General features: G+C 63.2%; 55 protein-coding genes (2 of these 55 running past the window's edge). 36 read left to right on the top strand and 19 right to left on the bottom strand.

Going from position 1 to position 56847, the window contains the following annotated elements:
• On the bottom strand, positions 1-117 hold the 5' end (the start) of the coding sequence (locus tag BLS75_RS10930; RefSeq protein WP_072450836.1) for a molybdopterin oxidoreductase family protein. It extends 1992 nt beyond the left edge of the window; 117 of the gene's 2109 nt are visible here — the first part of the coding sequence; it begins with the start codon at positions 115-117; its stop codon lies off the left edge, out of view.
• A gap of 135 nt (positions 118-252) precedes the next feature.
• Entirely contained in the window at positions 253-543 is a 291-nt protein-coding gene (locus tag BLS75_RS10935) for a hypothetical protein (RefSeq protein WP_072450837.1), read from the bottom strand.
• A gap of 415 nt (positions 544-958) precedes the next feature.
• Here BLS75_RS10935 and argF point away from each other — a divergent pair, with 415 nt between their 5' ends.
• A complete protein-coding gene (gene argF, locus BLS75_RS10940) occupies positions 959-1879 on the top strand; it encodes an ornithine carbamoyltransferase (RefSeq protein ID WP_019096003.1) in 921 nt (306 codons plus the stop codon).
• Complete coding sequence (locus tag BLS75_RS10945; RefSeq protein WP_072450838.1) at positions 1876-2985, top strand: ABC transporter ATP-binding protein; 1110 nt, start codon at positions 1876-1878, stop codon at positions 2983-2985. Before argF ends, BLS75_RS10945 begins: the two co-directional genes overlap by 4 nt.
• A gap of 76 nt (positions 2986-3061) precedes the next feature.
• Here BLS75_RS10945 and BLS75_RS10950 read toward each other — a convergent pair whose 3' ends face one another.
• Both BLS75_RS10950 and ybaK read right to left on the bottom strand, forming a co-directional pair.
• Complete coding sequence (locus tag BLS75_RS10950) at positions 3062-3844, bottom strand: PhzF family phenazine biosynthesis protein (protein ID WP_072450839.1); 783 nt, start codon at positions 3842-3844, stop codon at positions 3062-3064.
• A 117-nt stretch (positions 3845-3961) separates the two neighbouring features.
• Complete coding sequence (ybaK, locus tag BLS75_RS10955; protein ID WP_015636821.1) at positions 3962-4432, bottom strand: Cys-tRNA(Pro) deacylase; 471 nt, start codon at positions 4430-4432, stop codon at positions 3962-3964.
• Between the two features lie 371 nt (positions 4433-4803).
• Between ybaK and BLS75_RS10960 the strand changes: the two genes are divergently transcribed.
• The 14 genes from BLS75_RS10960 (at position 4804) to BLS75_RS11025 (ending at position 19134) form a co-directional block, all read left to right on the top strand.
• The gene (locus BLS75_RS10960) at positions 4804-5652 is read left to right on the top strand and encodes an MIP/aquaporin family protein (RefSeq protein WP_072450840.1); all 849 of its coding nucleotides are present in this window, start codon (positions 4804-4806) and stop codon (positions 5650-5652) included.
• A 76-nt stretch (positions 5653-5728) separates the two neighbouring features.
• Positions 5729-7234 (top strand): glycerol kinase GlpK, encoded by a 1506-nt coding sequence (glpK, locus tag BLS75_RS10965; RefSeq protein WP_019093252.1) that lies wholly within the window; start codon positions 5729-5731, stop codon positions 7232-7234.
• Between the two features lie 95 nt (positions 7235-7329).
• The gene (locus tag BLS75_RS10970; RefSeq protein WP_011063123.1) at positions 7330-8085 is read left to right on the top strand and encodes a DeoR/GlpR family transcriptional regulator; all 756 of its coding nucleotides are present in this window, start codon (positions 7330-7332) and stop codon (positions 8083-8085) included.
• A gap of 275 nt (positions 8086-8360) precedes the next feature.
• Positions 8361-9899, top strand: coding sequence for a glycerol-3-phosphate dehydrogenase (gene glpD, locus BLS75_RS10975; RefSeq protein WP_072450841.1), 1539 nt, complete (start codon positions 8361-8363; stop codon positions 9897-9899).
• Between the two features lie 364 nt (positions 9900-10263).
• Positions 10264-11178, top strand: a complete 915-nt coding sequence (locus BLS75_RS10980; RefSeq protein ID WP_011063125.1) for a glutamate/aspartate ABC transporter substrate-binding protein — start codon at positions 10264-10266, stop codon at positions 11176-11178.
• Positions 11179-11369: 191 nt separating this feature from the next.
• Positions 11370-12116 (top strand): amino acid ABC transporter permease, encoded by a 747-nt coding sequence (locus BLS75_RS10985; RefSeq protein ID WP_011063126.1) that lies wholly within the window; start codon positions 11370-11372, stop codon positions 12114-12116.
• Complete coding sequence (locus tag BLS75_RS10990; RefSeq protein ID WP_011063127.1) at positions 12116-12787, top strand: amino acid ABC transporter permease; 672 nt, start codon at positions 12116-12118, stop codon at positions 12785-12787. The genes BLS75_RS10985 and BLS75_RS10990 overlap by 1 nt, the downstream gene beginning before the upstream one ends.
• The gene (locus tag BLS75_RS10995; RefSeq protein ID WP_011063128.1) at positions 12784-13518 is read left to right on the top strand and encodes an amino acid ABC transporter ATP-binding protein; all 735 of its coding nucleotides are present in this window, start codon (positions 12784-12786) and stop codon (positions 13516-13518) included. The genes BLS75_RS10990 and BLS75_RS10995 overlap by 4 nt, the downstream gene beginning before the upstream one ends.
• A 133-nt stretch (positions 13519-13651) precedes the next feature.
• Entirely contained in the window at positions 13652-15553 is a 1902-nt protein-coding gene (locus BLS75_RS11000) for a two-component sensor histidine kinase AauS (RefSeq protein ID WP_072450842.1), read from the top strand.
• Positions 15550-16875 carry a two-component response regulator AauR gene (locus BLS75_RS11005; RefSeq protein ID WP_011063130.1) on the top strand — a complete coding sequence of 442 codons (1326 nt, stop codon included), beginning with the start codon at positions 15550-15552 and terminating at the stop codon, positions 16873-16875. Before BLS75_RS11000 ends, BLS75_RS11005 begins: the two co-directional genes overlap by 4 nt.
• Positions 16876-16902: 27 nt before the next feature.
• The gene (locus tag BLS75_RS11010) at positions 16903-17232 is read left to right on the top strand and encodes a GlpM family protein (RefSeq protein ID WP_169892259.1); all 330 of its coding nucleotides are present in this window, start codon (positions 16903-16905) and stop codon (positions 17230-17232) included.
• Positions 17233-17409: 177 nt separating this feature from the next.
• Positions 17410-18330: an arginase family protein gene (locus BLS75_RS11015; protein ID WP_011063132.1), complete on the top strand. Its 921-nt coding sequence runs from the start codon at positions 17410-17412 to the stop codon at positions 18328-18330.
• Positions 18327-18701 (top strand): DMT family transporter, encoded by a 375-nt coding sequence (locus tag BLS75_RS11020; RefSeq protein ID WP_011063133.1) that lies wholly within the window; start codon positions 18327-18329, stop codon positions 18699-18701. Before BLS75_RS11015 ends, BLS75_RS11020 begins: the two co-directional genes overlap by 4 nt.
• A gap of 31 nt (positions 18702-18732) precedes the next feature.
• Complete coding sequence (locus BLS75_RS11025) at positions 18733-19134, top strand: DMT family transporter (protein ID WP_011063134.1); 402 nt, start codon at positions 18733-18735, stop codon at positions 19132-19134.
• Between the two features lie 88 nt (positions 19135-19222).
• Here the strand turns inward: BLS75_RS11025 and BLS75_RS11030 are convergent, their stop codons facing one another.
• Positions 19223-20089: a fatty acid desaturase family protein gene (locus BLS75_RS11030; protein ID WP_072450843.1), complete on the bottom strand. Its 867-nt coding sequence runs from the start codon at positions 20087-20089 to the stop codon at positions 19223-19225.
• A gap of 102 nt (positions 20090-20191) precedes the next feature.
• Complete coding sequence (locus BLS75_RS11035; protein WP_083533698.1) at positions 20192-21001, bottom strand: MipA/OmpV family protein; 810 nt, start codon at positions 20999-21001, stop codon at positions 20192-20194.
• A 190-nt stretch (positions 21002-21191) separates the two neighbouring features.
• Between BLS75_RS11035 and BLS75_RS11040 the strand changes: the two genes are divergently transcribed.
• The 6 genes from BLS75_RS11040 to BLS75_RS11065 are packed head-to-tail and all read left to right on the top strand — an operon-like array spanning position 21192 to position 28435.
• Positions 21192-21887: an HAD-IB family phosphatase gene (locus tag BLS75_RS11040; protein ID WP_072450845.1), complete on the top strand. Its 696-nt coding sequence runs from the start codon at positions 21192-21194 to the stop codon at positions 21885-21887.
• Complete coding sequence (locus BLS75_RS11045; protein ID WP_011063138.1) at positions 21880-23274, top strand: aspartate aminotransferase family protein; 1395 nt, start codon at positions 21880-21882, stop codon at positions 23272-23274. The genes BLS75_RS11040 and BLS75_RS11045 overlap by 8 nt, the downstream gene beginning before the upstream one ends.
• Positions 23271-24137 carry an alpha/beta hydrolase gene (locus BLS75_RS11050; protein WP_041119697.1) on the top strand — a complete coding sequence of 289 codons (867 nt, stop codon included), beginning with the start codon at positions 23271-23273 and terminating at the stop codon, positions 24135-24137. Before BLS75_RS11045 ends, BLS75_RS11050 begins: the two co-directional genes overlap by 4 nt.
• A 14-nt stretch (positions 24138-24151) precedes the next feature.
• The gene (locus tag BLS75_RS11055; RefSeq protein WP_015636831.1) at positions 24152-25279 is read left to right on the top strand and encodes a GNAT family N-acetyltransferase; all 1128 of its coding nucleotides are present in this window, start codon (positions 24152-24154) and stop codon (positions 25277-25279) included.
• Positions 25276-27048, top strand: a complete 1773-nt coding sequence (locus BLS75_RS11060; protein WP_072450846.1) for a sensor histidine kinase — start codon at positions 25276-25278, stop codon at positions 27046-27048. Before BLS75_RS11055 ends, BLS75_RS11060 begins: the two co-directional genes overlap by 4 nt.
• Positions 27038-28435, top strand: a complete 1398-nt coding sequence (locus BLS75_RS11065; protein ID WP_072450847.1) for a sigma-54-dependent transcriptional regulator — start codon at positions 27038-27040, stop codon at positions 28433-28435. Before BLS75_RS11060 ends, BLS75_RS11065 begins: the two co-directional genes overlap by 11 nt.
• A 71-nt stretch (positions 28436-28506) precedes the next feature.
• On the opposite strand, the gene BLS75_RS11070 is transcribed toward BLS75_RS11065, so the two are convergent.
• A complete protein-coding gene (locus tag BLS75_RS11070) occupies positions 28507-29541 on the bottom strand; it encodes an alpha/beta fold hydrolase (protein WP_015636833.1) in 1035 nt (344 codons plus the stop codon).
• A 289-nt stretch (positions 29542-29830) separates the two neighbouring features.
• On the opposite strand from BLS75_RS11070, the gene metR reads away from it, so the two are divergent.
• A complete protein-coding gene (metR, locus tag BLS75_RS11075; protein WP_011063144.1) occupies positions 29831-30748 on the top strand; it encodes a transcriptional regulator MetR in 918 nt (305 codons plus the stop codon).
• A 45-nt stretch (positions 30749-30793) separates the two neighbouring features.
• Here the strand turns inward: metR and BLS75_RS11080 are convergent, their stop codons facing one another.
• From BLS75_RS11080 to BLS75_RS11115, 8 genes are all read right to left on the bottom strand, one after another.
• Positions 30794-31303 (bottom strand): GNAT family N-acetyltransferase, encoded by a 510-nt coding sequence (locus BLS75_RS11080; RefSeq protein WP_019093124.1) that lies wholly within the window; start codon positions 31301-31303, stop codon positions 30794-30796.
• A gap of 2 nt (positions 31304-31305) precedes the next feature.
• Positions 31306-31671, bottom strand: coding sequence for a nuclear transport factor 2 family protein (locus BLS75_RS11085; protein ID WP_072450848.1), 366 nt, complete (start codon positions 31669-31671; stop codon positions 31306-31308).
• A 15-nt stretch (positions 31672-31686) separates the two neighbouring features.
• Positions 31687-32325 carry a LysE family translocator gene (locus BLS75_RS11090; RefSeq protein WP_011063147.1) on the bottom strand — a complete coding sequence of 213 codons (639 nt, stop codon included), beginning with the start codon at positions 32323-32325 and terminating at the stop codon, positions 31687-31689.
• 25 nt (positions 32326-32350) lie between these two features.
• On the bottom strand, positions 32351-32785 hold the full coding sequence (locus BLS75_RS11095) for an NUDIX hydrolase (RefSeq protein ID WP_015636837.1): 435 nt from the start codon (positions 32783-32785) through the stop codon (positions 32351-32353).
• A 100-nt stretch (positions 32786-32885) separates the two neighbouring features.
• Complete coding sequence (locus tag BLS75_RS11100) at positions 32886-34232, bottom strand: response regulator c-di-GMP phosphodiesterase, NosR family (protein ID WP_015636838.1); 1347 nt, start codon at positions 34230-34232, stop codon at positions 32886-32888.
• A 196-nt stretch (positions 34233-34428) separates the two neighbouring features.
• Positions 34429-34698 carry a type B 50S ribosomal protein L31 gene (locus BLS75_RS11105; protein WP_011063150.1) on the bottom strand — a complete coding sequence of 90 codons (270 nt, stop codon included), beginning with the start codon at positions 34696-34698 and terminating at the stop codon, positions 34429-34431.
• Positions 34699-34798: 100 nt separating this feature from the next.
• Positions 34799-36124: an APC family permease gene (locus BLS75_RS11110; RefSeq protein WP_072450849.1), complete on the bottom strand. Its 1326-nt coding sequence runs from the start codon at positions 36122-36124 to the stop codon at positions 34799-34801.
• Between the two features lie 96 nt (positions 36125-36220).
• The gene (locus BLS75_RS11115) at positions 36221-37042 is read right to left on the bottom strand and encodes a carbon-nitrogen hydrolase family protein (protein WP_072450850.1); all 822 of its coding nucleotides are present in this window, start codon (positions 37040-37042) and stop codon (positions 36221-36223) included.
• Positions 37043-37135: 93 nt separating this feature from the next.
• On the opposite strand from BLS75_RS11115, the gene BLS75_RS11120 reads away from it, so the two are divergent.
• The 7 genes from BLS75_RS11120 (at position 37136) to BLS75_RS11150 (ending at position 42746) form a co-directional block, all read left to right on the top strand.
• Positions 37136-37936 (top strand): helix-turn-helix transcriptional regulator, encoded by an 801-nt coding sequence (locus BLS75_RS11120; RefSeq protein ID WP_011063153.1) that lies wholly within the window; start codon positions 37136-37138, stop codon positions 37934-37936.
• Positions 37937-38044: 108 nt separating this feature from the next.
• Positions 38045-39664 (top strand): FMN-binding glutamate synthase family protein, encoded by a 1620-nt coding sequence (locus BLS75_RS11125; RefSeq protein ID WP_011063154.1) that lies wholly within the window; start codon positions 38045-38047, stop codon positions 39662-39664.
• Positions 39665-39727: 63 nt separating this feature from the next.
• A complete protein-coding gene (locus tag BLS75_RS11130) occupies positions 39728-40012 on the top strand; it encodes a putative quinol monooxygenase (protein WP_011063155.1) in 285 nt (94 codons plus the stop codon).
• Between the two features lie 76 nt (positions 40013-40088).
• Positions 40089-40385, top strand: a complete 297-nt coding sequence (locus BLS75_RS11135) for a cupin domain-containing protein (protein WP_011063156.1) — start codon at positions 40089-40091, stop codon at positions 40383-40385.
• A 79-nt stretch (positions 40386-40464) separates the two neighbouring features.
• Positions 40465-41307, top strand: a complete 843-nt coding sequence (locus BLS75_RS11140) for an alpha/beta fold hydrolase (RefSeq protein ID WP_015636843.1) — start codon at positions 40465-40467, stop codon at positions 41305-41307.
• Positions 41308-41547: 240 nt separating this feature from the next.
• Positions 41548-42138, top strand: a complete 591-nt coding sequence (locus BLS75_RS11145) for a papain-like cysteine protease family protein (protein WP_011063158.1) — start codon at positions 41548-41550, stop codon at positions 42136-42138.
• 8 nt (positions 42139-42146) lie between these two features.
• Positions 42147-42746, top strand: a complete 600-nt coding sequence (locus tag BLS75_RS11150) for a hypothetical protein (RefSeq protein WP_072450851.1) — start codon at positions 42147-42149, stop codon at positions 42744-42746.
• 101 nt (positions 42747-42847) lie between these two features.
• Here the strand turns inward: BLS75_RS11150 and BLS75_RS11155 are convergent, their stop codons facing one another.
• On the bottom strand, positions 42848-44269 hold the full coding sequence (locus BLS75_RS11155; protein ID WP_015636846.1) for an amino acid permease: 1422 nt from the start codon (positions 44267-44269) through the stop codon (positions 42848-42850).
• Positions 44270-44746: 477 nt separating this feature from the next.
• On the opposite strand from BLS75_RS11155, the gene BLS75_RS11160 reads away from it, so the two are divergent.
• The 3 genes from BLS75_RS11160 (at position 44747) to BLS75_RS11170 (ending at position 49335) form a co-directional block, all read left to right on the top strand.
• A complete protein-coding gene (locus BLS75_RS11160; protein ID WP_072450852.1) occupies positions 44747-47854 on the top strand; it encodes a transglycosylase domain-containing protein in 3108 nt (1035 codons plus the stop codon).
• Positions 47855-47974: 120 nt separating this feature from the next.
• Complete coding sequence (locus BLS75_RS11165) at positions 47975-48553, top strand: PadR family transcriptional regulator (protein WP_011063161.1); 579 nt, start codon at positions 47975-47977, stop codon at positions 48551-48553.
• On the top strand, positions 48550-49335 hold the full coding sequence (locus tag BLS75_RS11170) for a siderophore-interacting protein (RefSeq protein WP_072450853.1): 786 nt from the start codon (positions 48550-48552) through the stop codon (positions 49333-49335). The genes BLS75_RS11165 and BLS75_RS11170 overlap by 4 nt, the downstream gene beginning before the upstream one ends.
• Before the next feature lie 72 nt (positions 49336-49407).
• On the opposite strand, the gene BLS75_RS11175 is transcribed toward BLS75_RS11170, so the two are convergent.
• Together BLS75_RS11175 and BLS75_RS11180 are read right to left on the bottom strand one after the other, a co-directional pair.
• Positions 49408-50076 carry a Pr6Pr family membrane protein gene (locus BLS75_RS11175; RefSeq protein ID WP_072450854.1) on the bottom strand — a complete coding sequence of 223 codons (669 nt, stop codon included), beginning with the start codon at positions 50074-50076 and terminating at the stop codon, positions 49408-49410.
• 8 nt (positions 50077-50084) lie between these two features.
• Positions 50085-50315, bottom strand: a complete 231-nt coding sequence (locus BLS75_RS11180) for a VF530 family protein (RefSeq protein ID WP_019093117.1) — start codon at positions 50313-50315, stop codon at positions 50085-50087.
• A gap of 265 nt (positions 50316-50580) precedes the next feature.
• On the opposite strand from BLS75_RS11180, the gene BLS75_RS11185 reads away from it, so the two are divergent.
• On the top strand, positions 50581-52620 hold the full coding sequence (locus BLS75_RS11185; RefSeq protein ID WP_072442625.1) for a TonB-dependent receptor: 2040 nt from the start codon (positions 50581-50583) through the stop codon (positions 52618-52620).
• A 65-nt stretch (positions 52621-52685) separates the two neighbouring features.
• Here the strand turns inward: BLS75_RS11185 and BLS75_RS11190 are convergent, their stop codons facing one another.
• A complete protein-coding gene (locus BLS75_RS11190; protein WP_072450855.1) occupies positions 52686-54074 on the bottom strand; it encodes an aminotransferase-like domain-containing protein in 1389 nt (462 codons plus the stop codon).
• Between the two features lie 306 nt (positions 54075-54380).
• On the opposite strand from BLS75_RS11190, the gene BLS75_RS11195 reads away from it, so the two are divergent.
• Together BLS75_RS11195 and BLS75_RS11200 are read left to right on the top strand one after the other, a co-directional pair.
• Entirely contained in the window at positions 54381-55583 is a 1203-nt protein-coding gene (locus tag BLS75_RS11195; RefSeq protein WP_053153559.1) for a benzoate/H(+) symporter BenE family transporter, read from the top strand.
• Positions 55584-55810: 227 nt separating this feature from the next.
• Positions 55811-56847, top strand: partial view of a carbohydrate porin gene (locus tag BLS75_RS11200; protein WP_072450856.1) — the 5' portion only. It continues 337 nt past the right edge of the window; only the first 1037 of its 1374 coding nucleotides appear in the window; the start codon lies at positions 55811-55813; the stop codon falls past the right edge of the window.

The following is a 56847-nucleotide window of genomic DNA, read 5'->3' on the forward strand; positions in this document are numbered from 1 at the left end:
ATCGCCCTTGATCGAGCTGATGCGCGGAGCACTGCCGTCTTCTTCGGTGATTTCCAGGGTCAGGCCACAGATGGCCTCACACAGGTGGCAGGCACGGTGATGGAGAGTCTTGGTCATGGCCAGTCTCTATTGTTTGAGAGCGCAGCGTATTCGCTTGCCGGAAGCAAAAACTATGGGCGCTCCCCTGACAGGACACCAGTGACGTTCGTCCCATGAATTCACGGCCATCAGCCCCGGCCATGATCGGCGCCTTCAGTTGGAGGGCAACCGTGGCGGCCCATCCGCTGAGACGTGGGCGGTTGCATCCACGGCCTCCCGCTCCCCATAGCCACCCGAGAGTTGTGCGAGCAATCGCCAATGCTCGTCCAGGCCTGCACTGAGGCTCATCATCCGGTCGATCATCTTGCGCGCGGCCGCTCGGGTCACCGGATCTTCACTGCGCAGCAGCTCGAAGGAAAACGCCGTCACCGAAGCTGTCATGTCGGTGAGTGCCCGGGCCGTGAGCCCCAAGAGCGTCATCAGTTGTTGCTCCCTGGATTCCATCGTTCACCCGTCCCTGCCACTGATTCGCCTTTATAACCTCAGCACTTTGCATTAGGAAATGTTTCAGGCTGCCAGCCCGCGGATTATCCGGGACGCAGCCCCCGCCCTCCAGGTCAGAAAACGACTGCATGGGCATCACCCGCGCCGCGCTCGATTGCCAAGGCGCGCCGGGGCAGTGTACAAATGCCCGGCTGCTGTCTGGAAACTGGTCTCAAAAGTGCCAGCGCATTCGCGTCCTGGCCTCTCATGCCCATAATCGCCGTAGCACTACTATTGGTAAGACGCGACATTTAATTATAAGATCGCGCCTTCCCCTATTTCGTCGCCCCGTGCGGCTTTCGCCGCAGGTCCAGCCCGTTGTTCGACTAAACAAGGCTTTGAGAATCTGCGGTCCGTTGCAAAAAGGTAGTTAATGATGAGCGCAAGGCACTTTCTCTCCCTGATGGATTGCACGCCCGAAGAGCTGGTCAGTGTGATTCGTCGAGGCATCGAGCTGAAGGACCTGCGTAACCGCGGCGTACTCTTCGAGCCCTTGAAAAATCGTGTGCTTGGCATGATTTTCGAGAAGTCGTCGACCCGAACCCGACTGTCCTTCGAAGCCGGCATGATCCAACTGGGCGGCCAGGCCATCTTCCTTTCGCCACGGGACACTCAACTGGGGCGCGGCGAGCCCATCGGCGACTGCGCCATCGTCATGTCGCGCATGCTCGATGCGGTGATGATCCGCACCTTTGCCCACAGCACCCTGACCGAGTTTGCGGCCAACTCCCGCGTACCGGTGATCAACGGCCTGTCCGATGACCTGCACCCCTGCCAACTGCTGGCTGACATGCAGACGTTCCTCGAGCATCGCGGCTCGATCCAGGGCAAGACCGTGGCCTGGATCGGCGACGGCAACAACATGTGCAATAGCTATATAGAAGCGGCCATCCAGTTCGACTTCCAACTGCGCATCGCCTGCCCCGAAGGGTACGAGCCCAACGCGGATTTCGTAGCCCAGGCCGGCGACCGCGTGACCATCGTCCGTGATCCTCGCGAAGCCGTGCGTGGTGCCCACCTGGTGAGCACCGATGTCTGGACCTCCATGGGCCAGGAAGAGGAGACTGCCAAGCGCCTGCAACTGTTCGCTCCCTTCCAGGTCAACCGTGCACTGCTGGACCTGGCCGCCGAGGACGTTCTGTTCATGCATTGCCTGCCCGCCCACCGCGGTGAAGAAATCAGCCTCGACCTGCTGGACGACCCGCGTTCGGTGGCCTGGGACCAGGCGGAAAACCGCCTCCACGCACAAAAGGCCCTGCTCGAATTCCTCGTCGAGCCGGCGTACCACCACGCATGAGCCAGCCCTTGCTACTGAACCTGCGCAACCTCGCTTGCGGCTACCAGGACCAACGCGTGGTGCAGAACCTCAACCTGCACCTCAATGCCGGGGATATCGGCTGCCTGCTGGGCTCATCCGGCTGCGGCAAGACCACCACCCTGCGCGCCATCGCCGGGTTCGAGCCGGTGCATGAGGGGGAAATCCAGCTGGCGGGCGAGACCATCTCCAGCGCCGGTTTCACCCTGGCGCCGGAGAAACGCCGGATCGGCATGGTGTTCCAGGACTACGCCCTGTTCCCGCACCTGAGCGTGGCCGACAACATTGCCTTCGGCATTCGCAAACACCCGCAGAAAGAGCGGGTGGTGGCCGAACTGCTGGAGCTGGTGAACCTGAAGTACCTCGGCCAGCGCTTCCCCCACGAACTGTCCGGCGGCCAGCAACAACGTGTGGCCCTGGCTCGTGCCCTGGCTCCCGAACCACAACTGCTGCTGCTCGACGAGCCCTTCTCCAACCTCGACGGCGAACTGCGGCGCAAGCTCAGCCACGAGGTGCGTGACATCCTCAAGGCCCGTGGCACCAGTGCGATCCTGGTCACCCACGACCAGGAGGAAGCCTTTGCCGTGAGCGATCAGGTAGGGGTATTCAAGGAAGGCCGCCTGGAACAGTGGGACACACCGTACAACCTCTACCACGAACCCCAGACGCCCTTCGTCGCCAGCTTCATCGGTCAGGGCTACTTCATTCGCGGCCAGTTGAGCAGCCCGGAATCGGTACAGACCGAACTCGGCTTGCTGCAGGGCAACCGTGCCTACACCTGGCCAACCGGCGGTGCGGTGGATGTGCTGTTGCGTCCGGACGACATCGTCCACGCCCCCGACAGCGCCTTGAAAGCCCGCGTCGTGGGCAAGACGTTCCTCGGCGCCTCGACCCTGTATCGCCTGCAACTGCCCACTGGCAGCCAGCTGGAATCGATCTTCCCGAGCCACGCCGATCATCAGGTCGGCGCCGACGTGGGTATCCGGGTCGCGGCGGAACACCTGGTGCTGTTCCAGGCTTCGGGCAGTACCGCAGCGCAGATCCCGCAAAGCGACTCAGGGGTGCGCCGGTACAGCAGCGCGCATTGAGCCGTCTTCGCTGGCAAGCCAGCTCCTACGACAGCGCACTGTAGGAGCCGGCTTGCCGGCGAAACACCCAGCACAGTCATTGCAGATGCAACTGCCCACTGGCAATCAGCCGGGCATGCCCACCGATCTTCACCCGCTCACCTTCCAGACGACAAAACAACGCGCCACCTCGGGCAGAGCACTGGTAGGCGCTCAACTGCGGCTTATCCAACCGCTGCGCCCAGTAAGGCGCCAGGCAGCAATGGGTAGATCCGGTCACCGGGTCCTCATCGATACCGATGGCAGGGGCAAAATAGCGCGAGACAAAGTCGTGCTGCTCCCCACGCGCAGTCACGATCACCCCGGGCCAGGGCAGTTTCGCCAGCGCCGTCATATCCGGCCGGCACTCACGCACCGCCTGCTCCGACTCCAGCACGGCCAATAGCTCGTTGGCCCCCAGCAATTCGACGACCTCAACCCCCAGCGCTTGCGCCACCGCCTCCTGCCCTGCCTGGCTGCTCGGGCTGCGCAGCGGGAAATCCAGCCACAACAGGCCCTCTTCACGGGTGACACTCAGGGGCCCGGACTGGCTGAGAAAGTCGATACGCTGCGCGGCCTGGCCATAAACCTCGAACAACACATAGGCAGTGGCCAAGGTTGCATGCCCGCACAACGGCACTTCAGTCACCGGGGTGAACCAGCGAATCCGCCAGCCCTGGGCCTCACGCACCACGAAAGCGGTTTCTGCCAGATTGTGCTCGGCAGCAATCTGCTGCATCAGCCTGTCATCGAGCCAGGACTCAAGCCGGTAAACCATGGCCGGATTACCCGCGAACGGGCGCTCGCTGAACGCATCGACCTGATGAAACTCAAGCTGCATATCCCTTCTCCGTGAATAACTGGCCCCCAGCATGGGCCCTGGCCCCCAACGGGCGACAGACACAGAAGACGGGATTTTCCTGCATACAGCAGCGACCCTGGCCGCAGCCGCTGCGACTCAAGGACGACCGATATCAGCGAACCTGGCCTGGGTATGCTCGGCCAGCACCGTCGGCGCCAGCTCGACTTCCAGGCCACGGCGCCCGGCGCTGACAAAGATGCTGGCGAACGGCTGCGCACTGTTATCAATGAAGGTCCGCAGGCGCTTCTTCTGCCCCAGCGGGCTGATGCCTCCCAGCAGGTACCCCGTGGCGCGCTGGGCGGCAGCCGGGTCGGCCATTTCAGCCTTCTTCACGCCCGCTGCGTGAGCCAGGGCCTTCAGGTCAAGACTTCCGACGACCGGCACCACCGCCACCAGCAGCTCACCCTTTTCACTGCTGGCAAGCAAGGTCTTGAACACCTGCGCAGGATCAAGATCAAGCTTCTCCGCGGCCTCCAGGCCATAGGAGGCGGCCTTAGGGTCATGTTCGTAACTGTGGATGCGATGTTCGGCGCGAACTTTTTTCAGCAGGTCCAGTGCAGGGGTCATGGCAGCTCCAGGCGAGGAATGAAAAGGCAAAACCAAGCGCGCGAATTTTAGGTCATTCACCAGTAAAAGGCTCTATTCCAAGCCTTGATAACCGGCACGTGTGCCTACGAAAGCAACCATGCCTGTCGTTCCCGCGACTATGCCCCGGAATCATTCATTTGATTGATATCTATAAAATGACCATCCGTTCACTTTCGACCTTTGACAGCGGTGTTTCTTGTCTATATTTTTTCGTTTCTGAATATCATGCGGTAGATCCAAGGTTGTACCCAGTAGCAAGGCGAGGTCGGAATGGGGATTCCGCCTTCGTTTAAAGTCGCGCTCCATGCCTTTTGCAGCAGCGCCAGACAACAACAAAAATCGAGGTTCACATGACAACTGCTCTGCAACAACCGTCGCTATCGGGCCAATGCATCGCCGAGTTTCTGGGTACTGCGCTGTTGATCTTCTTCGGCACCGGTTGTGTCGCCGCGCTCAAGGTCGCGGGGGCCAGCTTCGGCCTATGGGAAATCAGCATCATCTGGGGGATCGGCGTGAGCATGGCGATCTACCTGACCGCCGGAGTTTCCGGCGCGCACCTGAACCCGGCCGTGAGCATCGCCCTGTGCCTGTTCGCCGATTTTGAAAAGCGCAAACTGCCGTTCTACATCCTCGCCCAGATCGCTGGCGCCTTCTGCGCGGCGCTGTTGGTTTACACGCTGTACAGCAACCTGTTCTTCGATTTCGAACAAACCCACCAGATGGTCCGTGGTTCCCAGGCCAGCCTGGAACTGGCCTCGGTGTTCTCCACCTTCCCCAACCCGGCGCTGTCCACTGCCCAGGCGTTCCTTGTGGAGCTGGTGATCACCGCCATCCTGATGGGAGTGATCATGTCCCTGACCGATGACAACAATGGCCTGCCGCGCGGCCCGATGGCTCCGCTGCTGATCGGCCTGCTGATTGCCGTGATCGGCAGTGCCATGGGCCCGCTGACCGGGTTTGCGATGAACCCAGCGCGGGACTTCGGGCCTAAACTGATGACGTTCGTGACCGGCTGGGGTGAAATTTCCTTCACCGGCGGCCGTGATATTCCGTATTTCCTGGTGCCAATCTTCGCTCCGATCCTCGGCGCCTGCCTGGGTGCTGCGGCCTATCGCGGCTTGATTGCCCGCCATTTGCCCAGCGCTGCTGTCGCCCTGGAGGCCGAACAGGTCACCGAAGGCAAAGTCAAAGCTTCCTGAATCCAGTGGCGCGTGATCCTGCCCAAATCGATCGCGCGCCTGTTCTCACTCCCTTATTTCGTCCAAGGCAATCGACATGACCGACATTCAGAATAAGAACTACATCATTGCCCTCGATCAGGGTACGACCAGTTCCCGGGCGATCATTTTCGATCGCGACGCCAACGTGGTCTGCACCGCCCAGCGCGAATTCGCCCAGCATTACCCTCAGGCCGGCTGGGTCGAACATGACCCGATGGAAATCTTCGCCACCCAGAGCGCGGTGATGGTCGAGGCCCTGGCACAAGCCGGCCTGCATCACGACCAGGTGGCCGCCATCGGTATCACCAACCAGCGTGAAACCACTGTGGTCTGGGACAAGAACACCGGCCGGCCGATCTACAACGCCATCGTCTGGCAGTGCCGCCGTAGCACCGAGATCTGCCAGCAGCTCAAGCGCGACGGCCTGGAAGACTACATCCGCGAAACCACCGGCCTGGTGACCGACCCCTACTTCTCCGGCACCAAGCTCAAGTGGATCCTCGACAACGTCGAAGGCAGCCGCGAGCGTGCGCGCAACGGCGAGCTGCTGTTCGGCACCATCGACAGCTGGCTGATCTGGAAATTCACCGGCGGCAAGACCCACGTCACCGACTACACCAACGCCTCACGCACCATGCTCTTCAACATCCACACCCTGGAGTGGGACGCGAAGATGCTGGAGGTGCTGGACATCCCGCGGGAAATGCTCCCGGAAGTGAAGTCCTCGTCGGAAATATATGGCCGCACCAAGAGCGGCATCGCCATTGGCGGTATCGCCGGCGACCAGCAGGCCGCGCTGTTCGGCCAGATGTGCGTCGAGCCGGGCCAGGCCAAGAACACCTACGGCACCGGCTGCTTCCTGCTGATGAACACCGGCGACAAGGCGGTTAAATCCCAGCACGGCATGCTCACCACTATCGCCTGCGGCCCCCGTGGCGAAGTGGCCTACGCCCTGGAAGGTGCAGTATTCAACGGTGGTTCCACCGTGCAGTGGCTGCGTGATGAACTGAAGATCATCAACGACGCCCACGACACCGAATACTTCGCCGGCAAGGTCAAGGACAGCAACGGCGTGTATCTGGTGCCGGCCTTCACCGGCCTGGGTGCTCCCTACTGGGACCCCTATGCCCGTGGCGCGCTGTTCGGCCTGACCCGCGGCGTGCGCGTGGACCACATCATCCGTGCCGCCCTGGAGTCCATCGCCTACCAGACCCGCGACGTGCTCGACGCCATGCAGCAGGACTCCGGCGAACGCCTCAAAGCCCTGCGGGTGGACGGCGGCGCCGTGGCCAACAACTTCCTCATGCAGTTCCAGGCCGACATCCTCGGCACCCAGGTGGAACGCCCGCAAATGCGTGAAACCACCGCCCTGGGCGCTGCCTACCTGGCGGGCCTGGCCTGCGGTTTCTGGGGCAGCCTGGAAGAACTGCGAGGCAAGGCGGTGATCGAGCGCGAGTTCGAACCACAACTGGCGGAAGCGGAAAAAGAAGGCCTGTACGCAGGCTGGAAGAAGGCCGTCAGCCGCACCCGCGACTGGGAACCCCACGACGAGGCCAAATAAGCCAAGCCGTGGATTGGTAACCGCTTGTAACTGGTAGGGAGGGGATTCCTGCGGCATCATGGGCAAATTTTGCACGGCAGCCCAAAGGAAGCCCCATGAATCTGCCTCCCCGTCAGCAGCAAATCCTCGATCTGGTTCGCGAACGCGGCTACGTCAGCATCGAGGAATTGGCCCAGCTGTTCGTCGTAACCCCGCAAACCATCCGCCGCGATATCAACCAGCTGGCGGAAGCCAATCTGCTGCGCCGCTACCACGGTGGCGCAGCCTATGACTCCAGCGTAGAAAACACCGCCTACGCCATGCGCGCCGACCAGATGCGCGACGAAAAGCAGCGTATCGGCGAAGCCGTTGCCGCGCAGATCCCCGATCACGCCTCGCTGTTCATCAATATCGGCACCACCACCGAATCCATCGCCCGGGCCCTGCTCAATCACAGCCACCTGAAGATCATCACCAACAACCTGCACGTGGCCTCGATGCTCAGTGCCAAGGATGATTTCGACGTGCTGCTCACCGGCGGCAATGTGCGCCGTGACGGCGGCGTGGTGGGCCAGGCCAGTGTCGACTTCATCAACCAGTTCAAGGTCGACTTCGCCCTGGTGGGCATCAGTGGCATCGACGAGGACGGCAGCCTGCTGGACTTCGACTACCAGGAAGTGCGGGTATCCCAGGCGATCATCGCCAATGCCCGGCAGGTGATCCTGGCTGCCGACTCCAGCAAGTTCGGGCGCAACGCCATGATCCGCCTGGGGCCCATCAGCCTGATCGATTGCCTGGTCACCGACCAGCAACCGGTACCGGCCCTGACCCAACTGCTCAACCAGCACAAGATCCGCCTCGAAGTGGTCTGACTGCTCTCCCTTCTGCGGATCCGGCCGCGCTCGAACGACGAGCCTCGACGCTTCATCGCTTTCGAAATCGCCGCGGCCGATCCCGCCATCCAGCCCAAGGCAACAGCAGCGGCTACAGTTACCCGTCGACAATGTTCGAAAACTTTCCTTTAGCGCTGCTTCGATCAGTTTTTTCAATCGAAGCACGCTGGATGCGTGCATCTTTATGCGCTAGTATTTTCGAAAATGAACATTAATGTTCGAATTCAAATATCAAAGTAACACGAGGCCTGTCGATGCCCACTTCTACCTTGCCCGCGCGCCCTCTTTCCGAGGTTTACGATATCGCCGTCATTGGCGGTGGGATCAATGGTGTTGGAATTGCCGCCGATGCGGCAGGTCGCGGCCTGTCCGTGTTCCTTTGCGAAAAGGACGACCTGGCCAGCCATACCTCCTCGGCCAGCAGCAAGCTGATCCACGGCGGCCTGCGCTACCTCGAACATTACGAGTTCCGCCTGGTGCGCGAAGCCCTGGCCGAACGTGAAGTGCTGCTGGCCAAGGCCCCGCATATCGTCAAGCCCATGCGTTTCGTCCTGCCGCACCGGCCACACCTGCGCCCGGCCTGGATGATTCGCGCCGGCCTGTTCCTGTATGACCACCTGGGCAAGCGGGAAAAACTCGCCGGCTCGCGCAGCCTGAAGTTCGGTGCCGACAGCGCCCTGAAAGCCGAGATCACCAAGGGCTTCGAATACTCCGATTGCTGGGTCGACGATGCGCGCCTGGTGGTGCTCAATGCCATGGCCGCCCGCGAACACGGCGCCCACGTTCATACCCAGACCCGCTGCATCAGCGCCCGCCGCAGCAAGGGCCTGTGGCAACTGGAGCTGGAGCGCGCCGATGGCAGCCTGTTCTCCATCAGCGCCAAGGCCCTGGTGAACGCCGCGGGCCCCTGGGTCGCCAAGTTCATCAAGGACGACCTCAAGCTGGAGTCGCCGTACGGTATCCGCCTGATCCAGGGCAGCCACCTGATCGTACCCAAGCTGTACGAGGGCGAGCACGCGCACATCCTGCAGAACGAGGACCAGCGCATCGTCTTCACCATTCCCTACCTCAACCAGTTCACCCTGATCGGTACCACCGACCGCGAATACACCGGTGACCCGGCCAAGGTGGCGATCACTGAAGGTGAAACCGATTACCTGCTGCAAGTGGTCAATGCGCACTTCAAGAAACAGCTGAGCCGCAGCGATATCCTGCACAGCTATTCCGGCGTTCGCCCGCTGTGCAATGACGAATCCGACAACCCTTCGGCCGTCACCCGCGACTACACCCTGGCCCTTTCCGGCCATGGCGAGGAGCCCCCCCTGCTGTCGGTGTTCGGCGGCAAGCTGACCACCTACCGCAAACTGGCGGAATCGGCGATGGCGCAGCTGGCGCCGTACTTCAAGCAGGCCAAGCCGAGCTGGACAGCCCAGGCCACCCTGCCCGGTGGCGAGAACATGAGCACGCCACAGGCGCTGGCAGAAGCCATCCGCAAGAAGTTCGACTGGGTACCCAGCCAGATCGCCCAGCGCTGGGCCACCAGCTACGGCAGCCGTACCTGGCGCCTGCTGGAAGGCGTGCACAGCCTCAGCGACCTGGGCGAACACCTGGGCGGCGGCCTCTATACCCGCGAAGTGGATTACCTGTGCAGCGAGGAATGGGCAGTGAAAGCCCAGGACATTCTCTGGCGCCGGAGCAAGCTCGGGCTGTTCACCACCGAGGCGCAGCAGCAGCAACTGCAGGATTATCTGCAGAAAGTCGAGCACAATCGCGGCAAGATCAAGGCTGCCTGAGCCACATAGGCAAGCAAAGCCCCTGCGCCGGAAGGTCCAGGGGCTTTTTTGTGGGCCCGCAGGATTGAACGTTTCGCCGGCAAGCCGGCTCCTACAATGGCAGGGGCACGTTCGGTTTTCCGAATGGCAAAGCCACAGGGGTTCGGATAACCGGATACAGCCGCTGAAATCCCCAGGTCATAAATATTCTATAGGCTTGAAAATCAAGGGTTTGACGATGATCAATGGGTCTGGCACGACTCATGCTCTACACTGTGCGACGAATGCCTGTCGTGCCAACACAACAGGAGCCGTCAAGGCATTCGCTGTATAAAAGAGCCGTCGAACTGGCTTCATAAAAAAAACAAATGTCGAGGAAATATTGATGCGCATCGTTCCCCATCTGTTGGGCGCAGCTATCGCTGCCGCTCTGATTAGCACTCCAGTTTTCGCTGCCGAGCTCACCGGCACACTGAAGAAAATCAAAGAGTCCGGCACCATCACCCTCGGACATCGCGACGCTTCCATTCCGTTTTCCTACATCGCTGACGCTTCCGGCGTGCCAGTGGGTTACTCCCACGACATCCAGCTGAAAATCGTCGAAGCGATCAAGAAAGACCTCGACATGCCTGACCTGAAGGTCAAGTACAACCTGGTCACCTCCCAGACCCGTATCCCGCTGGTGCAGAACGGCACCGTGGACGTCGAGTGCGGCTCCACCACCAACAACGTCGAGCGTCAGCAACAAGTCGACTTCTCCGTTGGCATCTTCGAGATCGGCACCCGTCTGCTGTCCAAGAAGGACTCTTCCTACAAGGACTTCGCGGACCTGAAAGGCAAGAACGTGGTAACCACCGCCGGTACCACTTCCGAGCGCATCCTCAAGGCCATGAACGCCGACAAGCAGATGGGCATGAACGTGATCTCCGCCAAGGACCACGGTGAGTCGTTCCAGATGCTGGAATCGGGCCGCGCCGTAGCCTTCATGATGGACGACGCACTGCTGGCCGGTGAAATGGCCAAGGCCAAGAAACCGACCGACTGGGCCGTGACCGGTACCCCTCAGTCCTACGAAATCTACGGCTGCATGGTGCGCAAGGGCGATGCTCCGTTCAAGAAAGCCGTGGATGACGCCATCGTCGCCACCTACAAATCGGGCGAAATCAACAAGATCTACGACAAGTGGTTCCAGTCGCCGATCCCGCCAAAAGGCCTGAACCTGATGTTCCCGATGAGCGACGAGCTCAAGGCCCTGATCGCCAACCCGACCGACAAAGCGGCTGACGACAAAAAGTCCTGATTCCTGACTAACCTTATCTCCTGAAGGGGCCCTGCCCTTTCAGGAGTCTGTCACTACCTGCTGGCATTTTTTGGAAACACTCGAACCGGTGGTTGTCGAGCCGATCGTGTGTGCCTGATCGTCATGATCAGGCGGGAACGGACGTCCCCAGGCGGGTGCTTGTACATCGAACGATCTGAGGGGTAACCCTAATGAATTACAACTGGGACTGGGGCGTGTTCTTCAAGTCCACCGGCGTGGGCAGCGAGACCTATCTCGACTGGTTCATCTCCGGCCTGGGCTGGACCATCGCCATCGCCGTGGTGGCCTGGATCATCGCGCTGCTGCTGGGCTCGATCCTGGGCGTCATGCGCACCGTGCCGAACCGCCTGGTGTCGGGCATCGCCACCGTGTACGTGGAGATCTTCCGCAACGTGCCGCTGCTGGTGCAGCTGTTCATCTGGTACTTCCTGGTGCCGGACCTGCTGCCGGAGAACCTCCAGGAGTGGTACAAGCAGGACCTCAACCCGACCACCTCGGCCTACCTGAGCGTTGTCGTGTGCCTGGGCCTGTTCACCGCCGCACGGGTTTGCGAACAGGTACGTACCGGTATCCAGGCCCTGCCCCGTGGCCAGGAATCCGCCGCACGCGCCATGGGCTTCTCGCTGCCGCAGATCTACTGGAACGTGTTGCTGCCCCAGGCCTACCGGATCATCATTCCGCCGCTCACCTCGGAATTCCTCAACGTATTCAAGAACTCCTCCGTGGCGTCGCTGATCGGCTTGATGGAATTGCTGGCCCAGACCAAGCAGACCGCCGAGTTCTCGGCCAACCTGTTCGAAGCCTTCACCCTGGCTACCCTGATCTACTTCACCCTGAACATGAGCCTGATGCTGCTGATGCGCCTGGTGGAGAAGAAAGTTTCGGTCCCCGGCCTGATCTCCGTGGGAGGTAAATAATGGAATTCGACTTCTCGGGCATCATCCCGGCCATTCCCGGCCTGTGGAACGGCATGCTGATGACCCTCAAGCTGATGGTCATGGGTGTGGTCGGCGGGATCATCCTCGGCACCTTGCTGGCCTTGATGCGCTTGTCTCACAACAAGCTGCTGTCGAACCTGGCGGGTGCCTACGTCAACTACTTCCGCTCGATCCCGCTGCTGCTGGTGATCACCTGGTTCTACCTGGCGGTGCCTTTCGTGCTGCGCTGGATCACCGGCGAAGACACCCCGATCGGCGCATTCACCTCGTGCATCGTGGCCTTCATGATGTTCGAAGCGGCGTACTTCTGCGAAATCGTCCGTGCCGGCGTGCAGTCGATCCCCAAGGGCCAGATGGGCGCCGCCCAGGCACTGGGCATGAGCTATGGCCAGACCATGCGCCTGATCATCCTGCCCCAGGCGTTCCGCAAGATGACCCCGCTGCTGCTGCAGCAGAGCATCATCCTGTTCCAGGACACCTCCCTGGTGTACACCGTGGGCCTGGTGGATTTCCTCAACGCCTCGCGGTCCAGCGGCGACATCATCGGCCGCTCCAATGAATTCCTGATCATCGCTGGTCTGGTCTATTTCACAATCAGCTTTGCCGCCTCGCTGCTGGTCAAGCGTCTGCAAAAAAGGTTCGCCGTATGATCTCTATCAAGAACATCAACAAGTGGTATGGGGACTTCCAGGTGCTGACCGATTGCAGCACCGAGGTCAAGAAAGGTGAAGTGGTGGTGGTCTGCGGGCCGTCCGGCTCCGGCAAGTCGACCCTGATCAAGTGCGTCAACGCCCTGGAACCCTTCCAGAAAGGCGACATCGTGGTGGACGGCACTTCCATCGCCGACCCCAAGACCAACCTGCCGAAACTGCGTTCCCGCGTGGGCATGGTGTTCCAGCATTTCGAGCTGTTCCCGCACCTGACCATCACCGAGAACCTGACCATCGCGCAGATCAAGGTGCTGGGCCGCAGCAAGGAAGAGGCCACCAAGAAAGGCCTGCAACTGCTGGACCGCGTCGGCCTCGCCGCCCACGCCCACAAGCACCCGGGGCAACTCTCCGGTGGCCAGCAACAACGTGTGGCCATCGCCCGCGCCCTGGCCATGGACCCGATCGTCATGCTGTTCGACGAACCGACCTCGGCCCTGGACCCGGAAATGGTCAACGAAGTGCTGGACGTCATGGTGCAACTGGCCCATGAAGGCATGACCATGATGTGCGTGACCCACGAAATGGGCTTTGCCCGCAAAGTGGCGAACCGGGTGATCTTCATGGACAAGGGCCAGATCATCGAGGACTGCCAGAAAGAAGAGTTCTTCGGCGATATCAGCGCCCGCTCCGAACGTGCGCAGCACTTCCTCGAGAAGATCCTGCAGCACTAAAACCCGCGTTCCTGTAGGCGCCGGCTTGCCTGCGACGGGACGGTATCTGACTCCCCTATCGTCAGTGCCGCCCTGGTCGCCGGCAAGCCGGCTCCTACAGACACTGCGCAGTGGTTGACCCAAGGCATCTGTGATGAAATGCGACCCCACTCTCTATCGCGCCGCGCCGCCATCACTCGCCGTGAAACCCCGCCTGATCCGACATCTGTTCCTGCCGCCCCTGGTCATCCTGCTGATGATCGGCCTGGGCTACGTCGGATTCTGGATCAGCGAGCACAACGGCATCCGCACCCTTGGCGAAAATGGCCAGCGCCAGCTGGAGCTGCATGCCCGCGCCGTAGAAAGTGAGATCAGCAAGTACACCTATCTGCCGAGCCTGCTGGAACTGGAATCCAGTGTTTCCCAGCTGCTGGGCGATCCTTCGCCGGAACACCGGCAAACCGTCAATCAATACCTCGAAGGCCTGAACCGCCGCAGCCGCAGCCGGGCCATCTATGTCATGGACACCACGGGCCGGGTGGTGGCCACCAGCAACTGGCGTGACGTCGACAGCTACCTGGGCGAAGACCTGTCGTTCCGGGCCTATTACCAGAACGCCGTGCGCGGCCAGCCCGGGCGCTTCTACGGCATCGGCAGCACCAACGGCGAACCTGGCTACTACCTGGCCCATGGCCTGGAAGAACAAGGCAAGATCATCGGCGTGGCGGTGGTCAAGGTACGCCTGGAGGCCCTGGAGGAACGCTGGCAGCGTGCCCGCCTGGAAGCCTTCGTCAGCGACGAGAACGGCATCATCATCCTGTCCAGCGACCCGGCGCGCCGCCTCAAGTCGGTCCGCCCACTCAGCGACGACACCAAGGAACGCCTGGCACGCAGCCTGCAATACTACTGGTTCCCCCTCAACGAACTGGAACCCCTGGCCCGGGAACGCCTGGCCGAAGGCGTGGAAAAGCTGACCTTTCCGGCCAACACCGAGCTGGTGTCCGACGAGAAAGCCATCAGCTACCTGTCCCAGACCCGGCCCCTGAGCGATACCCCCTGGAACTTCACCCTGCTCACCCCGTTGCAGGACCTGCGCCGCGAAGCCATCAACCAGGGCATCCTGGTGGCGGTGGCCTTTGCCCTGGTGGCCTTTCTGCTGATCGCCTGGAACGAACGGCGCAAGGTCATCGCCACTCGCCTGGCCGCCCGTGAAGCACTGCAGGAAGCCAACAGCCAGCTGGAACGGCGGATCACCGAACGCACCGCCGACCTGCGGGCCAGCAACGAACGGCTCAAGGGCCAGATCCGCGAACGCCGCCAGGCCGAGGAAACCCTGCGCCGCGCCCAGGACGAACTGGTCCAGGCCGGCAAGCTGGCGGCCATCGGCCAGATGTCCACCAGCATCGCCCACGAGCTGAACCAGCCCCTGGCGGCCTTGCGTACCTTGTCCGGCAACACCGTGCGCTTCCTCGAACGCGGCGCCCTGGACACCGCCAGCGCCAACCTCAAGACCATCAATGAACTGATCGACCGCATGGGCCGCATCACCGCCAGCCTGCGCTCCTTCGCCCGCCGTGGCGACGACCAAGGCCAGGCCAGCCTGGACAAGGCCGTTGACGCAGCCCTGCAAGTGCTCAATGCGCGCCTCGAACCCCTGCCCCTGCAACTGCACCGCGACTTCACCGAGCAGACCCTGCAGATCGACCAGACCCGCCTGGAGCAGATCCTGGTCAACCTGATCGGCAATGCCCTGGATGCCATGCAGGCCCAACCGGCGCCGCAACTGTGGCTGGAGGGCGAATTCAGCGAGGGCAAGTACCGCCTGCGGGTGCGCGACAACGGCCACGGCATCGATCTTGAAGCGCGCAAGCACCTGTTCGAACCCTTCTTCACCACCAAACCCGGCGAGCAGGGCCTGGGCCTCGGCCTGACCCTGTCCGCCAGCCTCGCCGCCGCCACCGGCGGCAGCCTGGGGGTGGAACACCCGGCAAGCGGCGGCACCGCCTTTGTCCTCAGCTTGCCCCTGGCAAGCCCCACTCGAGCCGAGCCGATATGAACAACGAGCTGACCGTGCTGATCGTCGAAGACGACCCCCATGTCCTGCTGGGTTGCCAACAGGCCCTGGCCCTGGAAGACATTCCCTGCATCGGTGTAGGCAGCGCCGAAGAAGCCCTGGCCCAGGTCGGTGAAAACTTTCCCGGCATCGTGGTCAGCGATATTCGCCTGCCGGGCATCGATGGCCTGGAACTGCTGAACCGCCTCAAGGCCCGGGACCGCAGCCTGCCGGTGGTGCTGATCACTGGCCACGGCGATATTTCCATGGCCGTGGGCGCCATGCAGAAAGGCGCCTACGACTTCATGGAAAAACCCTTCTCCCCCGAGCGCCTGGTGGATGTGGCCCGCCGCGCCCTGGAGCAACGGGGCCTGGCCCGGGAAGTGACCTCGCTGCGCCGCCAGCTGGCCGAACGCAGTTCCCTGGAAGGGCGGATCATCGGCCGCTCGCCGGCCATGCAGAACCTGCGGGAGCTGATCGCCAACGTTGCCGATACCTCGGCCAACGTGCTGATCGAAGGCGAGACCGGCACCGGCAAGGAACTGGTCGCCCGTTGCCTGCACGACTTCAGCCGGCGCCACCAGCAGCAGTTCGTCGCCCTGAACTGCGGCGGCCTGCCCGAGAACCTCTTCGAAAGCGAGATCTTCGGCCACGAGGCCAACGCCTTCACCGGCGCCGGCAAACGGCGCATCGGCAAGATCGAGCACGCCCACCAGGGCACGCTGTTCCTCGACGAAGTGGAAAGCATGCCGATCAACCTGCAGATCAAGCTCTTGCGCGTGTTGCAGGAGCGTACCCTGGAGCGCCTCGGTTCCAACCAGAGCGTGGCCGTGGATTGCCGGGTGATCGCCGCCACCAAGTCGGACCTGGACGAAATGAGCCGGGCCAAGGAGTTTCGCAGCGACCTGTACTACCGCCTCAACGTGGTGACCCTGGAACTGCCGCCCCTGCGCGAACGCCGCGAAGACATCCTGCAGTTGTTCGAGCATTTCCTGCAGCAGTCGTCCCTGCGCTTTGACCGCGCGGTGCCGGAGCTGGACAACCAGACCCTGTCGACCCTCATGAGCCACGACTGGCCGGGCAACGTGCGCGAGTTGCGCAACGTCGCCGAACGCTTTGCCCTCGGCCTGCCGGCCTTCAAGAAGCCCGGCAGCAGTGTCGCCCAGGGCCTGGGCTTTGCCGAGGCGGTGGAAGCCTTCGAGCGCAACCTGCTCAACGATGCCTTGCAGCGCAGCGGCGGCAACCTGACCCAGGCCAGCCAGGAGCTGGGCATGGCCAAGACCACCCTGTTCGACAAGGTCAAGAAGTACGGCCTGAGCCACTAACCCAAGGCGCGAGTAACCATGGATCTATTGTTGAAGGCCGCCCTGGGCGCGGCGGTGGTGGTGATTCTGGCGGCCCTGGCCAAGACCCGGAACTACTACATCGCCGGCCTGGTGCCGCTGTTCCCGACCTTTGCCCTGATCGCCCACTACATCGTCGGCAAGGGCCGCTCCCTCGATGACCTGAAGACCACCATCCTGTTCGGCATGTGGTCGATCATTCCCTACTTCGTCTACCTGGCGACGCTGTATGTGATGGTCGATCGCCTGCGCCTGGAAGCTTCCCTGGCGGTAGCCGCCGTGGCCTGGCTGATCGCCGCGACGATCCTGGTCAGCGTCTGGGTGCGCCTGCACGCCTGAGCCCTGCCATTCCCGTAGGAGCGAGCTTGTTCGCCAAGCCTGCGCCGCGGTCTTTCGCCGGCAACCCGGCAACGACCCTGGCCCGACCCTTGCATTTACCCGGCAAAGCCCGCCCAGCCTGCGTTTCAGCCTGATCACGCAGTTTTCTGGAGGGCGCTGCCATGGGTAAAGAACACTTTGAATATCTTAGATCTCGACCACAGCCTGACCGCCCAGGAGCCGATCATCCGACGCCTGAACAGCGGCCAGGCGCGGCGTCTCGACCTGTTGGACCTGGGCCCCAAGCTGCGCCTGTGGTCCACCGAGCGCACCTACCGTCACTTCACCGAACGCCTGCGCCAGCGGCCTCGCCACAGCGGCCCGCAGCCGGAAATCTTCTTTGTCGGCTCCGGTGACTATCACCACCTGACCCCGGCCTTTCTCGGCGACCTGCAAGAGCCGGTGAGCCTGATCCACTTCGACAACCACCCGGACTGGGTACGCCTGGCTCCGCGCCGGCATTGCGGCTCCTGGGTCAACCGGGCGCTGAAACTGCCGCACATCCAGCGCATCGTCACCCTCGGCCCCTGCAGCGAAGACCTGCACAACCCACAACTGCGCGGCGGCAATGTCGCCGCGCTCAAGCACGGCAAGCTGCAGCTGTTCCCCTGGCAGCACGCGCCGTCCAAGGTCTGGGGGCGGGTCGGCGACGGCGCCGGGCACCAGCAGCAGGAAAACCACCTGCATTGGCGCAACCTGGCGGAACTGGACTGGCAGGCCTTTCTCGAACAGATGATCGACAGCCTGCCCACCGAGGCGATCTGGATCACCATCGACAAGGATGTGCTGGCCAGCGAAGACGCCGCCACCAACTGGGACCAGGGCGGCATGCGCCTGACCCACCTGCTGCAGGCCCTGCGCACCCTGGCCGCGCGCAAGCGGATCCTGGGCATCGACGTCTGCGGCGAGTTCGCCCAGCCGGCCTTCAGCAACGCCTTCAAACGCTGGGAAGCCAAGTCCGACCAGCCTCCGGCCGAGCGCTGGAGCCAGGACGACCTGCTGCGCAACTCGGTGACCAATGAAGCCCTGATCTCGCTGTTCGAGGAGCTGTTCCCGTGACCCTGACCGTTGTTCTGCTGGTGGCCTTTTCCATTGTCCTGGACGTGGTCGGCCAACTCTGTTTCAAGCTCGGCCTGGACCGCCTGCCAGAGCTGGAAGGCGGTTTTCGCCTGAACGCTTTTTGGGGCCAGGTGTTCAACGCACCCTTGCTGTGGTGCGGCATCGGCGCCTACGCCATCGAGTTCTTCGTCTGGCTCGAAGCCCTGTCCCGGGCGCCCCTGAGCCTGCTGTTCCCCGCGGCGGCCCTGGCCTATTGCGGCGTGGTACTGGCGGGCAAGGTGGTGCTGGGCGAGACCGTCAGCCGCCGTCGCTGGCTCGGCACCCTGGTGATCACCGCCGGGGTGATGCTGGTGTGCGTGGCCAGCACCTGAGCCTTGTTCAACGAATAGAAGGAAGCGTTTGATGAGTTCCAATACCTCCCACGGCTGGCTGCACGAACGCCTGGGCACCATCGTGCTCTGGGCCCTGCTGATCGGTTTCGAAAGCGCCGGGCAGATCGCCACCAAGGTTGGCGGCGACCAGCTGGGCCAGATGGATTTCAACCTGCAATGGCTGGCGGCGGTCGCGGTCAACCCCGGGGTGCTGATGGCGATTGCCTGCTATATCGGCGCGTTTTTCGTGTGGATGCTGATCCTGCGGCGCAGCAGCCTGTCCCTGGCCTTCCCCTTGAGCTCCCTGGTATTCGTGGTGGTGCTGCTGGGCTCGTGGCTGGGCCTGGGCGAGCAGATCAGCCTGCTGCATTGGGTCGGCGTCTTTGTGATCATCGGCGGGATTGCCCTCTTGGCGGAGGGTGAAGAGGCCTGAGGGCCTCTTTGCTACAGCGAAGGGATGTTGTGCAGGAGCCGGCTTGCCGGCCCCTTCGCTGGCAAGCCAGCTCCTACAGCAACGGGGTCTAGGCCTTGCGGTGGGCAACCAGGAATCCCAGGCCGTGGGACACCGGAATCACTTTCACCCCGGCAGCCCGTTGCTGCTCGCGGATCTCGCGGTGGAAAGCCTTGACCTTGGTCCAGTGCATCTTCGGCCGGTAGTGATGCTCGGCGTGGTAGCCGTTGTTCATCCAGATCAGGTTGTACAGCGGGCTGTAGGAGCTCACGCCCCAGGCGATCGGCAGGTCCGGGTTGCCTCCCAGGTGCTCGTAGTAGCCATTGAGCGACGACAGTGACTGCCCCAGGTACCAGAACGGCAGCAGCACTAGCACCGCGTGCCAGTCATACAGCGCCAGAGCCAGGTAGAAGGCCACTGTGACGCCGATTTCCACCTTTACCCAACGGGCATCGTCAGGCCGCTTGCGCTGCATTTCCTGGTAGATCTCCTTGGGGTCGTCGCGGAAAAAGCTCAGGAAGGTGTAGGCCCAGGGGTTGTCCGGCTGGCCATCCTTGCCATACAGGTAGATGGAGAGCGGGTCGACGGTCTTGCCATTGGCGTCCGGCAGGTCGGAGTTGCCCCGGTGGTGGCGGTTGTGGATGTCGCGGTACAGGGTCTGGGAAAAACCTATGGTCACCGACAGCAGCAGGTCGAAGGCACGGTTCATCCACCCGGGGGTGAAATAGGCGTTGTGGATCTGGTTATGGGAAATGCTGTTGATGCTCCACGACAGGCTGACTGCGTAGAGCAGCGCCGCCGGCAGGATGACCCACCAGGACAGGGCGTGGAAATCCAGCACCAACCACAGCACAAAGGCGAAATGCGCCAGGGCCATGGCAATCGGGATCAGGTCCCAGAGGGAATAGGCGAGTAGACGATAGGCAGGTCGAGCCATGAAGAACTTCCTGAGAAATTGAATTCATGGCGACCATTGCAAAGGCCAGACCAGTTTTTGCTGTAGCCGCCCCAGGCCGTGCTCAGGCCTGGGCGGCGCTCCTCAGAACTTGTAGCTGATGGCGGTCTGCACCTGCCCCTGGTTGACCTCGCCCTTGTCGCGGACGATGGTGCTGTCGGCGGCGGAATTGACCAGGCGCGTCCAGCTGGCACTGGCCACCAGCGCCCAGTTGTCCCCCAGGGGGAAGTGGAAATTCTGGCTCAGGGTGAAGTTCTGCACGCCACCGCTGGCGTTGTACTGGCCAATGCCGGAGGCGAGGGACTCCTTGGCGTCGACGCCGAAGAAGGTCTGGCTCTGGCGGCCATCGGCGAAGTGCAGGGTCAGGTTGTTGCTGCCAATGATGCCCAGGCCCAGCGGGTAGCCGATTTCACCCCCGACCTTGCCCAGCACCCCACCCTGGCCCCCGGCCCCGCCCACCGCCTGGCCCACGGCGGCGAACAGCCGCCAGAAGTCTTCGGGGGCGTACTCGATGAAGGCGCCGATATCGGCCATGTCGCGAACGTCCCGCAGGCCGCGCAGCGCGCCGTCGGAATTACGCCCCTGCAGGTAATTGATGTAGGGGCCGATGCTCAAGCCGTTGCTCTTGAAGGCATCCCAGGTCAGGCCATCATCACCGTTCAGGCTGACATCCCCCCAATCCAGGTCCATGTACGGCAGCGGTACGGTGTCGTAGCTGCTGCCTGTGGGGTCATGGGGTTGATAGCCCAGGCCCAGGCCCAGTTCACCGGTGATGCCGGAGTCGGCCATGGCGCCACTGGCGAGGGTCAGGGAGAGCAGGCCGGCCAGTAAGGCGGGGGAAGAAAGCCTGGGCATGAATGAGTTTCCTTGTCTGAACATGCGCGCATCAATCATCAGAGCGGCCCTTGGGCGCAAGCACTGATGTTCTTTGTAGGGACCTACAAAAATTGTAGCCAGAACTCTACAAATCCCTCTCCTTCCTCGCCAAGGCCCCAGCCCCGCTGGGTTTTCGCCACTTGGCACAGTCCCTGCTCTACCCCTGCCACAAGCGCAAAGAGCGCTCTTATTCAACAGGTAACAGCAGATGATGCACTGGCATATCGTATGTGACTTCGACGGGACCATCTCCCGCGCCGACGTGATCGATAACGTTCTCCAACGCTTCGCCGACCCCAGCTGGGAAGGCATAGAGCAGGAATGGCTGGACGGTCACATCGGCTCCCGAGAATGCCTCAGCCGCCAACTGGCCCTGGTCAAGGCTTCGCCCACCGAACTGCTGGGCTACTTCGACAGTGTCGAAATCGACCCCGACTTCCCCGACTTCGTCGATCACGTGATCGGCCTGGGCGCTTCCATCGAAGTGGTCAGCGACGGCATCGAGCAGGGCATCGCCCGCATCCTGGCACGCAACTACGTGACCCTGCTGCCGATCCTCGCCAACCGCCTGCGCCAGGTCGACCACAACAGCTGGCGCATCGACTTCCCCTACGCCAGCGACGCCTGCCGCGCCGCTTCCGGCAACTGCAAGTGCAAATCCACCCCGCGGGGCAAGCGCGTGCTGGTGATCGGCGACGGCCAGTCGGACATGTGCGTGGCTTCCACCGCCGACTTCGTGTTCGCCAAGGATCGCCTGGCCGACTACTGCGAACGCAACAAGATTCCCCATGCGCGGTTCGACTCCTTCGCCGAACTGCCAGCGCTGCTGGCCAAGCTGCCGAACAACGCCGCCAACGCAACCAATTTCTCTCTTGAAACCCAGGAACTCTTCCACCATGTCTGATATCCGCATCGCTACCGCAGAAGACCAGATCCTTCTGGAAAAAGAAGCCAAGTACTGCTCCTACGGCGATACCGTTCACTACATCGAACCACCGCGCATCTTCAGCCGCTGCGAAGGCTCCTACGTCTGGGACACCAGCGACCAGGCCTACCTCGACCTGCAGATGTGGTACTCGGCGGTGAACTTCGGCTACGCCAACCCACGCCTGAACAACGCCCTCAAGCAACAGATCGACACCCTGCCGCAGATCGCCAGCCAATACCTGCACAAAGGCAAGATCGAGCTGTCGGAAATGATCGCGGTCGACGCCAAGAAGAAGTTCGGCCTCGACGGCCGCGTGCACTTCAACGTCGGCGGTTCGCAGTCGGTGGAGGACTCGCTGAAAGTGGTGCGTAACGCCACCAACGGCAAGAGCCTGATGTTCGCTTTCGAAGGCGGCTACCACGGCCGTACCCTGGGCGCTTCGTCGATCACCTCCAGCTACCGCTACCGCCGCCGCTACGGCCACTTCGGCGAGCGTGCGCAGTTCATTCCATTCCCGTACCACTTCCGCGGCCCCAAAGGCATGACCAAGGAAGAGTACGGCAGCCACTGCGTGCAGCAGTTCGCCCGCCTGTTCGAAACCGAATACAACGGCGTCTGGGACCCGAAGGTCGGCCAGAGCGAATATGCCGCCTTCTATGTCGAGCCGATCCAGGGCACCGGCGGCTACGTGATCCCGCCGATGAACTTCTACAGCGAGCTCAAGCACGTGCTCGACCAGCACGGCATCCTGATGGTGGTCGACGAGATCCAGATGGGCTTCTACCGCACCGGCAAGCTGTGGTCGATCGAGCACTTCGACGTCAAGCCGGACGTGATCGTGTTCGGCAAGGCGCTGACCAACGGCCTCAACCCGCTGGGCGGCATCTGGGCCCGTGAAGAGCTGATCAATCCGGGCGTGTTCCCGCCAGGTTCGACCCACTCCACCTTCGCCTCCAACCCGCTGGGCACCGCCGTGGGCCTGGAAATGTTCAAGATGACCAGCGAGATCGACTACGGCGCGATGGTCATGGAGAAGGGCAAGTACTTCCTGGCCGGCCTGCAGGACCTGCAGAAGCGCTACCCGATCATCGGCGACGTCGACGGCCTGGGCCTAGCCCTGCGCTGCGAGATCTGCACCACCGACGGCTTCACCCCGGACAAGGCGACCCTGGACTACATGGTCGAGGAAGGCATGAAGGGCGACATCGAAATCAACGGCCAGCGCCTGGGCCTGATCCTCGATGTGGGCGGCTACTACAAGAACGTCATCACCCTGGCCCCGTCGCTGGAAATCAGCTATGCGGAAATCGACCTGGGCATCGCACTGCTGGATCGCCTGCTGGATCGGGCCATGAAGCGATGAGCAAGGCTGAGATCGATCTGGGCGAAGGCAGCGCCGGCTTCGTTCTCGGCACGGGTCCGGTCGGGGTCTTGTTGATCCACGGCCTGACCGGCACCCCGACGGAACTCCGTCGGGTGGCCCAGGGCCTGGCCAAGGACGGTACGTGCACGGTGTACGTACCGACCCTGCCCGGGCACTGCGGGGACAACAGCGACCTTCAGGCCACCGGCTGGCAGGACTGGTACGAGGGCGTGCGCAAGACCTTCGCCGATGTACAGCAGCGCCACGAGCAGGTGTTCGTCGGCGGCCTGTCCATGGGTGCGGTGATGTCCATGTACCTGGCCTCCGAGCATCCGGGACGGATCAGCGGCCTGCTGATGTACTCCACCACCCTGAAGTACGACGGCTGGAGCATCAACAAGCTGGCCTTCCTCACCCCATTGCTGATGAAGATCCCCTTTGGCGTGCACATCTGCCGCTTCGAGGAAAAGCCACCCTACGGCATCAAGAACGAACGCCTGCGGGCCATCGTCGAGAAGCAGATGAAAGCCGGTGAAAGCAGCAATGCCGGGCTCCTGACCATGGAGGGCGTGACGGTGCGCGAATTGCACCGGATGAATGCCGTGGTCAAGAAACGCATGCCGTCGATCCTGACCCCGGCCCTGGTGCTGCACTCCAGCGAAGACGACATCACCAGTACCTGGAACGCCGACTACGTGGAGCGCAAGCTCGGCGGCCCGGTGACCAAGATCCTCCTCGACAACTGCTATCACATGATCACCGTGGACCTGCAGTACCAGCGGGTGATCGAACTGAGCGCAGATTTCATCCAGCAGCGAGTGGTGGCACCTGCGGTGCGCGAAGACTACCGACAGCTGGCTTGACTTAAGGAAGAGACGTGATAACCGCCCAAGCCTTTTCAACCATCCAGGCCATCGATCGCAGCGCCTGGAATGACTGTTTCCCAGGGGCCCTGGAGGATTGGGACTATTACCTGGCCGTGGAGAAAGCCGCGATCGCCGATTTTCGCTGGCGCTACCTGGCGCTCTACGAGGGTTCGACCCTGGTGGCAGTGGCGCCGGCCTTCACCACCCAGTACCGGCTCGATACCACGGTCTCCGGGCTGGCCAAGCGCTTCACCGAACGCCTGGCACGCCAGTGGCCCGGGGCCCTGGAGCTGCGCCTGTACGCCATAGGCTCGCCTGTGGCCGAACAGTGCAATGCCGGCACCGCCAGCCATGTGCCTGCGCAACGCCGCCAGGAGCTGCTGGAGCAGTTGCTGCAACTGGCGCGACGCGATGCCGACAGCTTCGGCATCGGCCTGATGGCGGTCAAGGATGCGCCGAGCAACGACCGGCAATGGGCTGCCAGTTGCCTGGCCGCGGGCCTGCAAGCCATGCCGAGCCTGCCCACGGCGCTGCTGCCGGTGCCCTTTGCCTCGATCGACGCCTACCTGGGCACCCTGGGCAAATCCACCCGCAAGGACCTGCGCCGCAAACTCCGGACACCGGCGCCACGCATAGAATGGCGACGCCAGATCGACGACGTGCTGCCGGACATCATGCGCCTCTACGAGGCCACCCTGAATCGTAGCGACCTGCAGTTCGAACGCCTGCCGGCAGGCTACTTCACCGGCATCCTCGAGCAGTTGGGGGAACGCGCGGCCTGCGTCCTGTACTGGGTCGACGAGCAACTGGTGGCCTTCAACCTGGTGCTCATCGACCAGCATCGGCTGATCGACAAGTTCTTTGCCCACGACCTCAGTGTCACCCGTGAGCACAATCTGTATTTCCGCAGTTGGCTGGCCAACGTCGACTACTGTATTCAGCAACGCATTCCCCTGTACGAGTGCGGCCAGGCCGGTTATGCCAGCAAGTTGCGCCTGGGTTGCCAGTTCACCGGTAACATGCTGTTTTTCCGGCATCGCAATCCCTTGCTCAATGCCCTGCTCAAACTGATAAAACGCTTTGTCCGCCCGGATCGCTCCGACCCCGCCATGGCTGCTGCAATAAGCGAAAGTACATGACCAGAAAAGATCGTCGCCCTCCTCGCCCCTTCGCCATTTCCCGCTGGAGCCTGCAACGCAAGCTGGTGCTGGCGTTCTGGCTGGTCAGTGTGATTCCCACCATGATCGCCGCGGAACTGGCGGCCACTACCCTGTCGGAAATCTTCGACAGCAACGTGCGGATCTGGCTGCAGGAGTCCACCAAGATCGTCGAGGACGAGATCACCGAAATCCTCCATGACAACGCGCGGATCGCCCAGCTGTTCCTGCGCTATACGCGCCCGCCCACGGACCGCAATGCGGCCAAGCATGACAAGCTCACCGCCGACATCGCCGATTCCATGGGCATCGACGTGGTGGCGCTGATCCGCAAGAACGATCACAAGGTGGTGTTCACCACTGCCGCCGATGACGTGGTGGGGCAGATCAGTACCGCCTCCAATGCCGTGCTGCAGACCATCCAGGTCGGCGGCGTGGCCACCGGGGCGGTGGTCTCGACGTTCCAGACCCAGCTCGACGGGGTCGACTACCAGTTGCTGATCGCCACCTACCTGGACGCCAGCTTCCTCACCAGCGTGGCCGACGTGCATTCCCTGGATCTGCGCCTGTACCTGGCCAAGGCCGATGACTTCTCGGAAATCTTCGCCACCCAGCGCTTCGAGGACCACCCGCCCCAGGTGCCGCACAAGATCGAAGACATCCTGCGCGCCACCCGCCAGCCCACCGAGCAGTTCACCAGCCGCTACAGCGGCCTGTACCGGCCGATCTTCAACGACAGCGGCGACCTGGTGGGGGTGATCTTCAGCGGCCTGCTGCGCCATAGCAGCCTGGTGGGCCTGGTCAACCAGAGCAACCTGTTCATCCTGATCTTCCTGCTCAGCTCGGCAGCCTCGCTGTGCGTCGGCTGGCTGGTTTCCCAGCGCCTGACCCGACCGCTGCGGGGCCTGTCCAAGGGCGTGCAGGCGGTGATCGCCGGCGACTACCGCCAACGGGTGCCGGTGATCGGCGGCGACGAACTGGCGGAGCTGAGCAGCACCTTCAACCACATGACCGAGCGCCTGGGGGAACTGCAGCACCTGGAAGCCCAGTTGCGCCGCCGCGACCGCCTGCATGCCCTGGGCGAAGTGGCCATGGGCCTGGCCCACGAGATCCGCAACCCGCTGGGCATCATCAAGACCGCCACGCAGTTGCTGCACCGCCGGGCCAACCTGCCGGAAAACGACAAGCGCCACCTGGAATACGTGATCAGCGAGGTCAGCCGGATCAACGACCTGATCACCGAATTTCTCGATTTCGCCAAGCCCAGCGCGCCGATACGCGCCACCCAGCTGGCCCGCCCGCTGGTGGAGGAACTGCTGGGCTTCTGCACCCCGGAACTGGCCACCCACAACATCGACGCACGGATCGACGACCAGGCCCCCGGCGCGACCCTCCACGCCGATGCCCGGCAACTCAAGCAGGCCTGCCTCAACCTGATTCTCAACGCCATCGACGCCATGCCCGACGGCGGCCGCCTGACCCTGGGGATTTCCCAGCGCGAAGACGAAACCATCATCAGCGTCAGCGACACCGGCCAGGGCATCGAGCCGGACATGCTGGAACGCATCTTCACCCCATTCGTCACCACCAAGGCCTCGGGCACCGGCCTGGGTTTGGCTAAAGTCTTCTCGATCATGGAAAGCCATGACGGCCATATCGAGTGCACTAGCGAAAAAGATGCTGGCGCCACCTTCAGCCTGTACATTCCGGCCAACGGTGAAGAAGACGACGAGGACAGTGATGACGCATAACCTGCTGGTGGTCGATGACGAGCCCAAACTCTGCGACCTGCTGTCCTCGGCCCTGAGCCAGAACGGCATCCAGGTATTCACCGCAGGCAACGGCCTGCACGCGCTCAAGGTGCTGGAGCAAGAAGACATCGACCTGGTGATCAGCGACTGGCGCATGCCCGGCATGGACGGGCCGCAGTTACTGGGGGAAATCAAGCAGCGCTACCCGCAGTTGCCGGTGATCGTGATGACCGCCTACAGCACGGTGAAGAATGCCGTGCAGTCCATGCGCAACGGCGCCTACGACTACATCGCCAAGCCCTTCGACATCGACGAACTGGACATCACCGTCAGCAAGGCCCTGCAGTTTCGCGACATCCTCAAAGACAACCAGCGCATGCGCGCCGAGCTCGCAGAGCATCAACAGATCGACAGCCTGGTGGGCGACAGCCCGGCCTTCCGTCGGGTGCTGCAAGCCGTGGATTCGGTGCGCGAAAGCAACGCCACCATCCTCCTGACCGGGGAAAGCGGCACCGGCAAGGAAATGGTCGCCCGGGCCATCCACAAGCACGGCAACCGGGCCGACAAACCCTTTGTCGCGGTCAATTGCGCGGCCATTCCCGAGGGCCTGCTGGAAAGCGAGATGTTCGGCCACCGCAAGGGCGCCTTCACCGGCGCCGTGGCGGACCGGGTCGGGCGTTTCCAGCAAGCCGACAAGGGCACCCTGTTCCTCGACGAAGTCGGCGACATGCCCCTGGCCCTGCAGGCCAAGATCCTGCGTGCCCTGCAGGAGCGGGTGATCGAGCCGGTGGGCGATCCGCGGGAGCGCAAGGTGGATGTGCGGGTGATCGCCGCCACCAACAAGAACCTGCTGGAAGCGGTGGCCAACAAGGAATTTCGCGAAGACCTGTACTACCGCCTGAATGTATTCCCGATCCCCTTGCCGGCACTGCGCGAACGGGTCGAGGACATCGCCCCGCTGGCCCGGCACTTTGCCCACAGCCTGGGTGCCACCGCCGGCAAGCGCATCAGCGGCTTCAGCCCCGAAGCCCTGCAGGCCATGGCCAGCTACGCCTGGCCGGGGAATATCCGCGAACTGCAGAACTGCGTGGAGCGGGCCACCATCGTCGCCAGCGGCCAGGTCATCGAAGAAAAGGACCTGCCGGGGTATCTGTTCGGCCCCCAGGCGCAGGGCACAGAGAGCAGTGCAGCCATCAGTGTCGGCCCGCAAGTGCCCAGCGACCTGGAAGCGGCCCTGGCGGAAGTGGAAAAGGCCTACATTCTCGCCGCCCTGCAGCAGAGCAACGGTGTCCAGGCGGCAGCGGCGCAGTTGATCGGCATTTCCGAGCGCAGCTTCTGGTACCGGCTGAAGAAACTCGGCATCCAGGTGGACAAGATCGTTCGCTGAAACCGCGGCGTTTCATTCGCCGGCAAGCCGGCTCCTGCACCCAACCGCAAGAGCCGGCTTGCCGCGCTGCCCTAGAGGATGTTGCTGCTATCGAGCGGCTCGATCTGCGCCCAGTGGGAAGTGTCTTCCCGGTGGGTTTGCAGGTACGGCAGCACCGCCGCCAGCAGCGGCGCCTTGAAGGCTTCCTGGAACCGGTGGGCCAGCCCCGGAATCAACTTCAACTGGCTGCCCTGGATCTGCGCCGCCAGGTGCACGCCGTGCATCACCGGCAATAACGGGTCGGCGGTGCCATGCACCACCAGGGTCGGCACCCGCAGTTGCTTGAGCAATGCCACCCGGCTCGGCTCGGCAAGAATCGCCATGATCTGGCGCTTGACCCCTTCCGGGTTGAACGCCCGGTCATAGGCCACCGCCGCCTGTTGCAACAGGACCTGGCGGTCATCGCTGACCTTCGGGCTGCCCAGGGCCGCCAGCAGGTCGGCCTGCTGCTCCAGCGCCGCTTCCCGGCTTGGTGCGTTGCGCCGCGAGAGCAGTTGCACCAGCGCCGCGTTCGGCGCCGGCAAACCTTCGGCCCCGGAACTGGTCATGATCAGCGTCAGGCTCTCGACCCGCCGCGGTTCCATGGCTGCCAGGTGCTGGGCGATCATCCCGCCCATGCTCGCCCCCAGCACGTGGAATTGCTCGATATGCAGGGCGTCCATCAGGCCCAGGGCGTCATCGGCCATGTCGGTCAGGGTGTAGGGCGCCGCCACCGGCAGGCCCAGCTTGTAGCGCAGCACTTCGAAGGTCAGATTGGCGCTGGCCGGGGCCTGGCGCCAAGTGGACAGGCCAACATCGCGATTGTCGTAGCGGATCACCCGAAACCCTTGCTGACACAGGGCCACCACCACCTCATCCGGCCAGTGGATCAGTTGCCCGCCCAGGCCCATGACCAGCAGCAACGCCGGGTCGGAGGTGCGCCCAATGCTCTGGTAGGCCAGGCTCACCTGCGGCAGGTCGACCCGTTGGGTCGGGACATTGACATCGCAGCGCGCGGCCGCAAAACACAGCGGGCCGAGCAACAGCCCGGCCAAGAGTAGAACAGTCGAAAGAAATCGTACCCGCATGAAAAACACCGAAACGCAGAACCCCAGTGGAGCGCGAGTCTGATGAACCTGGATGATTCGCGCTGCCACAGTTGCGTGACAATTTGATGAAGATTGCCCCAGCGGTACTTTTTCCGCGGCTAGGGTCGGCGCTTGCCCCTGGCACTCGGTGCACAACACACAGGCGTTGTCGCCCGTATCGGCAAAGATGCTCGCGAATCGATGAACGCGGGATGGTCGACAGGCCCGTCAACATGAGACAAACTCAACCTTTTCGCTTTAACCACAAAATTCACTCATGGAGATCCTGGTGCTCGAAATCCGTCACCTGAAGACCCTGCACGCCTTGCGCGAAGCCGACAGCCTGGTGGAAGCCGCTGAACGCCTGCACCTGACCCAGTCCGCCTTGTCCCATCAGTTCAAGGAGCTGGAAGAGCGCCTGGGCATGCCGCTGTTCGTGCGCAAGACCAAGCCGGTGCGTTTCACCAGCGCCGGCCTGCGCCTGCTGCAACTGGCGGATGCGACCCTGCCCCTGCTGCGCGGCGCCGAACGCGACATTTCGCGACTGGCCGGCGGCACTGCCGGGCGCCTGCACATGGCCATCGAATGCCACAGCTGCTTCCAGTGGCTGATGCCGACCATCGATCAGTTCCGCGACGCCTGGCCGGAAGTGGAGCTGGACCTGGCCTCCGGCTTCTCGTTCGCTCCGTTGCCAGCCCTGGCCCGGGGCGACCTGGACCTGGTGGTGACCTCCGACCCGCTGGAGCTGGCGGGTATCACCTACGTGCCGCTGTTCACCTACGAAGCCATGCTCGCGGTCGCCAACCAGCATCCGCTGGCAAGCAAGCCATACGTAGTCCCGGAAGACCTGCTGAGCGAAACCCTGATCACCTACCCGGTGGAACGCGACCGCCTGGACATCTTCACCCGCTTCCTGGAGCCGGCGGACATCGAACCGGCCCAGGTACGGACTTCGGAGCTGACGGTGATGATGATGCAATTGGTGGCCAGCGGCCGGGGCGTGTGTGGGATGCCTCACTGGGCTCTGCACGAGTACAGCTCACGGGGTTATGTGAAGGCCAAGCGGCTCGGGGAAAAGGGCCTGTTCGCCACCCTGTACGCGGCGATTCGCGCCGACATGCTGGATGCGCCCTACATGCGCGACTTTTTGCTCACGGCCAAGGACACCTCGTTCTCGACCCTGGACGGTGTCAGCGCCGTACGCTGACCCCAAGCAGGCTTGCCCAGGAGCCGGCTTGCCAGCGAACCGGGGTCAACCTTCGACCGGCAATCGGCGCCACATGTGGATCTTGTCGAAATAGTCCTCGCCCACCCGCACTGCCTGGGGTTCCAGGCCGAACTGGACGAAACCGCAGCGCTGGTACAGGGCCAGCGCCGCTTCATTGCCGGCCGTCACGGTCAACTGGATCAGGCGCAGCCCTTCGTATTCAGCCGCCTCGGCCAGCAGCCCCTGGACCAGGCGGTAGCCCAGCCCGCTGTTGCGCTGCGTGCCGGTGACATAGAGGCCGAACAGGGTCGCCTTGTGCCTGGCCTTCTCCCGCAGCTCGAAGGCCAGGCCGACGATCCCCAGCAACCGCCCTTCGGAAAACGCCCCCAGCAACAGGTCGAGCTCGCCGTCCAGGCGTGCGGCCCACCAGGCCAGAGGCAGTTTTTCCCGCTCTTTGACGCTGGAGGTGAAGGCCTGGGGATGGCGCTCATAGGCCTCGAGCATCAAGGCCCGGTATTGCTCCACATCGTCAGGGGTCAGGCGCTGGATCTGCATGCTCAGTCGAGGGTCTTGTGTCCGGTAATGAATGAAGCGCATTTTATCTTGCCGCCCTGCACTTCATAAATGGCCACGGTTTCCAGGGTGCCGCTGCCGTCGGCGAAGGTGCGGCTGATCAGTTCGTGATCGACCACCACGTTGCCCATGACCGTACGCTGGATCAGCCGGGCATGCAGGTTGGGTTCCTGGAAACGCACCACGGCCCGAGCTCGTATTTCCTCGTGCCCCCTGGCCAGCAAGGTGGCCGGATGTTCGTATTGCCGGGCATCTAAGGCATAAGTCGCCAGCCAGGCCTCCAGATCCTTGCGGTTGTAGGCCTGCAGTTGTGCTTCTACCACCGCTTGCGGGCTTGGAAAATCACTCATGCTGGCGCTCCTCGATCAGTTGACGCGACGCTGTTCGAACATCAGGCGCACGGCCAGCCCCGCCAGCACAAAGCCCATGAAATAACGCTGCACCGAGAGCCAGGTGGGGTTGCTGGCAAACCAGGAGGCGATACCGGCGGCAAACAGGGCGATCAGCAGGTTCACCGAGAAACTCACGCTGATCTGGGTCAGGCCCAGGATGATGCTCTGGGAGAACACCGAACCGTGCTCGGGGTGGATGAACTGCGGAAAGATCGACAGGTAGAACACCGCGATCTTGGGGTTCAGGGCGCTGGTCAGAAAACCCATGGTCACCAGCTTGCGCGGCGAATCCGCCGGCAGCTGCTGGGCTTCGAAGGGCGAGCGCGCGCCAGGCTTGAGGGCCTGCCAGGCCAGCCACAGCAGGTACAGGGCGCCGGCCCACTTGAGCACCTCATAGGCCATGGGCACCGCCATGAACACCGCGGTCAGGCCCAGCGCGGCGGCGAACAGGTGGACGAAGAACCCCGCCACCACCCCCAATAACGACGTCACCCCAGCCTTGCGCCCCTGGCAGATCGAACGGGAAATCAGGTAGATCATGTTCGGCCCCGGGGTCAGCACCATCAGCAGGGAAGCAGCGGCGAAGATCAGGTAGTCGTGGAGTGGAATCATGGCAATCCTTGGCAATGGGAGGGGGTCAGGCGTGGCCCGCTCGGGCCTTGCGATAAAACGGCAAGATCAGATCGCGTGTCAACGGCGCAAGGAACAAATCTCCATCGCCGGCCGGGTCGATCCAGCGTACTTCCTCGATCTCTGCCGCCGGGGTCACCGGGCCATGGATATGGACCAGGAACACCTCGGCTTCCACCACATGCCCCGGCTCGTTGGCCGCCGGTGCCGAGAACTGTTGCAGGTAACGGGCCTGGGCCGGGTCGATGCGCAATCCCAGTTCTTCTTCCAGCTCACGGGCCAGGGCGTGCACCGGCTGTTCACCGGCTTCGATCTTGCCACCGGGCTGCATGAAGGCCTGGGTGCCGCGCTTGCGCACCAGCAGGGTCTGGCCGTCGGCACCGATCAGCAGGGCAGCGGCGATACGAATGATGGAGGGTGCAGCAACGGACGACAGCGACATGGGAATCCGGGAGCCTTGAGAATGAGGGCGCAAGGATCACATGCGCGGCGGCGGCTCGTCATCCGCCGCCGGTATTTTTCGATGTGACCGCCACCCGATTTCAGGCCCTTGCCTGCTGTTCCTGGGGCAACTTGACGAACACGCTGTAGCGGGCGCCCTCCATGGTTTCAAAAGCGATCAGCTTGTCCACCAGCGGCAGGTTGAGCACCTTGCCGGCGTTGAGCAGCAGCATGCCGTTATCGGCATTCAGGTTGCGCGCCAGGATCATCCCCGCCGCCAGCTCCCGGGTACTCAGAACCTTCACCGAAGGGTCGCCCAGGGTCACGTCGCTGAGGTAGACCGCACACACCTGGATGAAACCTTCCACCAGGTCCGGGTCGTACAAGCGGCCGGCGTACTTGCGGATGAACACCAGGGCCTCGTCGCTGTTCATGTGCCGTTCCAGGATCAGCCCGCACTGCAACTCGATGAAGTCCACCGCCAGCTTGAGCAGCCGCGAGCCCAGGGGAATCGCGTCGCCCTTGAGGTGGTCGGGAAAACCGCTGCCGTCCCAGTGTTCCTGATGATGGCGGATCAGCCGCGCGGCGTCCTGCACCGGTTCCAGGGTCATCAGCAACGATTCGCTCTGCGCCGGATAGGCCCGATAACGCTCGCGCTGATGGTGATGCAGCAAATCCGCCGGGCTGGTCATCATGCTGTCGCTCCAGCTCAGCTTGCCGATGTTGTGCAACGCCGCGGCCATGGCCAGGTCACGCTGGGCGCCAGGGTCGATGCCCTGGACTTTGCAGTAGGCCCGCACCAGCTCGATGATCCGCCGGTTGGTCTGCTTGTCCGCGGGCAAGCGCTGGTTGACCAGCAGGGAAAACAGCTCGGCACCAGTGGCGTAGCTGTGCTTGAGCTCCTCATAGGCCAGGTCGAGCATGTCGGCGGTCTGCTGCAGCTCCGAGGTGCGTGCCGCCACGCGTTTTTCCAGCAGCGTGTTGAGCGCCTTGAGCTCGGCATTCTGCTGCTGGGCCAGATCCTGCAGGCGCAGGCGCTCGCGCTCGGAGTGCTGATGCTCAAGGGCCTGGCGCAGGGCCAGCAGCAATTCCTGGTCATCCCAGGGCTTGCTCAGGTAACGGTAGATCTCCCCTTCGTTGATGGCCTTGGCAATCAATTTCAGGTCCGGGTCGCCGGTCAGCAGGATGCGGGTGGTGCTCGGGTACTGCTGATGGATGCGCGCCAGCAGGGTCGGGCCATCCATCTGCGGCAGATGGGCGGCGCTGATCACCAGGTCCACCTCCCGGCTGGCCAGGAGCTGCAGGGCCTGGGTGGCATCGCGGGCGAAATGCAGCGTGTAGGGAAGCGGGCTGAGCAACTGCTGCAGGCGTTGCAGGATCACTTCCTGGCTATCGACCAGCAGAATCTCGGGTCGGCGTGTGACAGTGGCAACGTTTAGCTCACCCATGAGACACCTCGGGTCAACGTCGATGCACGTGTCCTTCATTGTTAGAGCTGGCAACGGTAATCCCTGTTGCCTGATTGAAGACTAGAAGAATTTCCAATCGAGATAGTGGCTTTTTAATACCATCGGTCCGCTGCGGCTGCGCCGCCAACCGCCTTCAGCGAGTGTTGCGCAGTGGCAACACTCGCCCTGCATGCCATCACTGGGCGGCTTTGGCGCCGGAACCGAAGGAAGCGAAACGCTTGTTGAAGCCGGCGATGCGGCCTTCGGACTGGGTCTTGCGCTGCTGGCCGGTGTACACCGGGTGCGAGGCGCTGGAAACATCCAGCGCCACATAGGGGTAAGTCTTGCCGTCGCTGTAGGTGTGGCTGCGATCGGTATCGACGGTGGAGCCGATGAGGAAGTACACGTCGGCAGCGGTATCGTGGAAAAGCACGGTGCGGTAGTCAGGATGGATACCGGGTTTCATGAGGCCTCCTGGGCATCTGGGTGAGCTGAATGCGTTATACAATAACATATCCAAATCACCCAAACGAGAACCGATTGCAATAAGGAAACTGTCGACAGTTCTATGCCGCTTCCTGAAAATCCATTTCCGGAGGCTGGCGGGAGAAACCGCGAGTGAGGAAACCCAGGTACACCAGGCCAATAACCAGCCAGCTCGCCCCCAGGTAGATCGCCAGGTGATCGAGGCTGGACATCAGCCACAGATCGGCCGCCAGACCGATGAGGGGGAAGATCAGGAACAGGATCAACTCCCGCAGGCCACGCTGCCGGCCCCCCACCCAGTAATGAAAGATCACCGACAGGTTGACCAGGCTGAAGGCCAGGAAGGCGCCGAAATTGATGAAGGACGTCGAGGTGGTGACATCCAGCTTCAATGCCAGCAACGCCACCACGGCGCACAGCAGGATGCTGTTGACCGGGGTACCGAAACGCCCGTGCAGGCTGCCGAAAAAGCGCTTGGGCAAGACGTCGTCGCGGCCCATGGCGAACAGCAGTCGCGAGCCGCTGGCCTGGGCCGAAAGCCCCGAGGCGAACTGACCGACAATCAGCCCGATCAGGAAGATCGAGACGAACAGGTCGCCGCCGATATTGCGCGCAATCTCGTAGGCCGCCGAATCCACATCGGCGAACTCGAAGGACGGATGGGCAACCTGGACGAAGTAGGACACCGCGACAAAGATCAGCCCGCCCACCAGGGTGATCAGCATGATCGCCCGGGGAATGGTCCGCCGTGGGTCGCGGGTTTCCTCGGTCAGGGTGCTGACCGCGTCAAAGCCCAGGAACGAATAACAGGCGATTGCCGCCCCGCTCATGATCAGCGGCAGGTGCATCTGCCCGTTGAAGAACGGTGCCAGGGTGAACAGCGGCCGCCCGGCCTCGCCACCAAGGTAGTGGATGCACAGGCCGACAAAGGCGATCAGCACCAGGAACTGCACCAGCATCAGCAGGCCGTTGATGCCGTTGGCCAGTTTCAGGCCAACGATATTGATCGCGCTGGTCACCCCGATGAAAGCCAGCACCCAGACCCACTGCGGTACACCGGGAAACGCCGAATGCAGGTAAGCGGCGCCGATCAGCCAGATGGCCATGGGCAGGAACAGGTAATCCAGCAGCACCGCCCAGCCGGCGATGAAACCCAGCTTGGGGCTGATGGCCTTGCGCACATAGCTGTAGGCCGAGCCGGCCACGGGAAACGCCGCGGCCATGCGCCCGTAGCTCATGGCGGTGAAGAACATCGCCACCAGCGCCGCCAGATAGGCTGCCGGCACCATGCCAGCGGTGGATTGGGCGAGGATGCCAAAGGTGCCGAGGACAATGATCGGCGTCATGTAAGCGATACCGAACAGCACTACCGCGCCCAATGAAAGGGTGCGTTGCAAGCGAGCCATGAGCGAGTACTCCGCAATTATTAGATTTATGGCAGGACTGAAATGAGTGCAGCAGGGGGTCTTTCTTATGGGATTGGCCGTCCGCGGACGGCCCTTTCAGCGGATCGGAATCAGCAGTTCACGCACGCCATCGCCGTGTTCGAGCACCTCGCCCGCAAGCTTCAGGCGCTGGTCTTCGAGGTAGCGGTAGGCCTGGCGCGCCACCTGCAGTTGCTTGAGATCCAGCTCGACCTTGAACTGACCTTCCTCGCGCCCGGCTTCGAACAGCAGGCTGCCCAGGGGGTCCACCAGGGCGCTGCCGCCGGCGAACAGCAGGCCACCATCGCCTTCTTCCACTCGGTTGACCATTAGCGCGAACGCCTGGTTTTCCTGGGCCCGGGCCATGATCGCGGTACGGTGGGTGGGCCCGTAGGGGTCCATGTTGCCGTTGGTCACGATCAGCAGTTCGGCGCCCAGTTGCGCCAGGGCCCGGGCGCTTTCGGGGAACTCGATGTCGTAGCAGATCAGCAGGCCGACCCGCACACCGTTCCACAGGCAGGTGGCGTAGCGGTCACCGGGGGTGAACACACCGCGGTCGGACGCCCACAGGTGGGTCTTGCGATAACGCAGGGCGATGCCCTCGGGGGTAATCAGCAAAGTGGTGTTATAGAATCGGCCGTCGTCGTTTTCGGCCATGCCGATCACCACCGCGATATTGTGCGCCCGGGCGGCCTGGATCACGGCCTGCACGGTGGGGCCATCCAGCGGCTCGGCCACGGCGGCCACGGTCTCGGCGCTGGGGAAACCCATCAGGTGGGTTTCTGGAAACACGATCAACCGGGTATCGGCGGCGCAGGCGGCAATGGCCGCCAGGGCCCGTTCCAGGTTGTAAGCTGTGGCGTTATCACGGCCCGCCAACTGGGCCAGTTCAACCTTCATGGGTATTCCTTGTTCTTTGGCTGTGCCGCAGTATGCGCAGCAGCAACCGGCCCGCAAATCACGCAGCCGGGGTAACCCGATAGGGGTAGATGCATGACATTGTCGCTGGATGACATCGCCTGGCACCGCTCGGTGGGGCAGATGATCGAAGCCCTGGACCAGGCCAGTTTCTGGCCCCAGCTGGTGCGCCTGCTGGAGCAGTACGTGAGTTTCGACAGCTGGGTGGCGCTGCTGTTTTGCAGTGAGCGCAAACCCCTGGTGTTCGCCGAATGCCCGGGGGAGGACGGCAGCCCCGACCAGTTGTTCCAGGACTACCTCAACGGCCTGTACCTGCTCGACCCCTTCTACGTTGCCAGCCGCGAACAATCGCGCAGCGGCCTGTTGCGCCTGGCGGAGGTGGCCCCGGAACACTTCCAGCTGACCGAGTACTACCAACGCTACTTTCGTCTGAATGTGGTGGCCGATGAGATCCAGTTCAATTGCCAGCTGGCGGACGGCCGCACCCTGTGCCTGTCCCTGGGTTCGCGACAACGCTTCGCCCCACCCCAGATCGCCCTGCTGTCACTGATCGAGCCTTGGGTGGTGGCCTTGCTGCGCCAGCGCCTGCCCCACGAAAGCATTGAGCAAGACAACCCAGCGCAATTGCATCCAATGCCCGATTGGCGCAGCCAGCTGGACCACTCCATGCAACAACTGCGGGGCGCACAACTCACCGCCCGGGAGCTGGATGTGGGGCGCCTGATGCTCAGCGGTTGCTCCAACAAGGAGATCGCTCGTAAGCTGGAAATCTCCGCCGAAACCGTGAAAGTTCATAAAAAGCACATCTACAGCAAGCTGGGCATCAAATCCCAGTCCGAGCTGTTTTCGATTTTTCTCCAGGCGCAAAGCGCCTGATACCCCTTCAGGGCCGCCCCGGCAGCCCCACACAACAATAAGATCTTGTGCACCCATAAGAATGAGTACTGATAAACGACCTTAATGAGTCCGAACCAAGGAAACCGTATGAGCCTGTCCCTTCTGAGCCGCTACGCCTTCTTTGCCGCCTGTGTGATTTTCACCCTCGCCAGCCTGCCCTTTCTCGAACACGACTGGCTCTGGCCATTCGCCCTGGTCACCGGCCTGCTGAGCCTGCTGGGGATCTTCGACCTGCTGCAAAGCCCGCACGCGGTGCGGCGCAATTACCCGATCCTGGGCAATATCCGCTACCTGGTGGAAGGCATCCGCCCGGAGATCCGCCAGTACCTGCTGGAATCCGACAGCGACGCCCTGCCCTTTTCCCGCGCCCAACGCTCCCTGGTGTACTCCCGGGCCAAGAACGAAAGCGCCGACAAACCCTTCGGCACCCTGATCGATGTCTACCAGTCGGGCTTCGAATTCATCGGCCACTCCATGCGCCCGGCGCCCCTGAGTGATCCCAACAGCTTTCGCGTGACCGTCGGCGGCCCGCAATGCACCCAGCCCTACTCGGCCTCGGTGTTCAACATCTCGGCCATGAGCTTCGGCTCCCTCAGCGCCAACGCCATCCGCGCCCTGAACCAGGGTGCCAAGCTCGGCAACTTCGCCCACGACACCGGTGAAGGCAGCATCAGCCCCTACCACCGCGAACACGGCGGCGACCTGACCTGGGAACTGGGCAGCGGCTACTTCGGCTGCCGCACCAGCGACGGCCGTTTCGACCCGGAGCGCTTCGCCGTGCAGGCGCAGAACCCCCAAGTGCGGATGATCGAGATCAAGATGAGCCAGGGCGCCAAGCCTGGCCACGGCGGCATCCTGCCCAAGCACAAGGTGACCCAGGAAATCGCCGACACCCGGGGCATCCGCATGGGCGAGGACTGCATTTCACCGTCGAGCCACAGCGCCTTTTCCACCCCGATCGAGATGATGCATTTCATCCAGCAACTGCGTGAGCTGTCCGGCGGCAAGCCGGTGGGCTTCAAGTTCTGCCTGGGCCACCCCTGGGAGTTCATGGGCATCGCCAAGGCCATGCTGGAAACCGGCATCCTGCCGGACTTCATCGTGGTGGACGGCAAGGAAGGCGGCACCGGCGCGGCCCCCGTGGAGTTCACCGACCACATCGGCGCACCGATGCGCGAGGGCCTGCTGTTCGTCCACAACACCCTGGTGGGCCTGAACCTGCGGGACAAGATCAAGCTCGGCGCCAGTGGCAAGATCGTCAGCGCCTTCGACATCGCCAGCGTGCTGGCCATCGGTGCCGACTGGGCCAACTCGGCCCGGGGCTTCATGTTCGCCATCGGCTGCATCCAGTCCCAGAGCTGCCATACCAACAAGTGCCCCACCGGCGTCGCCACCCAGGACAACCTGCGCCAGCGCGCCCTGGTGGTGCCGGACAAGGCCCAGCGGGTATTCAGCTTCCACCGCAACACCCTCAAGGCCCTGGCGGAAATGCTCGCTGCCGCCGGCCTGCAACACCCTTCGCAACTGGAAGCCAAGCACCTGGTGCGACGCATGTCGGCCACCGAGATCAAGCTGTTCTCCCAGTTGCACGTGTTCCTCAAGCCCGGCGAGCTGCTCACCGGCGAGGTCAACGGCGAGTTCTACTCGCGCATGTGGCAACTGGCCCGGGCCGACAGCTTCGAACCCAACACCGAAGCCGCCGCTTAAGCCCCATTGCCCAGTGCTCCCCGGTTGCCGGGGAGCGCGGGGCATCACCCAAGGAAGATTGCAATGCTCAAGGTCATCGCTGAAGATTTCATCCAGGCCGAACACCTGGACACCGTGCGCCCGTGGTACGCCGAACTGGTGGAAAAAACCCGCCAGGAACCGCTGTGCATCGCCTACGATCTGTTCGTCGATCAGAAAGACCCCGGGCACTTCATCTTCGTCGAACAGTGGCCGGACCAAGCGGCCCTCGACACCCACTGCCAGACCGAGCACTTCACCCGCCTGGTGCCGCAGATCAATGCTTTTCAGCGCCGCGAATGCCGCGTGCTGTTGATGAACGAGTTCTAGAAAACCCGACCCAGACCTTGCTTGACCGGACCACCGAAAGCAGACCCGAACCCCACTGACCTTTCGGAGACCCGCCATGCCCTTGCTGTCATTCGAACAACTGTCCCGCCAACTGCCAGCGCCCTGGCAATCCACGCTGGTGGGCCAGGTCGGCCCGGCCCGCATCAAGGTGCTGCGCATGGACGGCCAGCCCTACCCGGAAGAAACCCACGACTTCAACGAAGGCCTGTTGGTGACCCAGGGCTGCCTGCATCTGGGCATTGGCCAGGCCGTGGTGGAAGTGGCGACGGGCCAGATGTACCTGGTGGAGGCCGGCCAGGCCCATAGCGTGCTGCCCGGCAGCCACGGCACCCTGGTGATCATCGACGTCTAGCCTGTCTCGCATCGACTCAATCGCGGTAACCACCTGCCCAAGGTCGGTCCGACCAGAGGGCCCATGCACGGAGAAGCCCATGCCTCGTCGTCTGTTTGCAGTGATCGCTTTACTGATGTCCTTCAACAGCGCCTTTGCCGGCGAACGCTGGCAGAGCCTGCCGCCCACACCGGCCCCGGTGGCCGGGGCGCAAGCCGGTTATGCCGAAGTCAACGGCATCCGCCTGTATTACAGCAAGCTCGGCCACGGCTCACCGGTGGTGCTGCTGCATGGCGGCCTGGGTAATGCCGACTATTGGGGGCTGCAGGCCAAGGCCCTGGCCGCCCGGCACACGGTGATCAGCGTCGACAGCCGCGGCCACGGGCGCAGCACCCGGGACGCCCGGCCCTACGGCTACGACCTGATGGCCGACGACGTGATCGCCCTGCTGGACCAGCTGAAGATCCCCCGCGCCGATTTCGTCGGCTGGAGCGACGGCGCGATCCTCGGCCTGGACCTGGCCATGCGTTACCCGCAGCGGGTCGGCAAGGTCTTCGCCTACGCCGCCAACACCCAGACCTCAGGGGTCAAGGAAGGCGTGGAGAACAACCCGACCTTCGCCGCCTACATCGAGCGCGCCGGCCAGGAGTACACCCGCCTGTCACCCACGCCCAAGGAGTACCCGGCCTTTGTCGAGCAGATCGGCCACATGTGGGCCAGCCAGCCGAACTGGAGCGACGCCGACCTGGCGAAGATCAAGACGCCGGTACTGATCGTCGATGGCGACCACGATGAAGCCATCAAGCGCGAGCACACCGAATACATGGCCCAGGCGATTCCCGGCGCCGGGCTGCTGATCCTGCCCAACGTCAGCCACTTCGCCTTCCTCCAGGACCCGGGCCTGTTCAATGCAGCCCTGGAACATTTCCTCGACGAAAAATAGCCCCGGCCATCGCCATGGATGCCCCTCTTTCCAGGGACGTCCACGGCAGGCAATATGCATAAACGCATATTATTATTGCATTGACGCATCAATCCTCTAAGGTTGTTTGCAGACCCGGTCAACGCAGGCCATCGAGGCTGGCCCAGCGCAGCGTCATGTCCCGGGTCCGGCTACGCGCAGTAGTCCGACACGCAACGACCACACCAGCCGGAGGCTGGATTTCATTCATGGAGGATGAACATGTTAAGTAGCAACCTGACCCCAGGCGACGCTCCCCAGGCTCTGCCCCAGTGCCTGGCCGGCAGCCTGCTCGACCCGCAACTGAGCGAAGTCGATCCACACACCGAAGCTGCGCCCCAGGCCGCTGCCCGGCTCAACTTCAGCGTGCAGCAGCAAACCCAGAGCAACTGGTGCTGGGCAGCATTGTCCGCATCGGTAGGCAACTACTACGGCACCGGTTCCTGGACCCAGTGCGGAGTGGCCAACGCCGAACTGGGCCGCAACTCCTGCTGCAGCCAGCCCGGGCCGTGCAACGTCTACGGCTACCTGGATTCGGCCCTGCGCACCACCCGCTGCTACGGCGGCATGCGTGAGGACCGGATGCAGATGCCGGCCATCGACAACCAGCTCGGCATGGGCCGCCCCGTGGGCCTGCGCTGTGCCTGGTACGGCGGCGGTGCGCATTTCCTGACGATCTACGGCAGCGATGGCGGCTACATCCTGGTGGCGGATTCGATCTACGGTTACTCGACCCGCGCCCTGAACAGTTTCCCCGGTTCCTACAACGGCGGCGGCAACTGGACCCACACCTACTTCACCCGAAAAAACTAGGAGGCGACATGCAACTGACTTACCCCAAGGCGCCTGTCGATGGCGTCCAGCACCTGCGCTCGGCCCTTCAGGCGGCCCTGCAGACCCAGGGTTTTGGTATCAACCGCGGGTTTGCCAAGGCCAGTGCCCGTAACCTGAATCTGTCCCAGGCCTTTCGCGGCTACGCCCTGAGCCTGGAGGACCTGGCCCAGGGCAAGGGGCTGGCCGAGGCCAAGGCCGGTGACTGGCATTACCTGGTGTTCGATGCCGGAATGTCGATTGCCGATGCGCAGTTGACCGAGGTGGCCGGCAAGGTCGGCTTCTCTGCGCTGAACCATGGCAGCCTGGCGGCGTCCGCCGTCAACGCCCTGGACCTGGCGGAACAGGCGCCGCAACTGCAGGGAAAAAGCTATGAACTGCGCCTGCTGTTCATCTCGGCGCTGCAGGTCACGGCGATCTGGCTGCATGGGCCCGGCGAAGAGGTGCTGATTCCCATCGAGCCGACACCCAAGACCCTGGCCGCCCATCAGCTCCACAGCGAAACGGCGTTGCTCGCCCTGCTGGCGCCGGCGGCGCTGCAGGCCAAGGCCATCTTCGACGCCGATACCAGCGGCACCCTGGGCGGTTGATCCGGGCAAAAAAAATCCGGCGGCCTTTGCAGGTCGCCGGATTTCTGCTCTCAGCGTTTCAGTCCGGGATGCTCAAGCCAGCCGCATCACCCAAGCGCAGGTCAGGACGCCGACCGCGCCGAACCTTGCTGGACATTGGTCGGTTGCAGCTTGAACAGATAGAACAGCACCGTCAGCAGCACCAGGAACGCCGGGCCGACATAGAGCGCCACACGGGTATCCGGGAAGTAGGCCATCAGCCCCACCACCAGTACCAGGAAGGCCAGGGCCAGGTAGGAACTGATCGGGTACAGCCACATGCGGTACTTCAGGCCGGCACGTTCTGCCGGGCTCAGGCCCTTGCGGAACTTGAGCTGGGCCAGAAGGATCATCACCCAGGTCCAGATCGCACCGAAGGTGGCGATGGAGGTCACCCAGACGAACACTTTTTCCGGCACCAGATAGTTCAGCAGCACGCCCAGCAGCAGGGCGAAGATCGACAGCAGCAACGCGCGACGCGGCACGCCGTTGTTCGAGGTCTTGGCGAAGCCGGCCGGGGCCTGGCCGTTCTGCGCCAGGCTGTAGAGCATGCGCCCGGTGCTGAAGATGCCGCCGTTGCAGGAGGACAGCGCGGCGGTGATCACCACGAAGTTGATGATGCCGGCGGCGGTCTTGATACCCAGGCGCTCGAAGGTCATCACGAAGGGGCTGCCCTGGGTGCCAATCTCGTTCCACGGGTAGATCGACAGGATCACGAACAGCGCGCCCACGTAGAACAGCAGGATGCGCCAGAACACCGAGCCGATGGCGTTGGGAATGGTCTTTTGCGGGTTGCGCGCTTCACCGGCGGTGAGGCCGATCATCTCTACGCCCAGGTAGGCGAACATCACCATCTGCAGGGACATCAGCACGCCGGTCACGCCATTGGGCATGAAGCCGCCGTGGGTCCACAGGTTGGAGATGCCCAGGGCCACGCCGTCATTGCCGAAACCGAAGGCGATGATGCCGATGCCGCCGACCACCATGGCGATGATGGTGACGATCTTGATCAGGGCGAACCAGAACTCGAACTCACCGAAGGCCTTGACCGCGATCAGGTTGATCGAGCCCATGCTCACCAGGGCCGCCAGGGCCCAGATCCAGCGCGGCACATCGGGGAACCAAATCCCCATGTACACCGCCACTGCGGTGATTTCCGCAACACAGGTCACCAGCCACAGGAACCAGTAGTTCCAGCCGGTGAGAAAGCCCGCCAGGGGGCCCAGGTAGTCTTGTGCGTAACGGCTGAAGGAACCTGCGACCGGGTTATGCACCGCCATCTCGCCGAGGGCGCGCATGATCACCAGGATCGCCAGGCCGCCAATGATGTAGGACAGCATGATGGCCGGGCCGGCCATTTCGATGGCCTTGGCCGAGCCGAGGAACAGGCCGACACCGATACAGGCGCCGAGGGCCATCAAGCGAATATGCCGTTCGCCGAGTTCGCGTTTCAGCGGGCCGCCCTGCGCGGTCTCGCCGTGGGGCAGTTGGTTGCCAACTGGCATAGAGATACAACCTCATTTTGTTATTGGATATGAACCACCGAGCCTTCGAAGCACCAGCGGATAGCCGAAGCTTGCTCGACCGCACCGGCCTTGTGGGACGGAGCGTCTGGTAGGACAAGACCTGCCAGATCAGCGGGGTGCGCAGTATAAAAAGCTCCCGACAGGGCTTTTCACTCTATAAGTTGCAATATTCAGAGAGAAATCTCGGCAAATACCGCTTTCACGGAGAAGCATTACCTGCTTTTTGCCCTGAAACCTCACTCGGAAAGGGCCGGGAGTATTGCACAGGCCTGGTGCATCGTCATGCCCCTACCTAGGGCGTATTTACCTGGGAAAAGGCTCTACCCTGTGGCGAGGGAGCTTGCTCCCTCGCCACAGAAGCGGGGCCGGGTCGTTTTCACATTTTCTTCACCGACGCCCACCACCGACTAAGCTTCAGGCAAGTCCGATCAATCTGCGTGAATGGATCAATCGACTATGGGCGCTCTGTGGCAGACCGATTCGCATAAGAACGCAGTGCCAAGCCACAGCGAGGACGAAACGCCTTTACCGAAACGCCGCAAATCCCGCCGTTATGCCTGGCGCCTGTTCTGGCTGTTGCTGCTGATCGCCCTGATTGCCCTTGGCTTTGCCGCTGCCCGGGAGATGCGCACCTCGAAACTCCAGGCCCGGGAATTCAGCCGGCTGGCCGCTGACCTGAGCTACTCCCTGGAGCCCGGCCCCAGTGATGCCGTGCTCTACCCCGGTGCCGGGCCGTTCGACCGGCGCCTGGGCTACAGCGCCCTGGGGGAGTTCCTGCCACGCTTGCTCAAGCGCGGTTACCTGATCGACGCCCAGACGCGTTTCTCCCCGGCACTGATGGACTACAGCAAAAGCGGATTTTTCGTGCCCTACACCGAAAAGATCCAGGCTGGCCTGTCCATTACCGACTGCCGCGCCGCGCCCCTGTACCGGTTCAATTACCCGCAACAGCTGTATGAGAGCTTTGCCAGCATTCCGCCGCTGGTGGTGCACAGCCTGCTGTTCATCGAGAACCGCTATCTGCTGGCCCCCAAGCCGGCAGAGGCCAATCCGGCGGTGGACTGGCCGCGCTTTGCCAAGGCCGCCTGGTCGCAGATCGCCCGGCTCTTGCACCTGCCGGGGCAGAGCGCCGGGGGTAGCACCCTGGCCACCCAGTTGGAAAAATACCGCCATTCGCCGGATGGCCTGACGGTATCCGGGGGCGAGAAGATCCGGCAGATGGTTTCCGCCAGCGTGCGGGCCTATCAGGACGGCCCACAGACCCTGGAGGCCCGCAAACGCATCGTGCGTGACTACCTCAACAGCGTGCCGCTGTCCGCGGTGCCCGGCCACGGCGAAGTGCACGGTATGGCCGAGGGGCTGCGGGTCTGGTATGGCGCTGACTTCGACAAGGTCAACCAGGTGCTCGGCAGCACCGCCATGGACTCGAAAAGCCTCGCCGCACGAGGGCTGGCCCTGCGCCAAGTGCTGTCGCTGATGATTGCCCAGCGCCGTCCCTCCCATTACCTGGCCAAGGGTCGCGCAGAACTGGCGGAACTGACGGACAGCCATATCCGCCTGCTGGCGCAGAACAACGTCATCGACCCGGCGCTGAGTAGCGCCGCCCTGGCCAGCCAGGTGACCTACCGCGACTGGCAGCAGCAGCCGACCATTCAGCCGATCGAGACCAACAAGGGCATCAGCGTCGCCCGCAGCCGACTCGCCGCCCTGCTCAACCGGCCGCTGTATGACCTGGACCGCCTCGACCTCTCGGCCACCAGCACCTTGCAGAGCGACCTGCAGCGCCAGGCCACCGAGTACCTCAAGCACCTTGCGGACCCGGCCTTTGCCGCGCAGATTGGTGTGCTCGGCGAGCGCCTGCTGACCCCCACCAGCACCACCCAGGTGCGCTACAGCTTCACCCTGCTCGAACTGACCCCCGACGGCTCGCGGGTGCGGGTGCAGACCGACAGTACCGACCAGCCTTTCGACATCAACGAAGGCAGCAAGCTGGAACTGGGCTCCACCGCCAAGCTGCGGGTGCTGACCACCTACCTGCAGATCATTTCCGAGCTGCACGACAAGTACGCCACGCAAACACCCGCGCAGTTGAAAAAGATCCCGGTGAACGAGCAGGACCGCCTGAGCCGCTGGGCCCTCGACTACCTGATGCAGAACAGCGACCGCAGCCTGCCGAAGATGCTCGACGCCGCGCTGGACCGCACCTACTCCGCCAGCCCCGGCGAGGCCTTCTTCACCGGTGGCGGGGTGCATCACTTCCACAACTTTCGCAACGAAGACAACGGTCGTAGCCCGACCCTGCGCGATGCCCTGCGCGAATCCATCAACCTGCCGTTCATCCGCCTGATGCGCGACCTGGTGCGCTACAGCACTTATGGCGGCGACAGCAGCAGCGCCGAATTGCTCAAGGACGACCAGAACCCGCGGCGCCAGGAATACCTGGCACGCTTTGCCGACCGTGAGGGCACCTCGTTCCTGCTGCGTTTCTGGAAGAAGTACCGCAACAAGGACACCCAGTCGCGCCTGGAAACCTTCCTCGACAGCATGCACCCCACGGCAATCCGCCTCGCCGCCGTGCACCGCTACCTGCTGCCGGACGCCAGCCAGGAAAGCTTCAACCGCTTCGTCCGGGCCCACATGAAGAGCGCCAAGGTCAGCGAGAAGCTCACCGACGAGCGCCTGGACAAGCTCTACGCCAGCTACGGCCCCGGCGCCTATGACCTGCCGGACCAGGGCTACATCGCCAAGGTCCACCCCCTGGACCTCTGGCTGCTGGGCTACCTGATGAACAACCCGGAGGCGAACTTCACCCAGATCGTCAAGGCCAGCGAATTCGAGCGCCAGGAGGTCTACAGCTGGCTGTTCAAGAGCCGCCATCGCAGTGCCCGCGACAGCCGTATCCGCACCATGCTGGAGATCGAGGCCTTCCTCGATATCCACCAGCGCTGGCAGAGCGTCGGCTATCCGTTCGACCACCTGGTACCGTCCCTGGCCACTGCTATCGGCAGCTCCGGCGACCGCCCCGCGGCGTTGGCGGAACTGGTGGGCACCATCCTCAACGACGGCGTGCGCCTGCCAACCTTGCGCATCGACAGCCTGCACTTCGCCGCCGGCACGCCCTATGAAACCCGCCTGCTCAACGACCCGGACAAGGGCAAGCGGGTGATGCCCTCGGAGGTGGCCACGGCGCTGCGCGGGGCCTTGTCGCAGGTGGTGGATGCCGGCACCGCGAAACGGGTGTCCGGCAGCTTCAAGCTGGCTGATGGCACGCCATTGGCCATGGGCGGCAAGACCGGTACCGGCGACAACCGCATCGAAGCCATTGGCGCCGGCGGGCGGGTGTTGAGCTCCAAATCCATCAACCGCACCGCAACCTTCGTGTTCTACATCGGTGACCACCATTTCGGCACCCTTACCGCCTACGTGCCGGGGGCCTCGGCCCAGGCTTTCAAGTTCACCTCGGCCTTGCCGGTGCAGGTGCTCAAGGGCATGGCGCCGATCCTCATGCCCTACCTGCAACCGGGCAGTGGCACCCAATGCCTGGGCAACGTGGCGCAACGCTGAATCGCGACAGGCAGCCCCCTCTCTCTCCGACAAACGGCAGCTTTGCCGCAGGCAGAAGTGCTTGCGTCATTCTTAAGATATATCTTAAGTTATGTCTAAATCGAAACGGAGAAAGAGAAAATGAGAGAGCACCACCACCCTCCCCATCGCGAGCACGGGGACAGCCATGAGATCTTCGAACGCCGCCCGGGCCGCGAACGCGGCGGCCGCGGGCCCCGGGTATTCGCCCCCGGCGACCTGAAACTGCTGCTGTTGGCGCTGATCGCCGAGCAGCCCTGCCACGGCTACGACCTGATCCGCCAGATCGAAAGCATGTTCGACGGCGCCTACAGCCCCAGCCCCGGGGTGATCTACCCGACCCTGACCTTTCTCGAAGAAAGCGAAATGATCCAGGGCGATGCCGAAGGCGGCAAAAAGCGCTACAGCGTGACCGACGCCGGACGTCTTTCCCTGCAGGAGCAGGCCATCGCCCTGGACGGCGTGCGCATGCGCATCGAGGTCAGCAAGCGTTCCCTGCGCGGACATGATCGCCCCGCTGAAATCCACGAGGCGGTGCACAACCTGCGCCACGCCCTGCAAATGCACCATGGCCGCTGGAGCCCCGAAGAAATCCTTCGGGTGCGCGACCTGCTGAACAACACCGCCAAGGCCATTGTCGATGGTCCTGTGAGCCACCCCGCCCCGGAGAAAAGCCAATGACTGCCAGCCCAGAACTGACCATCCATCGGGTCATGCACGAGATCAAGCGCCGCCGCCTGGAGGTGCTGCGCGTGGTCGACCTGACCCCGCGCATGCGCCGCATCACCCTGGGCGGCCCTGAGCTGGCCGGGTTCATCAGCCTGGGCAGCGACGACCATGTGAAGCTGCTGTTCCCGCAGAACGCCGAACAGCAAGCCGCCCTGGAAACCCTGGTACTGGGCCCGGGCAAGGACAGCGGCCCGATGCCCGCCATGCGCGACTACACCCCGCGCCGCTACGACCTGGAGTTGGGCGAGCTGGACATCGACTTCGTGCTCCACGGCGACGGCCCCGCCTCCACCTGGGCCGAACAGGCCGCACCGGGCCAGTTCCTGCACATCGGCGGGCCACGGGGCTCGATGGTGGTGCCGGATATCTTCGACAGCTACCTGCTGATCGGCGATGAAACCGCTCTGCCGGCCATTGCCCGGCGCCTGGAAGAACTGCCGGCCGGGCGCCAGGTGCTGGCGGTGATCGAGGTGCAGAACGCCGCCGAACGCCAGGCTCTGGACAGCGCCGCCCAGGTGCAGGTGATCTGGGTTGAACGGGACGCAGGCGAGCAGGACCTGATCAGCACAGTGCGCCAGTTGCAGGTGCCGCAAGGCAAGCTGTATGCCTGGGTAGCCACCGAGAGCAAGGTGTCGCGCCAGGTGCGTCGAGTGCTGCTGGATGAGCACCAGCTCAACGACGAATTCGTCAAGGCCGCCGGTTACTGGCGCCTGGACAGCAGCGAAGAAGAATAATCGCGCATCAGGGTAGGAACTGGCTTACCAGCGAAGACGGTCCCAAGGGCCCCTTCGCTGGCAAGCCGGCTCCTACGGGACCCGGGACCGGAGTTTACCCAGCCAGCGGTCCAGCCCCAGCAGCAGCAGGGATACCAGGACGAACCCCGCCAATATCCCGAGGGCATTGAGCAGCACCCGGGGGTAGCCCAGCCTGTCCACGGAGATGAAGGGATAGGGGTACAGCCCAAGCAAGTGCCCACGCAGCAACAGGTAGGCGAAATACACAATCGGGTAGAGCGTCCACCACCCGATGTGCCTCATCCGCAGCCCGCCCTTGGGCACGCAACACCACCAATAGACCAGGAACAGCAGCGGCATCACGTCATGCAGCAACTCGTCCGCCAGCCATTGCCAACCCTGGGGATGCCAGAGGTGGCGCAACAGCAGGCTGTAGGCCAGCCCCACCAGCAGAATGCTCGCCGCCACGGCGCCGCTGACCCAGGGCTGGAGCATGAACGCCTGCCCCTTGGAAACCCGCAGGTTGAGGGCGCAGGTCAGCACGCTGGCCACCAGGGTATTGCTGAGCACGGTGAAGAAACTGAAGAAGTTCACCAGCCCGCCCAGCAGGCTGGCGCCACTGTCCCAGCGCAACAGCAGGATCAGGTACAGCTGGACGGTCAGCCCGAACCAGCCAAGGATCGCCGCCACGGCAATCAGGCCACGCCGAGTGCACAGCCCCGGCAGCGAGAAGCCAGCCATAGGGCTCCTTAAAGCGGGCGCTTGGTGCGTTGCAACTTCACATAGAGTTTCTCGACCTTCTCCCTCGCCCAGGGTGTCTTGCGCAGGAAGGTCAGGCTCGACTTGATGCTCGGGTCGCTCTTGAAGCAGCGGATATCAATGCGTTCGGCCAGCCCCGACCACTCGTAGTGTTCCACCAGCGCCTTGAGGATCTGTTCCAGGGTCACGCCATGCAGCGGGTCGGTGTGGGTGTCGGTCATGCCAGGCCTTTGCGGGAAGAAAATGAGGAAAGCCGCGCACCTTAGCCGAGGGATTGGCCCCGCGCCAGCACGCTTGAGTAACTGTAGTCGCAGCCCGCCACCGAGGCGATCGGGCATGAACGGCGAAAAGTTCCTGGCTTTTCGAAATAAAAGAGATGTTATATTGTATCAATCAATAACAACTCACCCGTATTTTGGGCACCCCCGTGTCCCGCCTGCTCACTGACTCAAAGCGCCTAGCGCTCTGTTCGCCAAGGAATGACCGATGTCCCGCTCAACTCCCCGCCCTTCTCGCTCCCTGCTCTGGCGCCTGTCGCCACTGTCCGCCGCGCTGCTGATCGCCTCCCAGGCCCATGCCGTGGAATTGCCCCAGCAGGTCATCACCGCCAACCCCCTGGGCAGCACCGAACTGGCCGCCCCAAGCACTGTGCTGGAAGGCGACCAACTGACCCTGGAACAAAAAGGCAGCCTCGGTGAAACCCTGAACAAACAGCCGGGCGTGTCTTCATCCTACTTCGGGCCGGGGGCCAGCCGGCCGATCATTCGCGGCCTGGATGGCGACCGGATTCGCATTCTGCAGAACGGCGTCGGGGCCCTCGACGCCTCGTCGCTGTCCTACGACCATGCGGTGCCCCTGGACCCGGTTAACGTCGAGCGCATCGAGATCGTCCGCGGCCCGGCGGCCCTGCTGTACGGCGGTAACGCCATTGGCGGGGTGGTCAACAGCTTCGACAATCGGATTCCCACCGAGGCCATCGAGGGCATCCACGGGGCAGGCGAGTTGCGCTACGGCGGCGCCGACACCACCCGCAGCAGCGCCGGCAAGCTGGAAGCCGGCGATGGCACCTTTGCCCTGCACCTGGATGCCAACTCGCGGCAGTTCAATGACCTGAAGATTCCCGGCTACGCCCGCAGTCGTCACGCTGCGGCCAGTGAAGACGGGGATGGCAAGAAAGGCCGCCTGGGCAACAGCGACGGTCGCCAGGACGGCGGTGCCATCGGCGGTTCCTACACCTGGGACGACGGCTATGCCGGCCTGTCCTACAGCAACTACGACTCCAACTACGGCTCCCCCGCCGAAGAAGACGTGCGCATCCGCATGAAGCAGGACCACTACGCCTTCGCTTCGGAACTGCGCAACCTCCAGGGCCCGTTCAGCTCGCTCAAGTTCAACGCCGGCTACACCGACTACGAACACCGCGAGATCGAGGGCGGCGAAACCGGCACCACCTTCAAGAACAAGGGCTACGAGGCCCGTGTCGAGGCCCGGCACCAGCCGCTGGGCCCGCTCGAAGGGGTGATCGGTGCACAGGTCAACCGCAACGAATTCTCCGCCCTGGGCGAAGAAGCCTTCGTGCCACAGACCGATACCAACAGCGGCGCGCTGTTCATCCTCGAAGAACTGCAAGCCACCGAACGCCTGCGGCTAAGCCTCGGCGGGCGCCTGGAACACACCACCGTGGACCCGGACAGCAAGGGCAACGCACGCTTCGCCCAGGCCGACAAGTCCAGCAGCTTCACCGCCGGCAGCCTGTCCTCGGGGGCGGTCTACACCCTGACCCCGGTCTGGTCCCTGGCCGCGACCCTGGGCTACACCGAGCGCGCCCCGACCTTCTACGAGCTGTATGCCAACGGCGCCCACGTCGCCACCGGCACCTATGAAGTGGGCAGCGCCAAGCTATCGAAGGAAAAAGCCGTGTCCAGCGACCTGGCCCTACGCTTCGACAACGGCATCCACAAAGGCAGCGTCGGCGTGTTCTACAGCCACTTCTCCAACTACATCGGCCTGCTGGGCACAGGGCGCACCCTCAACGATGAAGGCGAAGAAGATGCGACAGGCATCCCGGAATACGCCTACAGCGGAGTGCGGGCACGCTTCAGTGGGATCGAGGCCCAGGATCGCTGGACCCTGGGGGAAAACGCCTACGGCAAGTTCGCCCTGGAACTGTCCGGCGACTACACCCGGGCCAAGAACCTGGATAACGGCCAGGACCTGCCCCGCATCGCTCCATTGCGCCTGAACAGTGGCCTGCTGTGGGAACTGGACCGCTGGCAAGCACGCCTGGATGTACAACATGCCGCCAGCCAGGGCCGGGTGCCGGACAACGAAAGCGGCACCGATGGCTACACCACCTTTGGCGCCAGTGCCGGTTATCGCTTCGATATCGGACATAGCCAGTGGCTGGCCTTCGTCAAGGGCGAGAACCTGACCAACCAGACCGTGCGCTATGCCAGCTCGATCCTGCGGGATATCGCGCCGGCCGCGGGGCGCAGTGTGGAAGTGGGGTTGCGTACTACCTTTTAAGGCGCTGTTCGCTGGCAAGCCGGCTCCTACACGGCCCCGTAGGAGCCGGCTTGCCGGCCAAGGGTTTAGCGGTAACGCCGCGGGTCAGCCTCGATCAGGCTGGCCAGCTGTGTCAGGGCAAAGCGCAACTCGTCCTGGGTGGTGGGCGACATCAATACCACCCGCACACAACGGGAGCTGGCACCGCGTTCCACCTGGAACTGGCTGCCGCTCATCACCAGCACGCCATTGGCTCGGGCCAGGGTGGCGAACTCATCGCCCGTCCAGGGCTCCGGCAAGGTCAGCCACAGGTGATAGCTGTGGGGCTGGGTCCGGATCTCCAGGCCGGCAAACACGTCCCGGGCAATCGCCTGGCGCGCCGCCGCTTCGTTACGCTGGGTCTGCACCAGCTTGCGGTCCAACCCCTCGACAATCACATTGCTGGCCAATTGCGCGGTCAGCGGCGACGGCATCCACACGCTGCTACGGACCATGGAACTCAGCCGCGACAGCAGCTTCGGCGGGCTGTAGAGGTAACCCACGCGCAACGCCGGCATGATCGCCTTGGACAGGCTGGTGAGGTACACCGAACGCTGCGGCGCATAGCTCGCCAGCGGCTTGATCGACGGATCGGTGGCGAGAAAGCCGTAGATATCGTCGTCGATGATCAGGAAGTCGAACTCGTCGGCGATTGCCGCAATCTGCGCCCGACGCCTTGGCGACATGATCGCCGTGGTGGGGTTCTGGCAACTGGCGACGCACACCAGCAGCGCCGGTTTTTCTCGCAGGCACTGCTCACGCAGGGCCTCGGGGAGTATCCCCTCTTCATCCATGGCCACGCCCCGCAGGCGCCGCTCCAGGCCGTGGGCCACGGAGATGATGCCCGGGTAGCAGAGCGACTCGCAAAGCACCAGGTCGCCGGCGTTGCTCAGGGCGCTGATGGCCACCATCAGCCCGTGCTGGGCACCGGAGGTAATGACCACCTGCTGCCAGTTGGCCTCGGGCAAGGAATGCCGCAACCACTGCGCCCCGGCCTCGCGATGAGCCGGGTGGCCTCCATCGGGGGCGTAGTCCAGCGCCCGGCCGAAGTCACTGCTGCGGGCCATGCCCACCAGGGCGCCACGCAACCAGTACTCCAGGGTTTCGCTGTAGGGCTTGATGATCGACAGGTCCAGGGCTTCGGCCTGCCCCAGGGACAGGGACGGAGCGCTGGAACCTTCGGGCAACACCAGCGGCGGCTGCGCCAGCACGTAAGTGCCGCGGCCGACTTCGCCCTGCACCAACCCGCGCCGCTGAGCTTCGCTGTAGGCGCGGCTGATGGTGCCAGGGGTGACATTCAGGGTTACCGCCAGCTCGCGCAGGGTCGGCAAGCGGTCACCATCATTCAACAAACCGCTGCCGATATCCCGCGCCAGGGCGTCGGCGATGGACAGGTAGACCGGTTGATTGAACTCGCTTAACAGAGGAACCCACATGGAGGCTGATGACCATCGGCTGAGTTGAGGTGGACCGGAGCATATCACAGCCATGGATCGCCCCTTAACATCGACTCATTTGGAAAATTGATTCGATCTTCAAGCCAAACTGGCGACTCAAAAACGCTAAAAAGTTTTTATATGATCTATAAATTCTTATAAATCATTAACTTATCAACAAAACACAGTCAACTTCGGTACAGCCATCCCGAGAAACAATTGAATCGATTCAATTCATTGAAATACACTCAGGCAGCACCAACCCAATCGACTCAATCCCTCCCACCCATGCCCAGTCGAGATGCCATGCACAGTCTCAGCAAGGACCTGTCCCTCTCCGCCGTGATCGCCGGCCTGATCGCCGTGATCATTTCCTACGCCGGCCCCTTGATCATCGTGTTCCAGGCCGCCCGCGAAGCCCATCTGCCCAGCGACCAGGTGTCATCGTGGATCTGGGCCATCTCCATCGGCAGCGGCCTCACCGGCCTGCTGCTGAGCTGGCGCCTGAAAGTGCCGGTGATCACCGCCTGGTCCACCCCCGGCGCGGCGCTGCTGGTGTCGATGCTACCCACGGTGTCGCTGCCCCAGGCCATCGGCGCCTACATCGTGGCCTCATTGCTCATCGCGCTGGTCGGGCTTTCCGGGGCCTTCGACAAGCTCATGAGCCGCCTGCCCAAGGCGATTGCCGCCGCCATGCTGGCGGGCATCCTGTTCCGCTTCGGCGCCGGCCTGTTCACTTCGGTCAGCCTGCAACCGGCCCTGGTGCTGGCGATGATCGCCGCCTATTTGCTGGGCAAGCGCCTGTCACCCCGCTACGCGATCCTCGCGGTGCTGCTGGTGGGCTGCGCGATGGCCGCAGGCCTGGGCGAACTCAATGGCGGTGCCATCACCCTGGCGGTGGCCCAGCCGATTTTCATCGCTCCCGAGTGGAGCTGGCACGCCATCATCAACATCGGCCTGCCCCTGGCCCTGGTCACCCTGACCGGGCAATACGTGCCGGGCATGGCGGTAATGCGCAGCGCCGGCTACAACACCCCGGCCCGCTCGATCATTTCCTGGACAGCCATCACCTCGGCACTGCTGGCGCCGTTCGGCTCCCACGGGATCAACCTGGCGGCCATCACCGCTGCCATCTGCACTGGCCGCGAAGCCCATGAAGACAAGGACAAGCGCTACATCGCCGGGATCGCCTGCGGCCTGTTCTACATCCTCATGGGGATTTTCGGCGCGACCCTGGCCTCGGTGTTCGCCGCCCTGCCCAAGGAACTGATTGCGGCACTGGCCGGCCTGGCCCTGTTCGGCGCCATCAGCGCCGGATTGAGCGGCGCCATGGCCGACGAAAAACAGCGTGAAGCGGCGCTGATCACCTTCCTGGTCACGGCATCGGGCATGAGCTTCCTGGGCCTGGCCGCCGCGTTCTGGGGGTTGATCTTCGGCCTGGTGGCGCACTTTGCCCTGAGCCACACCCGGCACAAACCCAGCCTCGCCCAGGCCAGCGCCCCACGCTGAGCAGAGCCCGGGCCGGGAACTGTTACCGATTGCGAAACTGTTCATGTCAATAAAAGCGCTTTCTCTCCCGGAGACGGCGCTTTATCCTTAGCCCCCTAATAAAGCTGAACCGTTTCATCTTTCCCTTTGAAATCAGTGGCCTGCCGTTCTCGATCAACCTGCATCGATGCTACGCGCCATGCCCTTGCTTCTGCCTATTCCTAGAAAAAGACCTTATCCGAATGCCTATGCCCACTTTTCAGCGTTTAAAAGACAGCGCTGTCCTGACTTCCGTCGCCCTGCCCAAGAGCCTGAGCCTGCTCGGCGCCCTTGGATTTGCCGCCTGCGCCCAGGCCGCACCGGCCTTCGACAGTGACTCACCGTGGATGCTCGGCGATTGGAATGGCACCCGCACGGAACTGGCCAACAAAGGCTACGACTTCAAGGTCGACTACGTCGGCGAGATGGGCGCCAACCTGCACGGTGGCTACGACCACGACCGCACCGCGCGCTACAGCGACCAGTTCGCCTTCGGCAGCCACCTGGACCTGCAGAAGATCCTCGGCTGGGACGACGCCGAATTCCAACTGACGGTGACCAAGCGCGACGGCGACAACATCAGCAACGACCGGATCAACGACCCGCGGGTCGGCGGCTTCACCTCGGCCCAGGAAGTCTGGGGCCGCGGCCAGACCTGGCGCCTGACGCAAATGTGGTACCAGCAGAAATTCTTCGACCAGAAGCTCGACATCAAGGCCGGCCGCTTCGGCCAGGGCGAAGACTTCAACAGCTTCCCCTGCGACTTCCAGAACCTGGCGTTCTGCGGCTCCCAGGTGGGCAACTGGGCCGGCAGCGTCTGGTACAACTGGCCGGTCAGCCAGTGGGCGCTGCGGGTCAAGTACCACCTGAGCGCCGAGCTCTACGCGCAGATCGGTGCCTATGAGCAGAACCCCTCGAACCTCGATCGCGACAACGGCTTCAAGCTCAGCGGCAGCGGCACCCAGGGCACACTGTTGCCAGTGGAACTGGTGTGGACACCCAAACTCAACGGCCTGGCCGGTGAGTACCGCGCCGGCTACTACTACAGCAGCGCCAAGGCCAGCGACGTCTACAAGGATGGCAATGGCCAGCCTGCTGCCCTGACCGGCGAGGCCTACCGCAGCAGCTCCAGCAAGCACGGCCTGTGGCTGGGCGCGCAACAGCAGGTCACCAGCCAGGCCAGCGACCACTCCCGCGGCCTGAGCCTGTTCGCCAACGTCACCGCCCACGACAAGAAGACCAACGC

It is taken from the genome of Pseudomonas sp. NFPP12 (assembly GCF_900103205.1).
Classification (GTDB): domain Bacteria; phylum Pseudomonadota; class Gammaproteobacteria; order Pseudomonadales; family Pseudomonadaceae; genus Aquipseudomonas; species Aquipseudomonas protegens.

Bases quoted from the DNA above. Each gene is read 5' to 3' on its own strand.
- BLS75_RS10980 (WP_011063125.1), top strand. From the start codon at position 10,264: ATGCGCATCGTTCCCCATCTGTTGGGCGCAGCTATCGCTGCCGCTCTG.
- BLS75_RS11145 (WP_011063158.1), top strand. From the start codon at position 41,548: ATGTTAAGTAGCAACCTGACCCCAGGCGACGCTCCCCAGGCTCTGCCC.
- glpD (WP_072450841.1), top strand. From the start codon at position 8,361: ATGCCCACTTCTACCTTGCCCGCGCGCCCTCTTTCCGAGGTTTACGAT.
- BLS75_RS11100 (WP_015636838.1), bottom strand. From the start codon at position 34,232: ATGGGTGAGCTAAACGTTGCCACTGTCACACGCCGACCCGAGATTCTG.
- BLS75_RS11185 (WP_072442625.1), top strand. From the start codon at position 50,581: ATGTCCCGCTCAACTCCCCGCCCTTCTCGCTCCCTGCTCTGGCGCCTG.
- BLS75_RS11130 (WP_011063155.1), top strand. From the start codon at position 39,728: ATGCTCAAGGTCATCGCTGAAGATTTCATCCAGGCCGAACACCTGGAC.
- BLS75_RS11125 (WP_011063154.1), top strand. From the start codon at position 38,045: ATGAGCCTGTCCCTTCTGAGCCGCTACGCCTTCTTTGCCGCCTGTGTG.
- BLS75_RS11190 (WP_072450855.1), bottom strand. From the start codon at position 54,074: ATGTGGGTTCCTCTGTTAAGCGAGTTCAATCAACCGGTCTACCTGTCC.
- BLS75_RS11140 (WP_015636843.1), top strand. From the start codon at position 40,465: ATGCCTCGTCGTCTGTTTGCAGTGATCGCTTTACTGATGTCCTTCAAC.
- BLS75_RS11050 (WP_041119697.1), top strand. From the start codon at position 23,271: ATGAGCAAGGCTGAGATCGATCTGGGCGAAGGCAGCGCCGGCTTCGTT.
- BLS75_RS11135 (WP_011063156.1), top strand. From the start codon at position 40,089: ATGCCCTTGCTGTCATTCGAACAACTGTCCCGCCAACTGCCAGCGCCC.
- BLS75_RS11105 (WP_011063150.1), bottom strand. From the start codon at position 34,698: ATGAAACCCGGTATCCATCCTGACTACCGCACCGTGCTTTTCCACGAT.
- BLS75_RS11060 (WP_072450846.1), top strand. From the start codon at position 25,276: ATGACCAGAAAAGATCGTCGCCCTCCTCGCCCCTTCGCCATTTCCCGC.
- BLS75_RS11080 (WP_019093124.1), bottom strand. From the start codon at position 31,303: ATGCAGATCCAGCGCCTGACCCCTGACGATGTGGAGCAATACCGGGCC.
- BLS75_RS11030 (WP_072450843.1), bottom strand. From the start codon at position 20,089: ATGGCTCGACCTGCCTATCGTCTACTCGCCTATTCCCTCTGGGACCTG.
- BLS75_RS11155 (WP_015636846.1), bottom strand. From the start codon at position 44,269: ATGCCAGTTGGCAACCAACTGCCCCACGGCGAGACCGCGCAGGGCGGC.
- BLS75_RS11085 (WP_072450848.1), bottom strand. From the start codon at position 31,671: ATGAGTGATTTTCCAAGCCCGCAAGCGGTGGTAGAAGCACAACTGCAG.
- BLS75_RS11180 (WP_019093117.1), bottom strand. From the start codon at position 50,315: ATGACCGACACCCACACCGACCCGCTGCATGGCGTGACCCTGGAACAG.
- BLS75_RS11095 (WP_015636837.1), bottom strand. From the start codon at position 32,785: ATGTCGCTGTCGTCCGTTGCTGCACCCTCCATCATTCGTATCGCCGCT.
- BLS75_RS11025 (WP_011063134.1), top strand. From the start codon at position 18,733: ATGAGTTCCAATACCTCCCACGGCTGGCTGCACGAACGCCTGGGCACC.
- BLS75_RS10960 (WP_072450840.1), top strand. From the start codon at position 4,804: ATGACAACTGCTCTGCAACAACCGTCGCTATCGGGCCAATGCATCGCC.
- BLS75_RS10970 (WP_011063123.1), top strand. From the start codon at position 7,330: ATGAATCTGCCTCCCCGTCAGCAGCAAATCCTCGATCTGGTTCGCGAA.
- BLS75_RS10935 (WP_072450837.1), bottom strand. From the start codon at position 543: ATGGAATCCAGGGAGCAACAACTGATGACGCTCTTGGGGCTCACGGCC.
- BLS75_RS11175 (WP_072450854.1), bottom strand. From the start codon at position 50,076: ATGGCTGGCTTCTCGCTGCCGGGGCTGTGCACTCGGCGTGGCCTGATT.
- BLS75_RS11115 (WP_072450850.1), bottom strand. From the start codon at position 37,042: ATGAAGGTTGAACTGGCCCAGTTGGCGGGCCGTGATAACGCCACAGCT.
- BLS75_RS11110 (WP_072450849.1), bottom strand. From the start codon at position 36,124: ATGGCTCGCTTGCAACGCACCCTTTCATTGGGCGCGGTAGTGCTGTTC.
- BLS75_RS11120 (WP_011063153.1), top strand. From the start codon at position 37,136: ATGACATTGTCGCTGGATGACATCGCCTGGCACCGCTCGGTGGGGCAG.
- BLS75_RS11045 (WP_011063138.1), top strand. From the start codon at position 21,880: ATGTCTGATATCCGCATCGCTACCGCAGAAGACCAGATCCTTCTGGAA.
- ybaK (WP_015636821.1), bottom strand. From the start codon at position 4,432: ATGACCCCTGCACTGGACCTGCTGAAAAAAGTTCGCGCCGAACATCGC.
- BLS75_RS11065 (WP_072450847.1), top strand. From the start codon at position 27,038: ATGACGCATAACCTGCTGGTGGTCGATGACGAGCCCAAACTCTGCGAC.
- BLS75_RS10985 (WP_011063126.1), top strand. From the start codon at position 11,370: ATGAATTACAACTGGGACTGGGGCGTGTTCTTCAAGTCCACCGGCGTG.
- BLS75_RS11035 (WP_083533698.1), bottom strand. From the start codon at position 21,001: ATGATTGATGCGCGCATGTTCAGACAAGGAAACTCATTCATGCCCAGG.
- BLS75_RS11165 (WP_011063161.1), top strand. From the start codon at position 47,975: ATGAGAGAGCACCACCACCCTCCCCATCGCGAGCACGGGGACAGCCAT.
- BLS75_RS10945 (WP_072450838.1), top strand. From the start codon at position 1,876: ATGAGCCAGCCCTTGCTACTGAACCTGCGCAACCTCGCTTGCGGCTAC.
- BLS75_RS11000 (WP_072450842.1), top strand. From the start codon at position 13,652: ATGAAATGCGACCCCACTCTCTATCGCGCCGCGCCGCCATCACTCGCC.
- BLS75_RS11160 (WP_072450852.1), top strand. From the start codon at position 44,747: ATGGGCGCTCTGTGGCAGACCGATTCGCATAAGAACGCAGTGCCAAGC.
- BLS75_RS11040 (WP_072450845.1), top strand. From the start codon at position 21,192: ATGATGCACTGGCATATCGTATGTGACTTCGACGGGACCATCTCCCGC.
- BLS75_RS10990 (WP_011063127.1), top strand. From the start codon at position 12,116: ATGGAATTCGACTTCTCGGGCATCATCCCGGCCATTCCCGGCCTGTGG.
- BLS75_RS10950 (WP_072450839.1), bottom strand. From the start codon at position 3,844: ATGCAGCTTGAGTTTCATCAGGTCGATGCGTTCAGCGAGCGCCCGTTC.
- argF (WP_019096003.1), top strand. From the start codon at position 959: ATGAGCGCAAGGCACTTTCTCTCCCTGATGGATTGCACGCCCGAAGAG.
- BLS75_RS11195 (WP_053153559.1), top strand. From the start codon at position 54,381: ATGCACAGTCTCAGCAAGGACCTGTCCCTCTCCGCCGTGATCGCCGGC.
- BLS75_RS11070 (WP_015636833.1), bottom strand. From the start codon at position 29,541: ATGCGGGTACGATTTCTTTCGACTGTTCTACTCTTGGCCGGGCTGTTG.
- BLS75_RS11090 (WP_011063147.1), bottom strand. From the start codon at position 32,325: ATGATTCCACTCCACGACTACCTGATCTTCGCCGCTGCTTCCCTGCTG.
- BLS75_RS10995 (WP_011063128.1), top strand. From the start codon at position 12,784: ATGATCTCTATCAAGAACATCAACAAGTGGTATGGGGACTTCCAGGTG.
- glpK (WP_019093252.1), top strand. From the start codon at position 5,729: ATGACCGACATTCAGAATAAGAACTACATCATTGCCCTCGATCAGGGT.
- BLS75_RS11170 (WP_072450853.1), top strand. From the start codon at position 48,550: ATGACTGCCAGCCCAGAACTGACCATCCATCGGGTCATGCACGAGATC.
- BLS75_RS11005 (WP_011063130.1), top strand. From the start codon at position 15,550: ATGAACAACGAGCTGACCGTGCTGATCGTCGAAGACGACCCCCATGTC.
- BLS75_RS11150 (WP_072450851.1), top strand. From the start codon at position 42,147: ATGCAACTGACTTACCCCAAGGCGCCTGTCGATGGCGTCCAGCACCTG.